This window comes from candidate division WOR-3 bacterium (assembly GCA_039801365.1).
Lineage (GTDB): Bacteria > Hydrothermota > Tepidihabitantia > Tepidihabitantales > Tepidihabitantaceae > JBDRUN01.
In genome coordinates, this window is the sequence record JBDRUN010000005.1 from 1 (window position 1) to 57671 (window position 57671).

A 57671-nucleotide genomic window follows, 5' to 3' on the forward strand; every position below is an offset into this window, starting at 1 on the left:
GGTCCAGAACCTGTTTCACCTGCAGCTCCATGGCTGTTATCAAGGGAAACACCGCCTGGACGCTGGCGTACATCGATGGCCGCAGGTCGGTGAGGGTTCCGGTGACGCGGTCGAGGTTGTACTTCGCATTCCACTTGGCGATGCGCTTGGTTGGGTCAATCGGTGGCATGTCGTTTTCACCTTCTTTCTGCGGCAATGGCCGGCCCGGCCGCACGGGCCGGCCGTCGCTACGACAGATTCTGCTGCCATCTCTGCCGTGGTGCACTCCAAGTTGTCAAAGAGCCGGATGCTCAAAGCTCAATCTCGAATACCTTCCGGCAGATGTCCAAGAGCACTGCTCGCCGGGCTCCCAAGTACTCCGAGTGCTCCAAGGCATGGCGCAGCTCGTTTCGCAGGGTCTCGCCCTCGTACCTTCGGGTCAATTTCGCAACCCGCAGGCCGAAGTTCAGGTAAGTCACCCGTTCACACAGCATCACGCCGGTTTCGTTCAGCACTTGGCGCACCCGGGACTCAAGGCACCGGTTGCGCTGCAGAGCCTGGCGGAACTGCTCGACCTGGTCCTCGGCGTCCTGGTCCCGGCGCAGGGCCATTCGGCCCTGCTTCAAGGCCCGTTCGTACTTCTGGCATATCCGCTCAATACTGGCAGCCATCCTTTACCTCTCTTACCCGGCCGAACCGGCGTTCGATTATCTCGAAGCCAATCCGACGCAGGAGCAGGCCGGATAGTCCGCGGTTATGCCACTTCACGACGATGCGCTTGGCGCGCCGGGTGAAGTCCGGGACCGGGGGCCGCCTCATCGCGCAGAGCAGCTCCTGGCCGAAAGCAACGTAGCTTGGAACCTGGTGCTCAGGCGCACCGCAGGCCCGGACAATGGCCGGGACATCGGGCGCGTAGCGCCGGCTTCCGTTCGTCTGACCGACTCGGGGTTTCATCCGGCACCTCGGTGCTTCTTGGTCGAAGCATTCTTCGCGGTACGCCTGCGGGCCTGAGGTGCGAGACGCTCGAACAGCATGGTCACGAGCAACTGCATTGTTCTTGTCTCCAAGCCCAGTGACTGCCACTTGCGCAGGCAGGCCTCGACGTAGAAGGCCAGGTCGTTACCCTCCAGGCTCCGAAACAGCCGGGCAAGCTCCTGTACGAACCAGCGGTATTCGTTCAGTATCGCCGGCCTCAGGCCGGCGCCTTCAAGCAATGGGTCGGCGATGTCGCGCAGTGCCCGTTCGCTTTGCAGCCGGCTGAGTCCGTGAACCGACAGTGGTTTCTTGCCGTGGCGCATACGGTCCAGCACTTCAGCAAACTCACGGTCAAGCGATTGTGGCTTCATAGCCTTCTCCTTTCTGCCCGCCGCTTGGCAGGCGGTTAGAAACTATCTCTCTGTCTCTCTCGCTGGTTCGCGCCGGGCTGTTCGCGCTGCTGCCGGAAAGACACTCCAAATTGTCATAGAACATCCGATTGCACTCAAAGATACGGCGAGATGTGTCAAGGGTAACTCAGACCACGGGTAGAGTTCGGCCCTAGAGCGTGACTCGCCTGGAACTGCGGAATTACTTCTTCACAGGTTGACAAACTGGCGCTTTCTCTCCCGTGGGTCGTGTGCCAAGCAGGCCACCTGATTGCCAGGCCGGCCCCCTGCGGGGCCGGTCCGACCGGACCAGGCAATCTTGTGCGCGAAAAGAAGGCTCGAGAATGTGGCGAAGAGAGCCGGCCGCGTTGCCTGGCAGGGCACGAGTTGTAAGGGAAGTCAGGGGCCGTCAGCGGCGGACTGCGGTCCCGAACGAAAATATGGTGAAGCAGGTAAGACGCCATTTCACTGCTCGCGGAGACTAGATACGAAGCATCGGCAGAAAAGTGACGTTGTGCGGCGCTCCTTTCGTTCGTCCGGGCGGAGACGCGCCTCAGCCCGGACCGTCTGGTTGTGACTAGGACAGGAGGCTGCATCACAGCCCTAGATACGTCAAGAGGCCGGAGAAGTGACACGAAAGGCGTTGTCCTCCTTGCATCCGCCCCTTTACATTCGGCTCCTCGGAACAGCTGTGTTCATCCGTGTTTGTCCGTGGTTCCGTTTCTGCGCACTTCAGCCCGAAACAAAGGCTCCGCGAGAGCGGAGGCGAAACCGTGACGCGGAGCCTTGGGGTCGTCAGGCCTTGGGCAGGGACGGCAATCGGCCGTCCGTCAAGTGTCCCTCAGCACTAGATCGGGCTCAAAGGACTGCCTTCTGCCGTCTGGCCAGGCGACAGTGTCACTGCCCACGGCACCTCCGGTCGGTCGAATTCTCCGGAGTGTGTCCGGGCCTTGTCTTGGACTGCCGAGAGCAGTCGGGCTACTTACGCCGCTGGCGTTCGATCAGCGTATAGACCGGGCTGAACAGCGAGTCAGGGTGCCGGTAGGCGACATCTTCGCTCGATACGGTCTTTGTGCTACGTTTCTTCTCGGTGAACCTCACGGACTCAACCAGGCCGCGGACCACGACTTCGGTCTCAAACATCGCCCGCGCTTCTTTGACGAAACTCTCTTGGTCTTCGGGCGCTATGCCGTTTTCTTGGGCCCAACTGAGAAGCAACGCACCATCGTCGAACTCGACCGGGAGTTCCTTTTCCTGCTCTCGTGCTGCCCTAATTGCCTCGACCAGCTTAGATATGCAGAAGTCGCTGGCTGAGGTCACTTGGCTTTGCTCGTACACCACATTCTCCTTTCATCGTTGGCGACTAGGAAGTAGCATGAAGCTGCCCAGGAAATAACAACCACGCAGCCGATGGGTTAGCCGTGCGGTAGACAGCCTTACCATACCACTCGCTCACGCTCACTCATGTCCTAGATACGAAGGCGGGGTGGACAAGTAACACTAGATACGACCGCGAAGACGAGAAGCAATACAGCGCCTGGCGTTGTGAACGGCTACTCTCCACGCAGTAGCGCGCCGAACATTGCCGGGTCATATCCCATGTCGGCAAGGTGCTTTCGCATCTCCTTCATTGTCCGGGACTTGCACTCCTTGGCCGCGTCCACGCTGACGTGATGGGTTATCTTCACAATTTCCTCGTACGACAGCTCTGGGAAAAGCGTGACTATCAGAAGCATTTCCCGCCTGGCAGGCGAAGAAAGCCTCGACATTGCCTCAATCAGGACTTCGTGCGCCTCCATCTGTCGGTGCATAGAACTAGGCGTCGGTGACACCGTATCGGCAGGCTCTGATGGTTCCCGCTCTTCCTTGTCCTGGTCACGGCTCTGCCTTGGTTCATCGAGCGACGCAATTGGTATCTTGTGCTGCCGGCAGTAGTCAATGATACGGTGGTCAACAACGGTCATGAACCAGGCGAACGGATTGGCGGCTCTATCCTTATCATAAGAACAGAGCGCCCGGGCCAACTGCTGGAATACCTTCTCGGTGATGTCATCTTCCTCGATGGACTCGCCCTGCCGATACTCCCGGATGCGGTGGCGGATGAAAGCCTCAGTTAAGGTACGAATCCCCTCCAACGACTCCTGTGCCTGAACCAGCGCTGCTTTGAGTTGCTCGCCGTCTATCTGAGGCATCTGGCTGTGTCCTGGGTAGAGTTTACTGCTCGGACGAAGATACGCAACTGCGTTTGGTACGGTAACAAGACCGTGGGACGCAAGCCAGGACTAGGGCTCCTCGGCCGCGGCTCCTGCCGGTGCGGCAGGTTCGGCCTGCTCCTCGGGCAGCAGTCTTGGCTTCTCGCAGCAGTAGATGAGCTTCGCCTTCTCGGATATGTCGTACAGCGACATAATCAGGGCGCAGCGCCACATGAAGTACTTGCGCCTGAACTCCGGGTCGAAGGTCACGGTGCCGCCACGCTGGTCAAAGAGCAGACGGGCGTGAGTCTCGATTTTGTACTTACCCAAACTGCCGTCCGGCTCGCGTTTAGCCAGGTGGATTGGGCCGGCGTCTTTCTCGGACTCTTCTTTCAGGAGCGAAAGATAGGCCCGAAGAACGGCAACGGTTTCACAGAGGTCGAACCAGCGGTCAAGTTCGTAGGGGTAGGGCGACTTCTCGTTCTTTCTCCAATCGGACAGGGCGAATTCCCGAAGCATCGGCCGCATCCGGCCGGCAACCCAGGCTTCGCCCTTTCTCAGGACATCCTTAGCATCCTTAAACCAGCGGTCCAAATCAGCACGCGCCCATTCGCTGTCATTCGGCCCGGGGATTGCGTCAAGCGCATACTCCCTGTGTCCGTTGTGCAGAAACGTCTCGAAGTCCTGCCTGTCTTTCCAGCAGTTGGCCAAGCCGAGCGGCTCGGTGGCCAGAACGTACGCATGGTCAAACCACCACGCGAGTGTCCCTCGACGCAGCCCCTGAGCTTCCACGCGAGCCTGGCCAATCGGGTCCTCGTCTCCAAGGCCGGCCTTCTGTAGTTCTTCCTTGGTGACAAAGCCCAGCTCCAGAAGCTGCTTCCAGTATTTCCTGACCGTTTGCTCGGCGTGGGTCCAGACCGTCTCGTCCTGCTTCGCAGATGGGGCCGCGCCCAAGACCAGGAACATCCTGATAAGCATGTTGCGGAACACATCAGCACCTGCCTGGGTCGGTGTCTCCCAGACGTCCGGTTCGACCACAAAGCTAGCCAGCATCCAATAGCTGAACAGTTCGCCGCCGTCCTTGTCTCCGCCGTATACTGTCTGGAAGTTACAGATGTCGGCGAAGACCTGGTCGAACAGCATCAGCTTGCCTTCGTTGAGGAAGCTCTCCAGTAGAGGCACCTTCAGACATTCCGCTCGTAGCGGCCTGGGAAGCGCCCCGGCCGCAGAGGGAGGTCTCAGCAAGTACTTACGGACAAACTCAGCCGCCTCATTGAGGGCACGCTCCAGCCCGGTCAGGTCCTGCTTGCAGGCTTCAACTTTCCGGTACTTCTTGAGGTTCAGTGCAAGCTGTTCAGCTTGTCGGGCAGTCTCACTTGTGGCATTCCTGCCATTCCGCACAGTCAGGCCGCTGCTGAGTGCTGTGGTGATGAGCTCCTCGGCGACGTGGTCTCCCTGGTCAAGGCTGGCCAGCAGCGCTTCAGGCGACAGGAACTTGGCGAGCAAATGTTTGAGTGCATCCCAGAGTGCCTTATCCACCGGGGCTTGGCCGATAAGCCTCCGACCCTCACAGAAGAAGCCATGAAGAAAATTCTGCTTTTCTAACCGCGTCGCCGCCCGGAAATTGTCAACAGACTGGCCCTGCGGCCTCGCTAAGACGAACAGGAAGCCATCAAGTTGTTTGTACGCCTCTTGCATCGAGCGTTGCTCTTCCAGTATCCCGGCCACCGCCTCGGTCAGTTCGTTGAGCGAATCAGGTCCGGCGGCTTGCCTGTTGCCGATTGCCCAATCGAGCTTTGCCAGCCGGTCGCGCAGGTTGGCCGCAGTGCTTACCTTCATCTGTGGCCGATTCTGAGGAGAGACCCATGCCAGCTGCTGGACAAATCTCCGGGAGCGGAGCCAGCCGTCGGGAGGAGTGATGGGTAGGTCGTCATCGGGCTTGGCGAGAAGAGCCTCGGACGATTCATGTCCCACCCTCGCTGCGAAAAACTCGGGCTTGAAGATGTCAAAGAAGCTCATGTGCAGTACGCCATGTTGCACGGTGATTTTGGGGTCGCCCGTGACCGTAGCAAGAACCCTCGTGTCGTGAGTAAAGCACCAGCTCAGGCGCAGGTACGCGGCATGGATGGCGGACACAAGCTGCTGTACTCCCCCCTTGAACTCAAGGTTGAAGTCGGAAATCTCACCAAGTCTCCACCCTCCGTGGAACCGGTTGCGCCAACCGGTGTCAAAGCTGCTGACCATCTCATTGAGTTTGGCTACGGTGCCGGCGAGGTCCTCAAGCTTTCCCTGTCTGTGCTTGTCCGCCTGATCGCGGATGAAGTCAATGATACGTGTTAGGTAGGGCCGAAGTTCAAGAAAACAACTGAACAGGAAGTTGTCGAGAATGCCGTCGTTGTACAAGGCGATCGCGTTCAGCACCCGCTCCATTACAACCTTGGGCACGCGTAACTCCTTGAGCTGGCGGTAGACGGTGTTGATGACGTAGAACCCGCAGGCGAACTCCTTGCGGATGTCGTCTGCGCTGCAGTGTCCAAGGGGGATTGTCTCCTCATCATTTGCCGGTTTCCATGCCATCGCAACCGTAGAGTTCGCGGCTAGGGCGCCAGCCGATTGCTCGCCTTTCTGTCCGCACCACCCAAGGCATTGTGGCTGTCCAACCTGCTTGCTCCAGCGGCGGAGATTGACAAAGTCTTCAATTGTGACCGCCACTATGTCCCACGAGCTACGTGCTTCGAATGTCAGATGTTCTGTTCCGTCGGGCGGTTCGCACGGATAGAAGAAATCAGCCCGGCCGGTGGCTACGACAAGTCGTTCCACCTTGTTCTTTCCGCACACGCCGGCTGCGGCGCTGGCCTTGTGTCCGGCCTTGGCGCTCCAGCGCCGGACCAGGAAAAGCCCCTCTTTCTTGCCGTCGTTGCCGTCATTCTTGTCCAGGACTAGGTCGCTGCACGAGGCAACGACTTCTTGAATGGCCGTCTCAGCGATGGAGGAACACGTCTCGTCAGGCTGGGCCAACGCCTGGGTAATCTTTTCATCGGTCAGTGCTTTCTTGAGGAATCCGGCCCAGAATCCGACATTCGTTGTCGTGTTGAAGAATATGTGCGTGCCGAACGGCGGGACTCCACGGCACGCACTCAACTTGGTACTGTCCTTGCCATCAGGACTTAGCAGGAAGCTCTTCATAGCGTCGCTGAGTGCAGCGCCTTGGTACGGCTTCGCCATCTCAGGGTTCTCGAACCAGTCTCGCAGCCGGGCCACAGGCACCTGTCCTTGTCTGGCCGCGTCGTGAAGTCCATACACGTTGCCATGCTCCAGGAGTGCAGTCCACTCATCTGCGTAGCACTTAGAGCTGCCCTTTTGGTCCTTCCACGTGCGGCAAAGAGCGACTCCAAGGTCAATCAACTGCATCCGGCGCACACGGGCAATGAAATCAATGATACGCCGGAACGAATTGGAGAACACGAGCAGAGTCAGCTCGTGCCAGGTATAGCTGCCTGTGATTATCAGTTGGCTGGAGCTGTCTTCCTTGCTAGTTTTCCAATTTGCAAATTCCGAGTTGATGGCCTTGCTCAGCGCGCGGAGGTAGTCTGCTCCGCCGCCCACCAGAAAGCTGGTATTGACCTCAACCTGGCAGATGCCAATGAGCGGCTGTCTTGGCACGAAACCATCCTCGGTGCCGGCTGCACACGGTCGTTTCTCGCCTAGGAATGTCTCTTGTGCGAGCGTGAGCATGTCTTTCTTGCCACGAAAACCCGGGCCCAGAAGGACACGGTGGTCGAAATCCACTAGCGGCGCGTCGTGCAATTCCTTTATCTGCTTCCCGTTTTTGGGCCCCTCGGTATCACAGAGCGCCCCATCCGGCCACATTGGGTCAAATGGATTGAAAGTCTGGACTCCGAACTCGAAGTCGTCCGTCAACGCCAGAATTGCCAGGTCAAATGAACCTAGCAGCACGTAGGCGACAGGTCTGTAGAACTTCTCGCTGAATTTGTCGGCAGATTGTATGACTTCCGCAGCGCGGTTGCGGTAGTTGTCGAAGAACTTCATCATCTTGTCGAGGAACTCAGGTTCCTTGCCCAGTGGCATCGAGGTCATGCCGATGAAGATGGATGCATCCGCGGCCCGGCTGCGGAGCGGCTCAGGATTTGGTTGTCCGGATATACTCTGCTCCTTCACGGTTTCGCCTCCGTTCAGAAAACGGGGCATTATAGAAGCAACACCATGCCTGTCAACAACTTTGGCTTGTTCATTGGCACTCTTGGCATCCTTGGCGGTTCATTCTGGGGGCGGGCAGCCGGGTGAGCATGGGACTAGGCAGCCGGGCAGGGGACCCCGGGTCCGGCTCCGGGGCAGGCTGCGGGGAGGGCAGCGGGGCAGGCAGGGGGCTGGGCAGCCGGATGGGCAGCCCATCCCCTGGGGACTAGTCCATACCCGGGGCAGTCTCCGAAGTACTTGCCGAAATACAGACCAAGCAAGTTCTGAGACGACTTTCGACCTGACTCGCCACTCGACTCTTCCGCTGACCTTCGACCGAACCGGCCGAAGGACTCTTGACCGAACTGACCGCAGAACTGGTCGCCGAACCGGCCGCTTGACTCGCAGCTGGACTTGCCGCCTGACTGGCGGCCGGACTTCTGGCCGAACTGGTCGAAGGACTTGTCATTTGACTTCCCGACGCACTTTTCGTCGGACTCTTCCAAGTACTCTTGACCGCACTTCCCGAAACACTGCTCAACCGCGGGTGAAACGGTGGATGAACGCAGATACGGACACAAGAGGCCACCAAATCGCCAAACACATGAAACGGATGTCATTCCGGGTGAAACGAGGCATCTTGGTTGTGCAGCGGCTGGAAACATCTTTGCGAAAGCGACGTCCTTGCACCTCTGTGGCTGTTTCGGTGTTACGCCTGCGAGTGATCTTCGTATCTAGAAAATGTGAGAACCTCGAGTATCATACGCACCACTCCCAGACAGCTAGGCCGCGGACTTGAGTCTATTGCCAGCATGCTCGGAAACCGCCTGGGAATGCCTATCTTCTATCACGACGGGCTGTGTCTTCGCCGCAGTGTCCGCCAGCATACAGAAAGGGCAGTGAAAGCAATGCTGAGATACCGGTGGCAGGATGCAACGAAGGAGCTGAATGAGGCGGTTTCCCTGACAGTTGCGGACAACCTTGCCATGGTTTCAATACTCTCGCTTCTGGCCGTGTGCCATGAAACCACCGGCCGGATAGCGGAAGCGAGCCGGGTCCTGGCCGAAGCCCTTTTCTATGCCCAGGCCGAGAATTGCCCTCAGGCGATCTCGACCATCGCGAATTCCATTGGCTACCTGTGCCAGACTACCGGCCGATTTGACCTTGCCCGGGCCCACCACCAGGAAGCGCTCCGGGCAGCAGAGGCAGCCGGAAGCGAGCAGTTGTGCGCGTGGTCACATCACTACATGGGCAATGTCTTTCGCCACAACGGCAACTTACTCGTCGCCGAGCAGGAACACGGCAAAGCGCTGACCATAAGCAAGACCTATGGCTACTGGCTCACCGAGGCCTGGGCGTACGGCGGGCTCGGTCTGGTGCACCGACGCCGGGGCCAGTCGCAGATGGCCCTGGACAACCTGACGAACGCATACCGGATGTTTGTCCGTCTGGAGAATCTGCGCGGGCAAGCCTGGGCACTACTCAACATCGCAGAAGTCTTCGTCAAGCAGGGCCAGTGGAGCCTGGCAGTGGAGCATATTGACCAGAGTCTTGACCGTAACCGGTTGGTCGGCCGCATCGAGGGCTCGGCCATGCGACGAAAAGCGCTGGTCTTGGTTCAGAAGGGAACAACACGTAATTTGGACGAGGCACTCGCGTGCCTGCGCAGCGCCTTGGAGACCGACCGTAAGACCGGTGACAAGCTGGGCGAGGGCCGTTCCTTGGCCGATTTGGGTTACACCTACTACCAGAAGCGTGACCTGGTCAACGCCCGGAAGTACTGCGAGAAGGGCCTGACTATCCAGAATGCGGTCGGGACCCTTGCCGACCGGTCATGGACCCAGTGGCTCTTGGCCATTATCTGCTATGCCGAGGGCAAGGTCGGAGACGCCAGGGTCTACCTCGACGAGGCGTTGGCGGCCGCGCGCCGGGCCGACGACCAGAAGGCAGTGGGTCGGCTGCTCGGCAGCCTGGGAGAGGCGGAACGTCTGGACGGCAAGCTTGACCGGGCCTTGAGCCTGTTTCAACAGGCTCTGGCCGCGTGCGAACAGAGCGACTATCGGACACGCCTGCCCTGGACCCTGCGCAAGACCGCTCAGACCCTGGTCCAGATGGGTCGCATCAAAGAGGCTGCCCAATACGCCGAAAGGGCGTTTCGGGCAGCGCAAGACGCAGGTTTGGACGAACAGCTATGGAAAGCGCTCGAGCTCCGTGCAAGACTCTACATCCTCAGCTGCGACTACGAAAAGGCCCGGGAATTACTGGAACAGGCAATGCAGATTGCCTTCAACGTCGGCAGGCCCGAAGACCTTGCTGACCTGAGGCAGCTTCTGGCCGAGGTCAACAGGCCAAGTCATCTGCTGCAGAAAGGCGAAAAGCCAGAGGGAAAGTAGCTCGCTCGGTTACGCACGTGTAAGCCCTCTGCGGCTGCGATGGTAAAGCTCCAGAAACCAGGTCTGGCTTTCTGTCCCCGGGTTACAGTCTGGCCCACTGGGCCGCTTGACCACTTGACCACCAGTTCTCTGCCTTGACTTCAGCCCTGATTTCTGCGAGAATCGCCGCGTGGAGAAAGTCAAGAATGCGCGGGGTCGGAAACACCTCGCCGACATTACCTGGGAGACCGAAGTCTGGGTGGCCGAATCGCCCAGCCACCTAATCCACTTCAACGGCGAACGCTTCCTCGGGCTGTACTGACTAACGATGCCACAGCACAGAAGCAAGCCAGCCGCCTGCCTGCTGCCGGACAGGGAGCGCAAGACGTGAGCAGAGTCCCCGGCAATTCTGTGGCCAGAGCTGAGGGAGATTTCAAGCCACTGTTGGAGCGTTACTTTGCCGACTTCTTCCGTGTCGTCGAGACGCGTGAGCACACCTGGACGGTCAAAGGCTTCATTGACGTATACCGCAACATCTACACCATCAGCTTGGACACCAAGGTAGTCTCCAAGGTCATCGAACTAATGGTCTTTCCGGTCATCGTCCGGTTCTGCCATGAACACGGATATGACATGGTTCTGAGTGCACATCAGAATCACTACCCGGACATCTCGTTCGTACACCGCAAGAGCAAGACCCGCCTGGCACTGGACCTGAAGAGTACCTATCGCATCGGGCCGGACCGGGTCAACGGCATGACCTTGGGTGCGTTCACCGGTTACTTCCGCAACCGCCAATCGGCCAAGAACGTGACCTTTCCTTACGGTTCGTACGCGCGGCACTTCGTTCTGGGTGTTATCTATACCAGAGCCGACGCCCATAACGCCGGTCTACGCCTGGAAGAACTGGGTTACACACTGTCCGGCAGTGCGCACTCTGCGCTGATGAGGTTCGTCTCCGGCCCAAGCGAGGAAACGTTCGGCCGGCTCGCGCGCGTCCTGCACATCCCTGAACGCAAGTTCCCTGCGGTGCGCCGCGCGGTCGAGTCGGTGCTGATTGACGAACGAAAGAAGTACCGTCTGAGCGCGCTGAAGCGGATACCCTCGGTCGTGCGCGACTTCGACTTCTTCCTGCAGGAGAAATGGCGTGTCGCGACCGACCGGCCGGGCAGCGGCAACACCAAGAACATCGGCTCAACTACATCGGTGGCCGAACTCAAGAACGGAACCGGACCGTTCACCAAATATCCGAAGGGCGACAAACTCTTCGACGACTACTGGACCTACTACCTGGCCAGGGATATGGCCCGGGCCGCGGAGCTGAAGAAACCGCCGTACCACAACCTCAAGACCTACTTCGAGTACAAGAAGAGCTGACCGAATGAAGGGACTCCTGCCCAAGTCACTGCCGCGCGTCTGGGCTCCGCCGGTCAAATGCCAGGGCATAAAGACCAAACTCGTGGACTTCATTGCCCGAAGCATCGTCTGGGACGGCGTGGGCAGATGGATTGAGCCGTTTCTGGGTTCCGGGGTGGTGCTGTTCAACCTCCTGCCCGAACGCTGCCTTGCCTCTGACACCAACGCCCACATCATCAGGCTGTATCAGGACATTCAGACCGGAGCGGTCACCCCCAAGGCCGTACGCGACTACCTGACCCAGGCCGGAGCGGAACTGGCGAAACACGGCGGCGATTACTACTATGCTGTCCGGCGTCAGTTCAACGAAGAAGGCGGCTCGCTCCGGCTCCTGTTCCTCAATCGTTCCTGTTTCAACGGCGTCATGCGCTTCAACAGCAGAGGGGACTTCAACGTACCGTTCGGGCACAAGCCGGCCCGGTTCAGTAAGGCATACGTCACGAAGATTGCGAACCAAGTGGCGAAAGCTGCCAGCGCGATGGCAGGCCGGGACTGGGTCTTTAGGACGCAGGACTGGAGGACCACGCTGAAGCAGGCAAGTCCAGAGGACTTCGTGTACCTCGACCCGCCTTACATTGGTCGCCATACAGACTACTACAACCAGTGGACCGAGGAAGACGCACAGGCTCTGGCCAGAGTGGCGCACGACCTTCCCTGCGGCGTGGCGCTGTCCATGTGGAAGGAAAACCGCTACCGGGAGAACGGGCATCTAGCAGCGTCGTGGGCCGACTACGTATGGCGCGAATTCAGCCACTTCTACCACGTCGGCCCGACCGAGAACCTGCGCAACCAGATGACCGAAGTCCTGGCCATCAAACCAGGCTGGCAGGCAGACTCAGAATCACAACCTGTCCTGCGCAAAGCTACGCCCGCCACCGGGCGCCGGGTCGCTGTATTGCTGAATCCCGCGCAACTCGGCTTCGCCCTGCGCGATAGAGCCCGAACCGCTCGTCCCGCGCTTGCCGCCGAACCCGAGCTCGCCATTGTGCGCGACCGACCGGCATACGCCCGCCGCCGAACAAGGAGCAGAAAACGTGGGTAGCGACCACGGCGGTCCTGGAGTCGGCAGTCCCGGAGAACCGGAGATGGTAGTCGTTGGGAAGCCCGGCACCGAACCGTTCGTAGTACGCCGACAAGCCAGTCCCCTTGGTCCCTGCGAATGCCACATTACTCTGGTTGCCACCCCGGTGCGGATGGTCTGTCTGACCTACGCCGTGCGGCACCTGCAACCGGTACAAGACGCGCCGGACATTCTACTGCCAGTTCCCTACTACACCTACAGACCGGTTACCGTACTTGGCATCCCTGTACCTCTAGCCTCTCACGGAGGGCCGTAGGAGCTTGAAGTACGAGTGATCGTGCAAGACATCGTGCAGGAGTACTTCGGAGTGTCGGACTTCACTGTGGCGTTCATGCACCCCATCGGGCTCGCGGTGAGCAACTTCGCAGTTGATGCCGTCATCAGGTTCGGATTCCTGGCACGCTCATTCATGGGCAGGGCGAGCATCTATTCGACCGCCTCCGGCCACAGGAAGGCAAGGGTTCCACTTACTACCTTCATCCCTGCCGGACAGACGCTGAAGGCGACCTTGGCAAGCGCGAGTCTTGACCGGGATGAGGAACTCGACATGACTTTCCGCGGCTCCAGGCTGCCAGGATGGCTGGTTTTCAGGCTTGGCGAACTGCTGCTCATCCTGCTCTTCCTCTTTGCCATTGCGGTCGTGGCTGCGCCTCTGATTTCACTAGTGGGCGACAGGTGAAACGACGAGTCGCGGGAGACTCGGAGACACGATGTGGGACTCGGCCTCCGCTTGACACGCGGGCGGATTCGGAGTAAGAGTTGAGCGTGAAGAATGGCAGCGGGGCGACATGTACACCCGCCCGGCCCGGAGTGGACTAGGATTGTTTTATGTCCCCGGAATTTCCCTGTGCATGTCCAGTCCTACGTGTAGGATTGCCTGTCTCCTTTCTTTGGCTTGAAGGTTCTACTATCACGCGACTGAGTAGACCTTCACTCGGGAAACGGGACTTTTCATTAGTATCTACCCGGAGTTTCCGGTCTGTTCCACCGGACCCCTGCAGTCTGCGAAAGTCCGGCGCCATGGAGCGCTGGACTTTGACTGGTCAAACCGGCAGTGTAGAATAACTTCAGTCCCCAAGGAGAGCATTGTGAGCAAGAAGCGTCTACTATTCGTCTGCGCGGTATTTGCAATCGTCGCCAGCCTCTGCCCGGCTCAGCTCGCCTGGACCAGAGCAATTGAAACAGCACCCTGGAGTGCCCGTACCAATGTCGGCGGAGCCGTGTTCAAAGGCGAGTTGTGGCTCTTGGGCGGGGTCTCGGGCGTGAACCATCTTGCTGATGTATGGCGCTCCGCAGACGGCGCGACTTGGACCAAGGTCGCAGACTCCATATGGCCCGGTCGCCAGGAGTTCGGCTGTGAGGTTTACAACGATCGCCTCTGGGTAATCGGCGGCTGGGCCAATACCGCCCGTCAGGACATCTGGTACTCTACGAACGGCTCAGACTGGCAACTGGCAACCTCCTCTCCGGCCTGGAGTGCGCGTTCCGGGTTTTCTACTGTGGTGTTCAACAACCGGCTTCACATCATAGGCGGCTTCGACGCACGGAACGTATATCTTGACGAAATCTGGCATAGCGATGACGGAATCGCCTGGACCAAAGTAACCACGCCTACACCTTGGCGCGGCCGACACCGTCACGCCTCAGTCGTGTACGACGGCAAACTCTGGGTCATTGGTGGCCTGGCCGATGACAGAAACCTGGGCGACGTATGGTACTGCGATGCCGACTACAACTGGGTGAAAGCAACCGACTCTGCACCCTGGCCCCACCGCTGGAGCAGTCGCGCAGTTGTATTCGACAACCACATCTGGCTTGTGGGCGGGTATTCCCAGTCTGCCGGCCACTGCAAGGACGTGTGGCGTACATCCAATGGCACAGACTGGACAAGGATTGAGCCCGCTGCGCCCTGGGTGGCGAGAGACGGACACGTCGCCGTGGTCCTGAACAATCGGGTCTGGGTCTACTCCGGCCGAAGCCAGCGCGATGTCTGGTATACCTCGGGCGCCGCGGTGGCCGAACCGTATCTGCCGTCTTCGTCCGCCCGGCCGTTTTCTCTGCCCGCGGTGGTCAGGGGTACGCTGAGAATCACTCAGGCCGCCGGCGAACTGCTCGATGCGTCCGGCCGAACAGTACTGCGCCTCGCTCAAGGCGAGAACAATGTCCGCGGCATCCCAGCCGGAATCTATTTTGTCCGGCTGAGCGGCGGGGCGTGCGGGACGCAGACGCACAAGGTTCTGGTTCAGAACTGACCGTTTTGGCTGCGTGCAATAGCTGAGAAGAATATCCAGAGGAGAAGCTGCTCTCGTGTTCGGGAACAGGTATGACAGCGTCCGAACCTTCTCCAAGACGGCAGGCCGCAGGCTTGACAGGACGGGCAGTCAGGCTAGCATTGCGGCCGTGGCCACGGTGTTCCGGCCACGATATGAATCTACAAGTTCCACGGAGGCGTGTATGACGCGTTTTTTGCTGCGTGCGGTCTGTCTTGTGTTGGTCGCGCTGTTCTTTGGATTTGCACCGGCCGAGCCGACAAGCTTGTCACTTGATGGGACGGTCTCGATTCCCCGGGCGATTAACTATCAGGGCCGGCTGACCGATGAGGCCGGTAAACCGGTTAGTGGTACCAGAGACATGGTATTCCGGTTTTATGCCGAGAGGGTTGGCGGGACGCCGGTGTGGGAGGAGGGGCAGGCTGGTGTGACGGTAGCTGACGGGTTGTTCAACGTCATTCTGGGTAGCGCCAATCCGATTGCCAGCTTGCCTGCGGGTCCGGAGTGCTGGCTAGAGGTGGTGGTCCAGGGCCAGGTCATTAGTCCGCGGGTGCGGCTGGTGAGTGTGCCGTACGCGTTCGGAGCCGACGATGCCGCGAATCTCGGCAGCGTGCCAGCGGCCAGTTACGTTCGCTCCGGTACGCCGGCCGGCGGAGACCTTGCTGGAACTTATCCTGCGCCCCAGCTTGCCGCCGGAACGATCGTTGACGCGGATGTGTCGGCTTCGGCCGGCATCAGCGATACGAAACTGGCCGGGACAGGCACGTTGGTCACAAACTTCAATGCCGACAAGCTCGACGGGTTTCATGCAGCAGAGCTGACAGCCGGTGCAGGCATCAGTAAGGTTGTCCGAGGCACGGTTGATGGTGACATGTCTTCCACGGTTACCGCTAATCTGTCGTCGCCGGTGGACCCTACGAAGAGTGTGGTTCTGCTCAGGGCGGCCTGGATTACTTCGGGAGCGGCTAACATGGGTTGTGACCCGCAGGTCTATCTTGCCAACCTGACCGATACCCAGATTACAATTGGATTTGGGTATAACTGGAATGGCAACGTTGGCAACGTTCGGACTAGGGTTAGCTACCAAGTTATTGAGTATCGTTAGGCGACACGGTTCGGTCTTCAGCCGGGGCCAGTACGAGCGGGCATTACCGGCAGGATAGTAGCGGCGGGGCACGACAGTATCAGCGAGCAGGATTGAGTCTGTCCAGGTAACCAGGATAGAGGATTGCGGGCTGGTTTCGCGATGTGGTTCTGTTCCTACTCCTACCGGTTCCAGCCGTCTGGTAGCCGGACTTCGTAGGCGTCGGTGTAGTCCGGTTTGTACAAGCCCCAGTTTGAGCCATAGATAATCCGCGTGCCAGCTTGGTTGATGCTGGCATAGGCTTCCGCAAAGTAGTTTGAAACTGGGTGCTTTCCGGTGTAGCAATGGGTACCGGCCACCTTGACGATTCTCGGGTTATCTTTGAGTTCGAGCATGAATAAAAGGTTGTCCATCCAGGAGTGGGTCTGGCCGGCCGGCGGGTTTTCCGCACCGTAGGTGGAGACAAGGACCCAGCCTGGTACTTGAGAGCAGTTGCCGGAGAAGTGTAAGCCGATGTCGGTGTTAGTGCTGAATGGTATCTCGATCAGAGGCGTTTCTGCGCCGGTTTCAAGGTCGGCCATTGCAATCCAGTCCGTGGCGTTGTTTTGGTACACCATGACGTCCCGACCGTCGGCGGTCTGGGCCAGGTCCATGTGGCCGTTGGCTCCGGCCGGCAAGTCCAGGGCTGTGCTGAAGTCCGGGCTGAATATCTGGGCCGGTCTTGATTCGTAGCCGATGACGCAGTGCCGGCCAGACATGTCCATGCTGACCCAGTTCAATGTTTCAGGGAAGCTGGTCTTGGATCCAATGATGCAGTCGAGTTGCCGGTCATAGACGACCACGGCCAGGACGTTGTCCAGGGAATCTTCAATGATGAAACACCAGAACCGGCGATCAAGGGATGCGTCGCCTTCGGTCTTGGTCGTGATGGCTTGGCAGCCAGGGTATTCGGTGCGGAAGTCGTGCACCAGATTTGAGCTTGCCGTTGCTATGTCGTAGCGGCGCAGCTCGGTCGCATGCAGGTAGTAGAACGCATTGGAATCGGCCGGATCCCAGCGGGGCTCTGGTTCTTCGATACTGCCAAGGTTCTCAAGATGGCTGATGGTTGCGAGGGCGACCCGGTCGTAAAGGTACCATTCGCCGTCGTTGCTCCTTAGTACGAGATAGCGTCCGCTTGAGTTTTCCGCATCAGCTCTTGCGTATTCGTTCTGGATGCCCGGGCCCGAGTAGCCGTCTATGTTCTTGTCGGTCAGGCGTATCACCGTTGAGCCGTAGAGCGAGGCAGTGAATGGCACGCCCCTGGCTGGTAGGGATAATTTCTGGTTCTGGCATCCGGTGAATGCGAGTAGGGTCGCGAGCACTAAGGGTTGGCAGATGCGGGTCACGGTTTTCACGTTTCTTTCGTTGGTTGTCGAGCGTCTTGTGGTCATGACTGCAACTATGCCGTAATCGGGGTCAAAGTCAACGTCCGCGGACGGGCCAAGGACTGCTGTCTTGACTCTTGTAGCTGCACGGAGTTAGAATGAACCATGTCGCGGCGTCAATCCTGGGGAAGGTTCCGCGTGCCTGAGAAGGAGACACTGGCCTTGGTTGCAGTTATCACCCGTCGCAAGGACTGGGAGATACTCAAACGCCAGCACTGGTACCGGATTCCGGTGCAGAGTGCGCCGGAAGGTGTTGAGGATATCAGGTTCATCGCCTGGTATCAGACCGCGGCGTTCGGACCAGACCGTTGGCAGGTCAAGTGGTACGCCAAGGTGCGCGGTGTGCACCGGGCCCGGCGCATTGCTCTTCTGCCGGACGAGCCGTTGAGTCCCCGGGCTCAGGATGAGTACTACCGGGTCAGTGTTGATGACCTTCTGCTTCTGCCGCATCCGATACCGAGCCGGAGGATGCGCAGAATCGTGTTCATCCCGACTAGTCTGGAACGGTTGTTTATGGCCGAGGAAATCAATGACCTTTTTCGGACCAGTCCGATTGAGGACCGGCTTTACTTCCGGCTGCGTGAACTCGGATATGAGCCGGAGCGGCAGTTTCTCGTGCGAGAGTCAGGCAGGGGTTACTTGCTTGACATGGCACTTCTTACGGCCGACTCAAAGCTGGCCATTGAGTGCGATGGTGAGCGGTATCATGCCGGCCGCGAGAAGGCAGCCTGCGACCGGCAGAAGGACAACGCGCTGGCTGCGGCAGGCTGGCGCATCGTGCGTTTTTCTGGGTCGGAGATTGTTGGTAATACTGCTGAGTGCGTCCGGGTTGTGAGGCGCGCGGCAAGGTCGGTCTGAGAACGGTCAGTTGCTGTTGCTGGGCTGTTTTCTGCCAGCCCCGGGCTGGGCCGGGTTGGTCTTGTTCCCGGCCGGCTCCAAGCAGCGTCGTGCGGCAAAGGCGAAGGCAAGGAAGTAATTTCGCCATAGCTGGTCGGACGAGCCGAATCGGTTGTCCGAATAGAAGTAGTCAGTAAGTGCTTCTTTCAGCCGCGCAAGTTCGCGAAGGCGGCTCTTGTTCTTGGGGTCGGCGATGGTGAGGTACATGAGCTCGAGCACCCGTTCGATTGCTTTTGTCGCGTATTCCGGGTTCTTCTTTTCTTTCCAGAGGATGGCCCTTTCGACCTCGCTGCCGATGTTCGCCAGTTGCTCTACCAGGTCTAGTTCCTGCCAGCGGCCGGCAGCCAGTTCTTTATGCTGAAAGTTCATCCTTTTAGGAGGTCTCTGACTATCTGGATAATGGCTTGGCGCGTCTGCGGGTCGTCCACGTTCCGGGTGTAATTGCCCTGCCAGGGTCTGATGTTGATGAGCGAGTCGAACTCGATTAGTTCATCCGGCGCGGCTTGCGGGTAGATGTTGATGCCCCAGAGGTTCTCTTGTCTGGAGCCGTCCGACAGGAGAAGCGCTTCTTCGTCGGAGTGCAGTTCTCCGTTCACTGCCATTATCCGTCGCTCGACGTCAACAACGGCTTTGACCAGATTGCCAAAGGTGCGCTTGGCCATTTCTTGAAGTTGAGCAGGCGTTATGCGGTCTCTTACGATCAGCATCAGGTTCAGAATAGAGCGAACCGGTGCCGGGTCAAGGGTAGCCCCGAGTGCTAAGCGCCGGGTGTCATGACCCCGAATTGACAGGGTAGGGCATGGTTTTATAATTCCCCGCATGTCGGACAGTGCTCTTTCTGACTTTCCATCCAGGTACGACCCCAAGCCGGTTGAGGAGAAGTGGTACCGATTCTGGGAGGAGCAGGGTTTCTTTACCGCTGATGCGAAGTCGCCCAAGCCAAAGTATTCAATCGTTATTCCGCCACCGAATGTGACCGGTTCTCTGCACATGGGGCACGCACTGGATAATGCGCTGCCCGACATGCTTATCCGGCAGAAGAAGATGCAGGGGTTTGAGACTTTGTGGCTGCCCGGGACCGACCATGCGGGCATCGGCACTCAGGTGAAGGTGGAGCGGATGCTGGCTGAGGAAGGTTTGACCCGGTTTGACCTGGGCCGGGAGGGATTTCTGAAGCGAGCCTGGGAATGGAAGGAGCGTTACGGCGGCGAAATCATCAAACAACTAAGGCGGCTGGGCTGCTGTCTGGACTGGACCAGGCTTCGGTTCACGATGGATGAGATGCTGTCGCGCGCAGTGCGTGAGGCGTTTGTGCGGTATTACGAGAAGGGGCTTATCTACCGGGGATTGAGGATCGTGAACTGGTGTCCGAGATGCGGCACCGCGGTGTCGGACCTGGAGGTGAAGTTCAGGGAGGAAACGTCGTCTTTGTGGTACATCAGGTACCCGGTTGTCGAGCACGAACGGACCGGTTGCAGGTGGGTGGTGGTGGCGACAACAAGGCCGGAGACGATGCTTGGGGATACCGCGGTCGCGGTGAACCCGAAGGACAAGCGGTATCAGGACCTGGTCGGCCAGATGCTCGAGCTGCCTTTGACCGGTCGCAAGGTCCCGGTCATTGCGGATGCGGCGGTCGAAATGGAGTTAGGGACCGGCGCAGTTAAGGTTACGCCGGCCCATGACCCGGTTGACTTTGACATCGGCGAGCGGCACAGACTGGAGCGCATCAATGTCATTGGCGAGGACGCCAGGATGACAGATAGGGTGCCAGAGAAGTATCGCGGTCTATCGCGCGAGGAGTGCCGCACGCGGGTGGTTGAAGACCTCAATGCCCAGGGGCTTTTGGAGAAGATTGAGCCGCACTTGCATTCGGTTGGAACATGCGACCGATGTGAGACAGTCATCGAGCCGCTGGCTTCAATGCAATGGTGGGTGAAGATGAAACCACTGGCCGGGCCGGCAATCGAAGTGGTGCGGGACGGCAGGGTGAAGTTCTTTCCGGAGCGTTGGACTAAGGTGTATTTGGACTGGATGGAGAACATCCGCGACTGGTGCATCTCGCGGCAGTTGTGGTGGGGACATCGGATTCCGGTATGGTACTGCGGCTGCGGGGAGACAATCGTCAGCCGCCAGGACCCGAGTGTGTGTCCGAAGTGTGGCAGCAAGGACCTGCGGCAGGATGAGGACGTACTTGATACGTGGTTCTCGTCGGCACTCTGGCCGTTCTCGACCATGGGCTGGCCAGAAGAAACACCGGACCTGGCTAAGTTCTATCCGACTGATTTTCTCACTACTGACCCGGACATCATTTTCCGCTGGGAAGCGAGGATGATATTCTCGGCCCTCGAGTTCACTGGCAAGATTCCGTTCGAGGACGTGTACATTCATTCGACCGTACTGGACAAGACTGGTGCCAGGATGAGCCGTTCCAAGGGCATCGGTGTTGACCCATTGGTGATATTCGACAAGTACGGAACCGATGCCGCACGGTTCACGATTGCCTATCTTGAGACTCAGTCACAGAGCTACCGGCTGTGGGACGAGCGGTTTGAGCTGGGCCGCAATTTTGCGAACAAGGTGTGGAACGCGTGCCGGCTGGTTGCGCCGTTTATTGGCAGGGGGGGAGACTTGCAGTTGGAGCGACGAACCGCGGTGGACAACTGGATAAGGGCGAAGTTCAATGCCGCCCTGGCCAGGTTCAACGAAAGTATGGCGCGCTACACATTTTCGGTCGCAGCCCAGACCATGTACGATTTCTTCTGGCACGAGTTGTGTGACTGGTATCTTGAGTTTGCAAAGGTAAGAATGAAGTCCGGCGACGGAGCAGTGAGGCAGACTCTGCGCGACGTGTTCCGGGGTACACTGCAGCTCTTGCACCCGATAATGCCGTTCATCACCGAGGAGCTGTGGCAGAGACTGGGATTCGGCGGTCAAGCGACAGAGTCTCGAGGCCGTTCCATTCTGCAGTCAAAGTGGCCGGAGCCGCTGGCAGTGGATGAGACCGAGACCGGTCTGGTCGAGGCGATGCGGGAATTGGTGGCGGCGGTGCGTAACATCCGCTCGGAAATGGCGGTGCCGGCCAAGGTGCCGGTGCGGTGTATTGTGAACACGGCAGATACCAGGCTGGCCCGGTTTCTGGAGGAGAATGTCGGGCTGGTGCGACAGCTTGTCCTAGTTTCCGATTTGGAGTTTTCTGCCGAACGGCCGAGGCAGTCGTCGCTTGCGGTCATACCGGGCGGCGAAGTGTATGTGCCGCTTGCCGGCGTGGTTGATTTTGAGCGCGAGTTGGACCGAATCGAGAAAGAGGCCGCGAAACTGAGGCAGGCAATAGCGGCAATTGATGCCAAGTTCGCAAATCCGAACTTCGAACAGCGGGCCAGACCAGAAGTGGTTGAGGGCGAGCGGCTGCGCCGGCAGGAGTTGGCCGACAAGCTGGGCCGGCTGGAGCGGCAGCTTGAGGCACTGAGATGATACGTTTGGCCGCAGCCATCACTATCCTTGCTGCTTCAGAGGTCAGAAAGTGATGATTGGAGACTAGTATGAAGGGCTTTGCAAGCTGGCTGGGCTGGGTGTTCTTCCTGGTTGCAATCGGCGCCGGGCTGGTGTTCTATAACCTGGCATATGTGCCCCAGCGTCAGCGGTTACTCAGGCAGGAGCAGGAAATCAGAATGTGGACCAACGAGGTACAAACCCTCGCAGCAAAGGTCAAAGAGCTTGAGACTCAGCCTGACGTTCCATATTTTACAGTGTTCACGTTTGACGAACTTTTCTTGGGGCCAGAGAGCTTCACGATTACCAAGCAGGGCGAGACTGCACTCCAGCAGTGCGTTGCCAGATTACAGGAGGTGAAGGGTACGATTGAGGTGACCGGCCATACCGATAACACACCGGTGCCGGCCGCGCTCCGGAATCAGTTTGTCTCGAACTGGGAGTACGGAGCAGCACGGGCTGCGGCAGTGGTGAAGTTGCTTGTCGGCTGGGGTGTTGCGGCCGAGCGATTCGTAGTACGGAGTTGCGGCGCAACCCGACCTCGGGATGATAACAGTACGGCCGAAGGCAGGCAGCGCAACCGCCGGGTCGAGATTGTGGTCCGGAAGTGAACAGTAGACCCCGGGCTGGACATAATACCGAGGCAGAGAGCAAGCGAAGGTCTACGGATGTGAGATACAGGGACACAGAGCGTACGGTTGTTGGTCTAGTAGCGTTCAGTCTACTCTTGGTCGGTGCGCCGACCGGAGTTACGTACGGTGAACTGCTCGGGACAGAAAAATCGGATGCGCCAGTTGTGGAATCAGTGTCAGTTACGGTCAAACCGGCACCAGCTCCTGAGAAGTCGCCCGGCACGGCGGTGCTGCTTTCGGCCGTGTTTCCGGGTGGTGGCCAGGTGTATACCGGCAACTGGTGGAAGGCGTGCCTAATTGCTCCGGCTGAAGTCACGCTGGCCGCGCTTACGGTCCGCGACCACATTGATGCAACGCAGGCGCTTGCGGCCGGGAACGAGGCAGAGTATGTCAGGCTCCGCAACCGACGAAATGCGTTCGGGTGGTGGACCGGTGCGGTGCTGGCTTTCTCGATGGCCGACGCTTATGTGTCGGCCCAGATGTACGGTTTTGACCAACAGATGAAGTTCACTCTTGGCCCGATGCGTGTCGGCATCGTCGCCGGTTTCTAGAATGGTTATGAGCCGTAAAGGCTCGATAGATGGTACCACGGACTAACATGACTTGTGCGATTGCGGGACGGTTCAATGGTGACGTTCTGGCTGCAGTCTGTAAGGAGCTTGCCGCCAATCTGGACCAGTCAGGCCCGGAGAGTTGCGGTGTGGCGTACTGCTACGGAAACCGGCTGGAGGCAGTGCAGGCAGGCCGGACCCATGGTGGTGGGCTTGACCTTGCGATTCTGGCTGAGCTCAAGACTGACATGGCAACTCTCTCGTTGAACCGGTCCGGCGTGGTGCAGCCGTGGATTCGGCGGGAACAAGGCCGGGCATGGGGGTTTGCGTGTGAGGGTGAGATTCCAGAGCCGGACAAGCTGAGTATCGGCGACCGGTTGCCGAGTCTGTACCGACCAGAGGAGAAGCTGTTTCTGCACCTTGTTAGTAAGCTCAACCCAGACGACCCGGTCGGTTCAGTTGAAGCCAGCCTGCCTTTTGGTCTTGTCCAGCCACGATTCTATCTTATTAACTCCGAGATGCTCGTGGTTGGCAGCGGTGCACTGGCGTCCGGGTCTGATTCAGGGCTTTGGTTCGGACGTGCCCAGCTAGTTCGGGCTATCTCGCCAGTCCGGTTCAGCTCGATAACTGGAATGCAATGGGAGCGTATCCAAGAGCGGTCAGTTGTTGCACTCACCAGGGTCAGACGTGCCCTGTCTTAGCGAAAATGACCCTCGAGCCGCCGGGGGAGCCAGCTCGAGGGTTTTTCTCCACCCCCTGCCTATTCCGTAGTCTGACCGGGCGGTCAGACTAGGCCCCTCAATGCCTAGAGCTGTGGCGGACGGACGGTTCGGCCCGCACGAGCCGCTCCCCGGTAGCTTAGGGTTGGCAGGAAGGTGCATGTCCGTGCTGTTGCATGGTATGTGCCGGCTGCGGAAAGTGTAGATGGTGTGTCTTGGATGTTGAACAACCGGCAGTTAGACCGACCGACGACAAAGAGGCAGCTTGCGCGGTCGTGTGCGACCGAGTCAGGTGGCTGGTGATTACCTAGGCTAACTTATTGAACTACTGACAAGAAACTGAGCTAGCGATGACCTTTGCCTGTCTTGGCACCGAACTCGATGAGCTCGCGGAAGCCCTTGGGGTCAAATGCCGAGGCGATAGCGGTCTCGTAGGTCACTTTACCGGCCCGGTACAGGTCTGCCATATAGGCGTCGAACGTGATGCTGCCTTCGGCACTGCCGGTCTGGATAGCAGAAGGCAGGTGTTCTATCTTTCTTTCTCTGATGAGGTTGCGCACGGCAGGGGTAGCGACCATTATTTCGTATGCGCCAACTCGGCCCTTTCCACCGGCTCGAAGCACAAGGCGCTGGCAGAATATGGCCAAGAGCGAGATGGAGAACTGGATTCTAATCTGGTCACGGATTTCAGGGGGAAAGATGTCAATGAACCGGGTAACTGTCTCTGGTGCGGTGGTGGTGTGAAGGGTGCCGATAACAAGGTGGCCGGACTCTGCGGCCCATATCGTAGCCTCAGCCGTGGCCAAGTCGCGGATTTCAGCTACGAGGATTACGTTCGGGTTGGAACGCAGGCCCTTCATGATTGCCTCGCGGAAGCTTGACACGTCCACGCCAACTTCACGTTGAGTTACCAGTCCGTTCTTGTGGTCGTGCATGAATTCGATGGGGTCTTCGATGGTGAGGACGTGTCGTGGGCTTTCCAATATGTAGTCCACAAATGTCGCCTGGGTCGTGGTCTTACCCATGCCGGTCGGGCCAGTGACCAGAATCAAACCGTGCGGCCGGTCGAGCAAGCCCTTGATGCGTGGTATGAGATGCGAAGAAACAAAAAGTTCCTCAAAGGACAGGATGCGTCTCGGGATGAGCCGTAGCGCCAGGCCGAAGTAACCCTTCTGTTTATACACCGCAACCCGGAATCGGGCCATGTTGCGGAATGTCAGCGCAAAGTCCCCCCCTCCACCGTTGTCAATCTGGGCCCGGAGATGTTTTACGTCCTTGGTTGCAATGTCCTTGAAACTCTCGGTCATTTCCGGATTCAGAACCGGGCAGCCCTCAACTGGCTTCAGGAAGCCATCAATGCGAAGGGTCGGTGGCCGACCCACAGTAAGATGAAGGTCCGAGGCATTCTTCTTGATGCACTCGGCCAGGAGCGAGTCGAAGAATTCCTCGTCAGTCACGCGACCAGATTATAGGGTGTGCCTCCTCCCTGTCAAGAATACTGCCAAGCCACCTGGGGAACCCAGGACCTCAGGCAAGGTGGCCGACAGCCGATACGGCTTCAGTAAGCGCGTCCATGATTTCCGGCACCGAGCTAGTAGTCCGGGGGCAGGGTGAGTAGTTCCTGGTAGCTGAACACCGGACCATCGCGGCAGACGTACTTGGGGCCAATGTTGCACCGACCGCACTTGCCGATGCCGCACTTCATCCGGTTCTCAAGGGACAGAAACACCTGTTCCGGCCGGAATCCGAGCGCAGCCAGCACCGGATGAGTAAACTTGAGCATTATCGGCGGTCCACACACAAGCGCAATGGCGTTCTCGGCTGAAGGTGCGACCTGTTTGAGGACGTTGGGTACGAGCCCCTCGGTCTTGGGCCAAGTGTCGTTGCCAAGTCTGTCCACGCAGAGGTGAAGTGAGATGTCAGGGCTCTTTTCCCAGTTTCTAATTTCGTCCTTGTAGAGGAGTTCGCCAGCAGTCCGTGCGCCGTATATGCAGGTAATCTTGCCGTAGCTGGGACGGATTTCGGGCCGGAGCAGATGGGCGATAGTCGAACGCAGGGTGGTGAAGGAGAAGCCACCGGATACGATAACAAGGTCTTTGCCCTTGGCTATGTCCAGCGGGTAGGAGTTGCCGAGCGGACCACGCATGCCGATTATCGCACCAGGTTCGAGCTCATGTAAGGCAGTTGTGACTGAGCCGACACGTTTGACCGTGTAACGGACCACCGGCTCATGCGGAGCCGAGGCAATGCCGAAAGGCGCCTCGCCAACGCCCGGTATCGAGAGAAATGCAAACTGGCCGGGCGTGTAGACAAATCCAGTTCGGTCTGATTCTTGGCAGAATGAGAGGTCGAATGTCTTGAGGTCTCGGGCTTCATTCTCGACTGTGACCTTCTCGACCCTCATCGGCATTGGCAAGTACGGATTTGCCGTCATCTATTCCTCCGGGAGCGCCTGAACAAGTGCGGTCACGGTCTCGCGGATATCAATTGCCGATGGACACTCAATAATGCAGCGGCCGCAACCGACGCAGGAAACCTTGCCGACCATATCAACCGTGTAGGAGAACTTGTCCATCACCCGGTTGCGGTACCTGGAGCGGGGCGTGACGCGTGGATTGTGACCTGAGGCGTGCCGGGAATAAAGGCAGAACTGGCATGAGTCCCAGACTCGAATGCGCGCAGTCTGGCCTCTGCGCGTCTCGTCAGTGACGTCAAAGCAGTGGCAGGTTGGGCACAGGAACGTACACGCGCCGCAGTTGACGCAGGGCAGGCACAGGGTTTCCCAGGTGGGATGCTCAAAGCTGCGGTCCAGCTTCTTCTTGAGTGTGGCAGTGTCAATGCGCAATGTTATCGCGGCCGCCGCCTTTTCGGCGAGTTTCCTCTTGGTTGCGATATCGGCTGGCGAGGCTTCGGGCAGGTCCTTCACCAGTGTCTCACCCTTCCCGGTCACCGGCTCGGCCAGGTAGCGTCCGTCAAGGTCGGTGACAAGAAGGTCAGTACCCCTGGTGCCAGTCGGACTACCGCCAACTGCAAGACAGAAACATGTTGCGGCTGGTTCGTTGCAGGCCAGGCTGATGACTGTGGTATGGCTGCGCCGGGCTTGGACGTACGGGTCAGCCGGGCTGTTGCCAGAAAAGAATTTTTCAAGGAATGCCAGTCCGGCGGCATCGCATGGACGGACTCCGAACCAGACCTGTTCGGTCGGCGGCTTGGTACTAGCGTCGGTGCTGTTGCCAGCAAAGCGTAGTAGTGGTTCGGTTTGCGGGAACAGGGCGGCCTTGGCTGGTTGTTTCGTGTTGACTCGGGTCAGGTCAATTTCCCGATAAGAATGAACCCGGCGGAATTCGGTCCAGTTTCTCACACGGGCCGGTGCGTACAGGGCGGCGGTACCGGCCAGCCGGTCAAGCAGGGCGTCGAGTTGCTGCTTTGTCGCCGCACGCGGGTTCACCGGATGAACTCCTGGGGGTCTTCGGGTCTGAACGCAGCGAGCGCTGGCGGCTCGGCAGGGTCCATTCCCGCAGTTGCGCCGAAGCGTTCCTTGACGATGCGGGCGACCTTGCAGTTGAATCGCATCAGGTCAATTCCGACTGGGCATGCACGGGCACATGCTCCGCATTCGACGCAGCGGCCGGCCATGTGCAGTGCGCGCACGATGTGGAAGATGATATTGTCAGAGAGACCGGTGGTTCGGCCTACCCATTGCGGCATGTTGTTGTCTACAAAACAGACCGGGCAATAGCAGTTGGGGCAGACCTGACGGCAGGCATAGCAGCGGATGCAGCGTGCAAGGTCAGAAGTGAGCTCCTGCCAGCGCTCGTCCGGTGACAGCGATTCAAACTGAACCAGCCTGTCTTGTGCGTCTTTTCGGCCCGAGGTCTCGGCAACAGGTTCACCGACCATCTCGTCAAACACGACCGGGTTATGCTGAACACAGGTTGTGCAGGAGTCGCTCAGGTTTTCATCTTCGATTACGCCTGGACACCCGACACCGAGGATATGGATGTTCTTGCGCTCGAGCTGTCCTTCCTTCAGCAGGACCAGAAGCGAGCGGGAGTCGCAGCCCTTAGCCACAACTGCGATCCGGCCTAGGTGTCTGACCCTGAGTAAGTAGTTTGCAAGGTTCGGGCCACATGTTTCATCGAATATGAGTATGTCCGAGTTATCGGGACTTGTGATGAACGCGGGCTTGGCCGGACCGGTGATGCTCCTGCGATAGCCTACAACTACCGCTACTTCCTTGGCGACCAGCAGTTCGCGCGAGCGCCGGCGGAGTGCTTCGGTGCGAGTCATATCGGTTCTTTCACTAGTTTCCGATTCGGGCCGAGTGCCCGTACCTTTTCGGTCACCTCACGCACAACTGCGGCAAATCGCTCGCCCTCGGCAGCCGAAACCCAGGAAAAACTTACCCGACCCGGGTCAATCCCGACGAACTCAAGCAGGTCGTGAAGAACCGCGAAGCGACGCCGGGCCACGTAGTTACCGGTAAGATAATGACAGTCCCCGGGATGGCAACCGGATACCAGAACGCCGTCGGCACCGGACTGCAATGCTTTGAGGATGAAGAAAGGGTCCACCCGGCCTGAGCAGGGCACGCGGATGACACGAATAGACGGAGGGTATTGGATGCGGGAAATGCCGGCCAGGTCTGCGCCGGCGTAGGAACACCAGTTGCAGAGGAACGTCACAATCCGCGGCTGGAAGTCAGAAGGTGGTAAGGGTTCGTCAGGCATAAGGCGAGTGTAAGAATGAGGATTATAGCCCAAGTGTGGCAGATGTCCACCACTGCAGCCGGCGGGCATGCATGTTGATAGTCGGACGTCACGTCATTGCCAAGTCATTTTGCCTTGCTGAAACCCCGAGCCAACTGCAGTGCGTGGGGAACCTGATGGCATCGGAGTTCAACAAGCCGTCGAATACGATGGGAAGTTAACCATGACCCGCATCTGCTTTTCTTGGTAGAGCCCATCATGGGAGCTGGCTACGACCGTAGCTGTCTTGGCAGGGAGGTCGTGCTGGGCGGTGCTGGAGCCGGGGCGTTGGTACAGTAGGCAAACCTAACCCAGTGGCTGTCTTGTGGAGGGACCGGAAACAGAACAGAGCAGCGAACAGACAGGTAGTTGGCGGTTTCGGCACGCCTTGCAGCGAACGATGAGTGGTATGCTGAATAGTTTGACTGAAGCCGCAGTCGAAGCTATCATACTTTCTTAGCATGTCCAATACACATCCTGATGAGGAACTGGTGCGCCAGATTGAGCTTCTGAGCGGACAGAAGGTCACGGACTGTTATCAATGCGGTGCCTGCACCAGTGGGTGTCCGGTAGCAGAGATGATGGATGTGCCACCGTCCAAGGCGATGAGACTTCTGCAGTTGAACAGGGCAGGTGAGCTGCTGGCGTCCAGCGGCATCTGGATGTGTGCCAGCTGTCTGGTGTGCGGCACGCGGTGTCCACGTGGAGTGGACTATGCGAGAGTGGCAGAGGCGTGTCGGGCGATACTGTTGCGGGCTAGAAGTTCCAAGCTGGACCCGGATATGGTATCAGCGGAAGAATGCGAGGATATACCGCAGCAGGCATTTATTGCCGCATTCCGCAAGTTTGCCGGATAGCCATGGGAAGCAGTCGAAGAGGGAGTGGCCGGAAAGGGAGTAGTCAGAACTATTTTTCACTCGCTACTTCCTGCTTCCAGTTTCGAGAGGGAGCGGACGGATAGCCATGAAAAGACCAAGGGTGGGGGTTTTTGTCTGCCACTGCGGCATCAATATCGCCGGCGTGGTGAAAGTCTCGGAGCTGGTAGAGCGGGCAAAGAAGATGCCAGGGGTGGTAGTAGCCCTGGATTACCAGTATTGCTGCTCAGACCCGGGGCAGAATCTTATTCGCGAGACAATCCTGAAGCAGAATTTGAACCGGGTGGTGGTGGCATGTTGTTCACCTACTCTGCATGAGAAGACGTTCCGCAAGGCATGCGCCGCCGCTGGTCTGAATCCGTACCTGTGCGAAATAGCAAATATCCGGGAGCATTGCTCCTGGGTAACCAAGGATAGAGACCAGGCTACGGATAAGGCCGAGGGTATCGTGGCTATGACCGTAGCCCGAGCATTATGGGACGAGTCTTTGGTGCCGGTGGGAGTGCCGGTTACAAGAAGAGCTCTGGTGGTGGGCGCAGGTATTGCCGGAATTCAGGCTGCCTTGGACATTGCCAATGCTGGTTACGAAGTAGTACTGGTTGAGCGGCAGCCACGCATCGGCGGGCATATCAGTGCTCTGACGCGGACCTTTCCTTACCTTGAGCGGGCGGAGTCGGTGTTTGCGCCCAAGCTAGCTGAGTGTGCTTCTCATCCGCACATTAGACTGCTTACTTCTGCTGAAGTGGCTGAGGTGTCGGGCAATGTGGGCGATTTCAGAGTGAAGATACAGCGTAGAGCACAGACAGAGACGGAGCAGGAAATAGAAGAGACAGTGGGGGCGATTGTTTTTGCCACCGGTTATGAGCTTTTCGATATTGCTAAGCTGGCACCGTATGGGGCAGGGCAGGTTGCGGATTTGGTTGATAGCCTTGAGTTTGAGAGACTTTTGGCCGTAGCAATGACCACTGGAGAGTTGAGAAGGCCATCAGATGGCGGGGTGCCAAAGCGAGTGGTGTTTGTGCAGTGTGCAGGTTCCCGGGATCAGGAGCACGGTGTGCCTTATTGCTCCAAGGTGTGTTGTATGTACACGGCGAAGAACGCCCTGGCATACAGGGAACTGGTACCGGATGGAGAGGCGATAGTCTGCTATATTGACGTGCGGACTCCGGGCAAGGGGTTTGAGGAGTTCTACCAGCGGGTAACAGATGCCGGTGTGAAATACTATCGAGGCAAGGTGGCCAGGGTTTTCCGCAACGGTGACAAGGTCAAGGTTCTGACTGCAGACACTCTGGCAGCAGCAAAACTGGAGTTAGATGCCGACCTGGTGGTTCTGGCTACAGCCATGGTTGCAGACCCGTATGGGGTGGAACTTGCCCGCAAGTTGAAAGTGCAGGTAGGCGCTTCCGGGTTTCTGAGTGAGGCACATCCCAAGTTGAGACCGGTAGAAACGTTAGCCGGCGGCTTCTTTCTTGCCGGTACCTGTCAAGGCCCCAAAGACGTATTCGAAACTGTGGTGCAGGCTTCTGCAGCCGCAGCCAAGGTGCTGGCTCTTTTCAGTCAGGACAAGCTGTATCACGAACCGACTATCGCTCAGGTGGACGAAGCGGTTTGCGTGGGATGCGGATATTGTGAGAAGACGTGTGCCTATTCTGCGGTGAAGGTGGACGAACGACGACGAATTGCAGTGGTGAACCCGGCCTTGTGCGAAGGATGCGGTGCGTGTGCGGTGGCGTGTCCTTCCGGCGCAATGACGCACCGCAACTTTTCCAAGCGTAGTATTGTGGAAATGGCAGAACAGGTGTAGCAAATGAGTTCTGATATCAGGCCACAGGTCGACAAGCCGGCGAGCCCGGAGAAACCGGTTGGTGCGGTGCTGGTGGTAGGTTCTGGTATCGGCGGTATTCAGGCGTCACTGGAGCTGGCTGATGCCGGGTTCAAGGTGTATCTTCTGGATGAAGCGACTGCCATCGGCGGTGTGATGGCTGGTCTGGATAAGACTTTTCCCACCAATGACTGCTCGATGTGCATTCTGGCGCCAAAGCTTGTGAGCACGGGAAGACATCAGAATATTCAGCTTCTGAATTACTCGGAGCTTGTTGCGCTGGAGGGTGAGCCAGGCCGGTTTCGTGCGCGCATCAGACACCGGCCCCGTTACGTGTTACTGGACAAATGTACCGGCTGTATGGATTGCACCAAGGTGTGTCCGGTGCACGTGGTGGATGAGTACAATCAGAAGCTATCTGAGCGCCGCGCCACCTACAAGCTTTACCCGCAGGCGATTCCGAACGCGGTGGCGATAGAAAAGAATGAGAAACGGGCACCGTGTCGGCTTGCCTGTCCCGCAGGGGTGAACGCCCAGGGGTATGTGGCACTCATTGCCGAACGCAAGTTCAAGGAAGCTTACGACCTGGTGCGGGAACGGCTGCCGTTTCCAGGTATCTGCGGACGGGTGTGTCATCATCCGTGCGAAACAGAGTGCAACCGCAAGGAGTTTGAAGGCCCGGTGGCTATCAGGACGCTTAAGCGGTTTGTTGCCGACCGGGCAATGGCAGAGAGGTCTGAAAGGTCGGCCAGACCAGACAAACCCGAGGAGCGCGCGGAGAGGGTGGCGGTTGTCGGCGCAGGGCCGGCTGGCTTGACCTGCGCTTTAGACCTGCGGAACAAGGGGTACAAGGTCACAGTGTTTGAAGCGGCAGACAAGCCGGGCGGAATGATGCGGTACGGGATTCCAGCGTACCGTCTGCCGCGGGAGATTATTGATGCCGAGATTGCTGATATTCTGGATACAGGCGTGGAGCTCAGAACTAATTCACCCATACGAACTCGGCAGGAACTGGACGGACTGCTGAGTGATGGATACAAAGCGGTATTTCTGAGCCTGGGTTGTCAGAAAAGCCGAACTCTCAAGATACCGGGGATGGAGCTGGAAGGAGTTCATCTGGGCGTAGAGTATCTGCGGGCGGCGAGCGAAGGCCGGCCGTTGCCTACCGGGAAGAAAGTGGTAGTAATTGGTGGCGGTAATGTGGCGGTGGATGTGGCGATGACGGCGCGGCGGTGCGGAGCCGAAGATGTGACAATGGTATGTCTGGAGTGCCGCGAAGAGATGCCGGCATTTGAGTATGAGATTGAGGAAGCTCTGGCTGAGGGTATCAAGATAAACCCTTCTTGGGGACCGCAGGCAATTCTGGGCAGGGAGGGTAAGGTTACAGGCCTGGAAACAGTGGAGTGCACGCGCGTATTTGATGATGCAGGCAGGTTCAATCCGGAGTTCAATACCTGCAACACCGGGTTTGTGGCAGCGGATACAGTGATACTGGCCATCGGTCAGGCTGTTGATGCGGATGGGTTCGACGGGTTTGAAAAGGGAGCAGGCGGTGTCTTCAAGGCTGACAAACTGACGCTTGCTACCAATGTGCCGGGAGTGTTTGCCGGCGGAGATATGGTATCCGGTCCCGCATCGGTGATTGAAGCCGTGGCTGCCGGGCACGAAGCGGCGATTTCCATTGACCGGTATATCAGAGGAGAAGACTTGTCCGCGGGGAGGGAGAAACCAAGGTACGAGTCAGCCTCGGCAGAGGAATCTGCGGCCGTGCGGGCAAAAATTCTTCGCCAGGAGAGGGCCAAGGAACCGGTGATTCCTATTGACAGGCGTCAGGACTTTGTCCAGGAGATTGCACTGGGCTTTGATGAGGAAACCGCGGTGGCTGAGGCAAAGCGTTGTCTTGCCTGCGGAGTCTGTTCGGAATGTATGCAGTGTGTAGCCGCGTGTGAAGCCAAGGCAATTGACCATACGATGAAGCCGACGGAAAGCGAGCTTGAAGTTGGAGCTGTGGTGCTTGCCACCGGTTTCAAGGAATACAAGCCGACGGGTGAATTCGGTTACGGCTACGGCCGTTATCCGAACGTTGTCACCAGCCTTGAGTTCGAGCGTATTTTGTCTGCGTCCGGGCCTTACGAGGGGCACGTGAAACGACCCTCGGACGGGAAACAACCCAGGAAGATAGCTTGGATTCAGTGCGTGGGTTCGCGCAATCAGGAACACTACTACTGTTCTTCAGTCTGCTGTATGTTTGCGACCAAGGAAGCAGTGATTGCCCGGGAACACTGTGGCGGTAACTTGGAATGTCATATCTACTTCATGGATATGCGCTGTTTCGGCAAGGATTTCGAGAAGTATTACGAGCGGGCACATCAGGAGTACGGAGTGCAGTTCCGGCGGTGCAAAGTGAGCGCGGTGGAAAGAAAGGGCTCAAAGGGTGGCGAGAACGAGAACCTGCTCATCAGCTACGAAGATGAGAATGGCTTATTGAAACAGGAAGAATATGATATGGTTGTGGTATCCAGCGCGCTGATGCCAAACCCTAGGTCGGTGGAACTTTGCCGGAAATTGGGGGTTAGCCTAGACGAGCAGGGCTTTGTCCGCACCGACCCGTTCCGGCCGATGATGACGGACCGGGAAGGGGTCTTTGCTTGTGGAGCGATGACCGAGCCCAAGGATATTCCCGAAACTGTTACCGAAGCGACTGGCGTAGCGGCCGCGGTAGGTTCGATGTTGGCCCGTAGCCGCAATACACTGGTCTCGGCTAGAGTTTATCCACCCCAGCGCGACGTATCAGCCGAAGAGCCGCGTATCGGAGTGTTTGTCTGCAACTGCGGTATCAATATCGGTGGCGTAGTCAAGGTAGGGAGTGTGGTTGAGTATGCCCGGACTTTGCCGAATGTGGTGTATGCAGAAGAGAATCTGTTCACCTGCTCGCAAGACACCCAGCAGAAGATTCGCAAGGCAATTGAGGAATATAGACTCAACCGGGTGGTAGTAGCGTCATGCACTCCGCGGACCCATGAGCCGTTGTTCCAAGAGACACTGGCTGAGGCTGGTCTGAATCCGTATTTGTTCACAATGGCGAATATCCGGGACCAGTGCTCCTGGGTGCATATGCAACAGCCGGAGGAAGCGACGCGAAAATCGCAGGAACTGGTAAGGATGGCAGTGGCTAATGCGCGGCTGTTGCGACCACTGGAATCTTACCCGCAGCCGATAACCCAGAGAGGACTAGTTATCGGTGGTGGGCTTGCGGGTATGACTGCGGCGCTGGCTATCGCTGAGCAGGGGTTTGAGGTATATCTGGTTGAGCGCGAGGAAAGACTGGGCGGCAAGTTGCGGCGGATGCGCTACAACGAAACCGGCGAGGATATAACTGACTTTCTTGCTCGGCTGGATAAGCAGGTGCGGGATAATCCACGCATAAAGCTTTTCACTTGGGCAGAGCTGGTGTCGGTGTCGGGTTATGTCGGGAACTACAAGACCAGAATCAAGCATCCGGGCGGCGAGACAGAGTTGGAACATGGCATATTCCTGGTAGCCACCGGTGCAGAAGAATACAAGCCCACTGAGTATCTGTACGGCAGGGATGCACGAGTGAAGACGCAGACCGAGCTGGAGGATATGGTGGCCGGGTCGAGCGATGAGTTACGTAATGCCGAATACATAGTGATGATACAGTGTGTGGGTTCGCGTGAGCCGGACCGTCCCTGGTGTTCACGCGTCTGTTGCACTGAGGCGGTGAAGAATGCGCTGCGTATCAAGCAGCTCAACCCCAAGGCTAACGTATATATCCTCTACCGTGACATGCGCACCTATGGTTTCAAGGAGGCGCTGTATCGGGACGCACGGGCATCGGGCGTGATGTTTGTCAGGTTTGACCCGGAAAGCAAGCCGGAAGTGACGCAACAGGATGGCAACCTGCATGTCTCGGTATATGACCCGGTGCTTCAGCGCCGGTTGGGTATCAATGCCGACCTGCTTGTGCTTTCGACCGGGGTAGTACCGCCGAAGACGAATTCGGCTCTAGCGCAACTGCTCAAGGTGCCGTTGAATGAAGACGGGTTTTTCCTTGAGGCACATATGAAACTGAGACCGGTGGATTTCACCACCCGGGGCGTGTTTATGGCCGGAATGTGCCACAGTCCGCGCCGGATTCCTGAGACAGTGGCGCAGGCGTATGCGGCTGCGGCCCGGGCGTGTACGATTCTTTCTCACAAGGAGCTTTCCACTGAGGCAGTGGTGGCGCAGGTGAATCCGCGCTGGTGCGTGGGCTGCGGTGTATGCGAGGAGACTTGTCAGTATGAGGCGGTGCGGGTGAATCCGGAGACCGGTAAGTCAGAGGTAACGGCAGTTCTATGCCAAGGCTGTGGCGCGTGCGCGGCGGCCTGCCCATCGGAAGCAATCAAGCTCAAGGGATTTGAAGCAAAGAACGTGATTTCGATGGTGGACGCGGCGTTACAGGAGGTCTGACATGTCTGATCAGTCTGACTTCGAACCAAAGATAGTAGGGTTCCTGTGCAACTGGTGTACTTATGCCGGAGCAGACCTGGCTGGCACTTCGCGCATGCAGTATCCGCCGAATATGAGGCCCATAAGGGTGATGTGTTCAGGTTCGGTTGATTCGGTGTATATCCTGCGTGCGCTCCTTGCTGGTGCAGACGGCGTTTTCCTCGGCGGCTGTCATCCGGGAGACTGTCACTATGTCTCGGGCAACTATAAAGCACGGAGACGGATGGTGCTGTTTCGGTCTATTATGCGGTCACTTGGTCTGGATGAAGACCGGGTTTGGCTACGTTGGATTTCTGCGGCCGAGGGCAGAAAGTTCGCCGATACGATGACCGAGATAACCGAGTATCTGAAGAAGAAGGGGCCGAGTCCGTTCCGCGGTCAGTGGGATGTGTAGCATGGCGATGAATAATCATCAGAGCGGTTTTCTGAAGGTCCAGAACCAGAATCCAGAGGAGACTCTACGCCAGGTGTTCGCCGGATGGCTGCGGGAGCACAAGCTGACGGCGATTCTGGCCCCGGCGCTTTCCTCTGCTGGCAGTGCGACACTGGCACTTGTGTCCGAACCAGAAAGACTTGCGAGCGTGCTGCCCTTGCTGCCGGCGATGGCGGTGAACGCTGCTTCGGTGGTGCACGAGATTGCCGGAGGTTCAGGGGCCGGCGAGACGGTGGGACTATTGTTGCGTCCGTGCGAGTTGCGGGCGGTGGTGGAGTTGGTGAAGCTCAGGCAGATACTGACTGACAGCCTGGTACTCATTGGTATTGACTGTCCAGGCACTTACCGGGCAGCAGGTTTTCGGGAACTGCGCCGGGACGACGCAGACTTTGATAATAAACACGTCCGCAACCAGCAGGAATATGTGTCCAATGTGAACTTCCGCACCGCTTGCCAGATGTGCGAATTTGCCAAGCCTCTGACCTTTGATCTGTGTATTGGCTGGCTGGGTATGGACCCGGACAAAGAGTTGTTCCTGGAGGCTGCAACCGAGAAGGGCAAGGGGTTACTTGAGAATTTGGAATTGAGCGTGGCAGCAGAGCCTGAAACAAGAAAGCAGTATCTGACCGAGCACGCAAGAAAGCGGCAGGAGCAGACAAGGGAACGTATCGAGCAGATGGACAAGCAGATAATGGGCGTGGAAAACCTTGTCCGCTATTTTGCCGACTGCCTGAATTGCCACAACTGCATGAAGGTATGCCCGGTGTGCTACTGTCATGAATGCTTCTTTGATTCTGATACTTTCAAGCGTGACCTGGACGAACACGTGCGGGCTTCCAGGCGCAAAGGGTTGAGCCGAATGCCCTCTGAGACGATGCTGTTCCATTTGACCAGGATGAATCATATGATGACTTCCTGCGTTGCCTGTGGGATATGCGAGGATTCTTGCCCGGTGACTATCGGGCTGGCAACCCTATTCAAGAAGGTATCCCAGAATGCGCAGCAGGAGTTCGACTATTTGGCAGGCCGGAGTCTGGAAGAACCGCTACCGCTGACTACGTTCCGGGAAGATGAGTTCAAGAAGGTAGGAGAAGAGTAAGAGATGAAGTCAGAAGCCAGCGGTGAAGGGCCAGCAGCCGAAGTCTCTGCTCAAACAAGGGTAGTTGAGGAACTGCTGGTCAATAACCTGGATATGGATTTCCGGGACAGGCTGGTGGCAAAGGCAGGGGATGCGGGGTTCATGCATTGCTTGGCGTGCGGTTCCTGTTCTGCTTCTTGTCCGGTGCGCAGGCTGGAGGAGAAATACAATCCTCGGCGTATCATCCGGATGGCGATAATGGGGATGAAGGAAGAGGTGTATGCTTCTGAGTTCGTCTGGATATGTTCTTACCACTCAACCTGTCTGCGTCGGTGTCCGCAGGGTGTGAGCATCGGCGCAATCGCAGACGCCGTGGTGCGCATGGCCGAGGAAGGACGTAGGGGCCTGGTTACAGGCTCGGAACATACCACGTCCACTGGCCAGGTGGTTACGCCAGATGAATCTGGTCGTACGTTCAAGAGGAAGGTGATGAAGAACGTTCCTGAATTGGGCCGTTGCTTTGTCTGCGGTTCCTGCACCGCGGTATGTCCGGAGACATTGATGGACCCTATGAAAGACCCTCGGGCATTTATCCGCAAGGTGAACCTTGGCCTTGCTCGTGAGGCGATGGCCGATGAGTTCAAGGACATTTGCGCCACTCATTTCCGTTGTCTTTCTCGCTGTCCGCAGGGCGTGAACATAGCGAAGATAATGAACGCCATACGGGAATTGGCAGTTGAGGACGGCTATGCATACCCAGAGACGCTTGCGGCACTCGAACGCACAGAAAAGAATGTAATGATTTGAACTCAGATGTTTGATTCGTTGAATCCGGGACAGAAAAGGACGGGTGCAGTTCTGGTTATCGGCGGCGGCATCGGCGGCGTGCAGACAGCGCTGGATTTGGCAGATTCCGGTTTCCGGGTGTATTTGACTGAGCGCCTGCCGGCTATCGGCGGCGTGATGGCGATGCTGGACAAGACCTTCCCAACGAACGACTGTTCGATGTGTATTCTGTCGCCCAAGCTGGTGGCCGCGGCCAGGCATCCCAACATCGTGCTGTTCACCCTGACCGAGGTTCTTGGCATCGAGGGTCAACCGGGCAATTTTGCAGTGCGGCTCCTGAAGCGCGCCCGTTTTGTCAACCTGGACAAGTGTACCGGTTGCGGTGATTGTCTGGCCAAGTGTCCGGTGAAGCTGCCCAACGAGTTTGAGGGCAGGTTGTCAGAGCGACGTGCCATTTATCGGCTGTATGCGCAGGCCGTACCCAATGCCCCTATGATAGACCGGGAGTACTGCCTGAAGCTGACTAAGGACCGCTGCGGTGCGTGTGCGAAGAATTGCAGGGCCGGAGCGATTGATTATGCCCAGCACGACACAGAGGTAACTATTCGGGTTGGTTCGGTCGTGGTTGCTGCCGGGTCGGAAATTGCGCCGACCGCGCTGCGGCCGGAATACGGCCACGGGCGATACAAAAATGTGGTCACAAGTCTGGAGTTTGAACGCATTCTTTCAGCCTCCGGCCCTTATGGGGGCCACATTCGACGTCCGGCCGATGGCAGAGAACCCAAGAAAATTGCCTGGCTGCAATGCGTGGGCTCGCGCGACGAGTCGGCAGAGAAAGGTTACTGCTCCGCGATGTGCTGTATGTACGCGGTCAAGGAAGCAGTTATCGCCAAGGAGCACATGGCATCAATAGAGCCGACGATCTTCTATATGGATATGCGTTCCTACGGTAAGGATTTCGATAGGTACGTGGAGCGGGCCGAGCAGCAGTACGGGGTGAGGCCAGTCCGGGCGCGAGTCCCAGAAGTCCGTGAGGACCCAAGAACCAAAGACTTGTTTGTGCGCTTTGCCGGGGACAATGGCCAGCAGTCGGAACGATTCGATATGGTGGTTCTTTCCTGCGGGCTGGTGCCGCCGTCCCGACTCCTGGAGCTTTCCCGAAAGCTGGACATAGAGCTTGACCGTTTCGGGTTCGCTTCCGGTTCTCTGTGGGAGCCGGTGGGAACGACGCGGTCTGGTATCAGCGTAGCCGGCACATTTTCTCAGCCGATGGCGATACCGGAGACAGTCACCGAAGCCTCGGCCTCGGCCGCAACCGCAGAAGGACTATTGGCTGATGTGCGGGGTGCACTGGTGGAAGCACAGCCTTCGCCGGTTGAACTGGATGTCAGGGGTGAGCCACCGCGCATTGGTGCTTTTATCTGTCATTGTGGCATCAATATTGGTGGGATTGTCAATGTGCCGTCGGTGGTGGAATATGCCAAGACCCTACCGTTTGTCGTGTATGCCGAGGAGAACCTGTATTCCTGTTCCGGCGATACTCAGGAGAAGATAAAGGAACGCATCAAGGAGCACCGGCTGAACCGCGTAGTTGTAGCATCGTGTTCTCCGCGCACGCACGAGCCGTTATTCCAGGCCACTTGCGTCGAGGCGGGCCTGAATCCGCACCTTTTCACGATGGCAAATATTCGGGATCAGTGTTCCTGGGTGCATATGAAGGAACCGGAAAGGGCGACCGAGAAGGCGAAGGAGTTGGTTCGGATGGCCGTGGCCCGGGCGGTGCGGCTGAGTCCGTTACCGCGGGTCAAGCTTCCGGTCACCAAGTCAGCGCTGGTCGTAGGTGGTGGCATCGCCGGTATGGCTGCGGCGCTGGCAATTGCGGACGAGGGATTCGATGTGTGCCTGGTTGAAAGAGAAGCAGAACTTGGTGGTAATGCGCGGCAGATTCACAAGTCGGTTGGCGGCGAAGACGTACAGGCTGAGCTCGGGGAAATGAAGGGGCGAGTAGGCAAGCATCCGCGTATCAAGGTGCTTATTGGAGCACAGATCAAGAGTATCGAAGGTTTTGTGGGAAACTACAAGACAACGATAGAGCTCGCCGATAAGTCTGAATTCTGCTACAGTCACGGCGTTGTGGTCGTTGCTACCGGTGCGCAGTATCGTACTCCGAGTGAGTACCGCTACGGGGAAACTCCAAACATCATCACTCAGCGAGAACTGGAAAGACAACTGGCAGTTCAGCGTACGAGTTCTTCCTCCGGACGTGTGAGGCTCTGGTCAGCTGGTAACTCTGTGGTAATGATTCAGTGCGTTGGTTCCCGCGAGCCTGGGCGTCCCTATTGTTCGCGTGTATGCTGTGCGGAAGCGGTCAAGAATGCAATCGAGCTGAAGGAGTTGAGTCCGGATACGGATGTGTATGTCCTTTACCGCGACATCAGAACTTACGGAATGCGTGAGGAATACTATCGCCAGGCACGCGAGCTGGGTGTGGTGTTCATTCGCTATACACCAGAGAATAAACCTGAGGTCAAGCTTGTTGAGGGTAAGCCGATTGTGCTGACGTATGATCCGATCCTGGGTCGAAGGCTTGAACTCAGACCTGACTGGCTGGTACTGAGCACGGGTGTCGTGGCGCAAACCGGCTCAGAGGAACTGGCCAAGATGCTCAAGGTGCCGCTGAATGCCGACGGGTTCTTCCTTGAGGCGCATATGAAGCTGAGACCGGTAGATTTCGCGACTGAAGGCGTGTTCATGGCCGGGATGTGCCACTTCCCGAAGTTTATTGACGAATCCATTGCCCAAGCCAGGGCTGCTGCGGCCAGGGCGGCTACGGTATTGGCGCGCGAGTTTATTGAGTCTGAGGCAACGGTGGCACATGTTGACCAGACCCGTTGTACTGCCTGCCACATGTGCGAGACGCTCTGTGCGTACCGCGCCATCGAGGTTAAGACTGTGAATGAGACATTCGGCATCCAGGCCGCGGTAGTCAACGAGGCGCTGTGCAAAGGATGCGGCGCGTGCGTGGCCAGTTGTCGGTGCTCGGCCATAGACCTCAGGGGATTTACCAACGAGAACATCAGCCGCGAAATTGAGGCACTGCTCAACGTGTAGTCCTCACCACCCGTTGACCGGTAATGTCAGCCGGCATTTGCTTACGCCAAGTCAGTCGCCTATAATATGGAAATGAGAACCATCAGATTGAGAACTAACATCGACAAGGTCGTGATGCTTTCGGTGCAGGGTAAGGTGAGCTATCCTTCGGGAAGCCGTGGCCACGGAGTGGATGCGGACGGCAGGCCGTTTCTATTGCCGTCCATTGGCGGCATTTCCTATAACGTGAAGGTCGGAGACCCGGCGTTCGGCTGGGCCGGAGACCACATCGAGCCGGGGGTTTCCTGCATTGCGGACTGGGAGAAGCGGATGGACCATCCGAATACCTCCTTCCACTTCTACTCATGCATCGGAAACGAATGCCGGGTGGTGACCGGTGAAGCCAAGGGCGCAAAGGGGGTCGTTACCGGACATCATGGTGGAGCCGAGCATGTACTAGTTGACTTTGCTGACGCGGTTCTTGAGAAGCTTCAGATGGAGGATAAGTTCCTTGTGCGCGGATATGGTCAGGGGTTCAAACTTCTTGACTACCCGGAAGTGCAGGTGACGAACCTTGACCCCGGGCTGTTCTTCAAGATGGGCGTGCGCGATACTGGCGGCAAGCTTGAGGTCCGGGTCGCCGCGGTCGTGCCCGGATACCTGATGGGTTCGGGTGTGGGTTCACGTTCGATGGGTACCGGCGACTACGATGTGATGACCACCGACCGCAAGGAAATCGCACGGCTCGGTCTGGACCGGCTGCGGTTCGGCGACATCGTCGCAATTACCGACCATGACAACGTTTACGGCCGATCTTGGCGCAAGGGGGCGGTTACGATTGGCGTCGTGGTTCACTCAGACTGCGTCGTGGCCGGACATGGGCCTGGTGTCACGACGGTTCTGTCGGCAGCAAGGCCGCTGATTGCTCCGAAGCTAGACCCGCACGCGAATATTGCCGAGATTCTGAAAATCGGCCGGTTCCGGCCAAAGCGCGGAAAGTAAGACGACAACAGGAGGAAGTGTGAAGTACGTCTGTGCAATTGCCGTATTGTTTACGGTCATGACAGGCCCGGTTCTTGCCCGGCCTGGCCACCACTACAACATGGGTCCGGTGCACCGGTTCTCGCCTGTGCCAACCGAGGAGGCGAATCTGGTCACTTTTGCCAACGGCTGGGTGATTGATACCCAACAGGGCGAACCGAATTTGCCAGAGGACCTGTGCATCGAAGCGAACTCGGCCGATGAACTCTACCATATTGTTCAGTTCACTGGCCCGATAGACCAGCAGTGGTTCAGGACGCTTGCATCAGCCGGCATCCGCTCGTTCGGTTACTTGCCCCAGTACGCAGTGCTGGCCCAGCTCAATGCGGGACAGCGTGAGTTCGTGGCAGGCCTGCCGTTTGTCAACTGGGTCGGCCTGTTTCAACCGGTGTATAAACTTGAACTCGACCTGCTCGGTAAAACTGGTGTGCGTCGGTTCTCGGTTGTGCTCATGCCTGATGCGGATGCAACCGCAGCTACCCGACTGGTCGAGGATTGCGGCGGCGAAGTTCTGCTGGTTGACACGTCCTGCCCAAGCACGACGATGGAGGTAGTGCTGGACACTCGCCATATACCAGAACTGGCCAGGCTGAACGATGTGTTGTGGATTCAGGCATGGTCTGAGCCTACAACGTGTAACAATTCGGCTCAGTGGGTGGTTCAGGCCGGCTGGCTTGCAACCGCACCACCTGATACAAGCCTGACCGCACGCAAAGTCTGGGCCAACGGTGTGCGGGGCCAGGGCGTGATTCTGTCAGTGCATGACACCGGGCTCAATACCGGTCACAACATGTTCAAGGACCCGGCACTATCTATTACTCCACCCGGAATCTGGCCCACCCACCGCAAGGTTGTTGCCTATAAGCGGTACGGAACCGCAGATGCGAGCGAAGGCCAGTATCACGGCAGCCACGTAAACGGCACGGTCGCAGGCAACGATTCAGTCATGGGAGGAACGAGTTACTACGACGGTATGGCCAAGGATGCCCGGCTGTATTTTGTGGACTTGACCAACGGTACGAGCTTTGTGGTCAGCTCCAACCTGTACACTGTGTGGGACACGGTCCATGCCGGTCGGGGGTTGCCAGATTCGCTGCGACCTATCTGGCAGGCGTCCGGTTCGTGGCGATACTCGAACTCACAGGGAACCTACCTGCTGCAGGATGCATCGACCGACCAGTTCGGCTGGGAGCACAAGGACTTTCTGAATATCTTTGCCGCGGGCAACGAGGGTTCGACTGCGCGTACTGTCGGCAACCCGTCTCTTGCCAAGAGTGTTCTTACCATCGGCGCGGACAGTAATGGTACGAAATCCAACAAGATAGCGTCGTTCTCAAGCCGGGGTCCAAGCCAGGACAACCGATACAAGCCTAACATCATGGCGACTGGTGTGAACCTTTACTCGGCCCAGGCTGCGCCTTCGACCAACGGCTACAGCTCGATGTCCGGTACCTCGATGGCGACGCCGACCGCGAATGGAGCGGTCGGACTCATGCGCTGCTACCTGCAGGAGGGCTTTTACCCGACGGGCGTGTCAGAACCCGGGAACCGGTTGGTCTATAACTCGGCCGCGCTCCTGCGATCGATGGCGATTGCTTCGGCTGACCCAAATGTCGGCTCCTATACTGTTCCGGACTACAACATCGGTTGGGGCCGGGTCAACGCCGAATCGGTGCTGTACTTCGCCGGTGACCTGCGCGAGCTCTTGCTCTGCGACGATACCTTTGGTCTTGCAACCGGCGAATACAAGGAGCAGACTTTCCGGGTGGCTTCTTCGATTCCGCTACGGGTCTGTCTTGCCTGGACCGACACCGCGGCCGCACCTAATGCCAATCCGACGCTCGTGAACGATCTGAATCTCGAACTCACTTCACCGGGCGGCACCAAGTACCGGGGCAACCAGTACACATCAGGTCAGTCAACGCCCAACCCGACAAGCTGGGACAACCGCAACGTTGAGGAGTGCTGTCGGGTCAATTCTCCAGATGCCGGGCTTTGGACGATCAGGGTCTATGGCCAGAACGTCCGAACCGCTCAGAAACAGTGGTTTGCTTGGACCATTACCGGTGATTTGAGTACGCAGGTTGTGCCGGGTAAAGACGTGGGCGTGCGGACGATAGTTCGACCGGTGGGCCAGGTGGACTCTGGCAGCGTGGTGGTGCCATCAGCCGAGATCGAGAACTATGGCAGTACCGATGAAACGGTTCTTACCGAGTTCCGTATCGGTACAGATTATACCGATACACTGACGGTTCTGGTGCTGGCCGGTCAACGGAGCACGGTTTCATACAAGGCCTGGACCGCAGGAACGGTCGGAACGTTCCCGGTCCGCTGCTCTACGGCGCTTGCTGGCGACACATTCCCGGCAAACAACTTCCTAGTGGATACAGTGACGGTCGTGCCCCTGTCTGGTATTGCCGGGCCGTCTGAGCTGCCTAGGGTTTACAGCCTTGCCAACCCGGTTCCGAATCCAGTGAAGTGGACAGCCCGGATTCGCTTCGGGCTGCCAAGGCCGGGACATGTTAGGGTTTCGGTATATTCAGTACTCGGAACGCTCATCGAGACACTGGCTGATGAACCGTTACCTGCCGGCTATCACGAATTAGTCTGGGACGTCTGCCAGGTCCCTGGCGGCATCTATTTGCTGCGCCTTGAGGCCGGGGATTACACGGCGACACGCAAGTTCGTGCTTGACCGTTAGTGCTGAAGGGATTTCCTAGCTGCGGCCGGGCTTCTCCCCGGCCGCAGGTTCTTCGTCGGTTTCGATCGTCGGGAAGTAGTGGGTCGGAGGTCCGGCGCTAAGCGGACGACGTTGTCCGGGTTCAGAACGATATTCCACGCAACTAGCTCGATCTAATGCCGCGTTCGCCCAGTAGTCGTCCTGCTCAGTGTCTCCGACTGCGCCTGCGTCGCCTTTCGCTCATCAGCGGTTTTGTTCTTGTCGCAGACTTCATCGTTCTCGGCAGGGTCCGGTTCGACGTGCTATAAAGCAGTTAGGCAGAGGTTCGGAGAGGCGTCCTAACAACCGCTTCGGCAAGCATACAAAGAACCGTTCTGTATGGTCTTTCGTGAACTGCTTCGGAACCTGTTCCGCTTGTCCTGCGACCTAGCGTGTCGGCAAAGAGGCCGAGTAAGGCACCGAAAAAACCGGTGACAAATATGCAGAGAACCACCATGACAATAACTGCCTGGAGAACGGCCTCTGGGCAGCTCACTCACCTGATGGCTTCGGATGCATTGTCTTGAGCACAATCACCGGTGTGACAGAGAGTTGACACCGGAAACAAGCTGCAGGCGGCTTGCAGCCCCCTATCATGGTCAAGTTGTCAGTGTTGCTATTCCGAGTTGGGCCCTGAGGTCGTCTGACTGCCGCGTTAGCGCAGAACGACAATCCGGCGAACAACCGTCGGCTCAAGGCCGAGGGTTCGGACAAAGTAGACCCCGGACGCCAGGTGTCGGATGTCATTCTCGCCCGGCTGAAGGTCCATCGCCTTGCGGCCGTCAGTGGTTACCAGTGAGTAGTGAGCGGTAAGTAGTGAGCAGGGCGTAGGGAGTGGTGTAGATGGCAGCAGCAGGCTGCCGCGGACGACGGTCGGCCCGAGCATTTGGCACTGGGCGTGCGGTGGACGGGGTTGCTCGGCGCCGCCGGTCGGCTCGCGCAGGACGATCAGCGCCGAGCCGCTGGCGCACGCGCCGTAGAGCCGGTTCTTGCCCGGTACCGGGGTGAAGGCACTTGCCGCTTCTGGTAGCCCAGAGAGGTATCCGACCACCGTATCCTGCTGGCAGTCATATGCCAGGATGCCGCCGCCGGCCGGGACCTCGCTCGTACCGCAATAGACCAATCCGCTCACTGGGGAGCACCAGGCGGTCCGCGCTACGGGGGCGTAGCCGAGAAGCGACAGGCTACGCCAGACTGTGTCCGCCTCAGCGTCTATCGAAACCAGCCGGGTGTCTTCGGGTGGGTTTGCGACTAGGTACACGCGCCTGACCGGGGCTGCCCAGGTGAGACTCCAGGGTTCAGCACCTGGGTCAATCGTCTTGGTCAAGGAGTCCGAGTCGCACGACACGACACAGACGATGTCCGGTTCTTCTATTCCGCAGTAGAGTTTGTTGCCCTTGTCCACGTAGAGCAGCTCCGAGACCGGCAAGGCTTCGGGCGCATTCACCCGGCTGACAATTGAGTCGGTCCGGCAGTCTATCGCAGCAACTAACCACGGTGCGGCGTTGCGGAACCCGCAGTAAACCCGGCCCCGAGCCGGGCACCAGGTCAGAGCCGAAGGCACTGCGGCCACATCGAGGGTCGTTCGGACCGAGTCCGAGACACAGTCGATAATGGTCACGGTGAAGCCTGGGTACTCGTCGGTGCCGCCGTTGGCACAATACATTTTGTTCGCTTCTGGGCACCAGAGCAGCGCGGTCGGGTCATTAGGCGTCGGGATTTCGGCCAGCACGATGCCACTGGCTGCGTCTAGTACGGTCACGCCGGAAGGCACGGGCGTTGCGGCATCGTGAGCGCAGTAGAGTTTCCCGTGGATGGTGTCAGCGACCAGCAATCTGGGAATGGTCGGCGTCGGCGCGAACGATATCAGTGTGTCGCCGGTCGCGTCAATGGTCATGATTCCGTAACGCGCCCAGTCCGCGGCGAAGAGCCGGTCTTCCGAAGGAAAGTAGCACAGGCTGTGTGGACGGCACGCGAGCTCGACCGTACTTACAATCGTGGCTGAGCGCGCGTCAATGACTCTTGCCTCTTGACTGTTGCGCGCAACACAGGCGACGAGTTCGCCCGCGCCTTGGGTCAGCGCCCAGACAGTGCGACCTGCAGGCAACGTGCCGATTACGGTGTCGGGTCCCGTGTTGATAATTGATACATCATCCGACATGCGGTTGGCGACGGCCACGCGGCCGACGACGGTCGCCAACCGATGTGGGCGCAATCCGACGATAATCGAGCCAATGACTTGGCGTGTTGGGCCGTCAATTACGTAGACGACCGAGTCAGGATAGACCCCGCCGTATGAGGCACAGTAGATGCGGTTGAGAGACGAGTCGCAGCATATCGCGCGGTGCCCGTCGCCAGGCAGGTGGACGAAGCCGAGGAGGGAATCGTTCGCACAGTTGATCGGTTCGGCCCATCCGGCGCCCGCGACCCAGACCGTGTTGTCCGCGGCGTTCCAGGCGATTGCGCGCGGTACCCCCGCAAGCGGAAGCAGCGCAAGCAGGGAGTCAGTTGAACAGTCAATCGCGGCAAGGGTTCCGCCTGAGCCCCGGCCGGTGCAGTACACCTTGTTGCTCGCCGGGCTGGCACAGAGCAGTTCCGGCCTGACGCCGACCGGAATTGCGCCGAGCCGGGTTCGGGTCGAGCAGTCGAACACCGTGACGTTGCTGCCTGAGCGATTGGCACAATACAGTTTTTGCCCAGAAGGGGAGATGCAGAGCGAGGTCGGTTCGGCGCCGGACGGCATCACTGCAACCACCGTGTTGGCCCGACAGTCAATGACCACAATGCTGTCAGCCTCGGTGCAGGCGCCGTACAGGAAGTCACCCGTCTGGTCTGGGCAAAGCGCGGTCACGGGTGCCGGTGTGCGCACCCGGCAGACGCGACGGCCAGCGGCCGGCTCGAAACCGACGACGAACGCGTCGTGTTCGCCGCCCGCGTAGAACAGATCGGTTGCCTCGCCCCAAGCTAAGCATACAGGCCGGCCCGCACCCACCAGCGTGTCGGGCAGCCAGATGACTTTTTCCAGCTCCTGACAGTGCAGGGCCGACAGCAGACAGCTCACGGCCAACAGCCCGAGTAGCAACTTCATTGCTTCCTCCTATCTTGTCACAACTACCCTTGTCACCAATGTCGAGTGCCGGGCGTCGAACGTCGAATGCACGAAATAGACGCCGGGGCAGAGATGCCGTACGTCGTTCGGGCCGGGCTTGAGTTCGGCGACCCTCCGCCCCGCCGCATCCTGCAGCCAGCTTAGGCTTGCGCCTGGACTGCCTGTTAACAGCAGGTTCCTTCGTACGACGGTCGGGCCGGGCGTGTGGCGTTGAGCGTACGGCGTAGAGCGTTCTTTCCCGAACCCGGTCACCGGGCTGAACGAGATGTCGTCCCAGTAGTCCGAGCCGCCGCGGCCTTCAAGCCACAGCACGAGCCGGGCGAATATTGTGCCGGTTGGTGCCGGGACGCTGCCCGTGGTCAGATACCGCCAGCCCGCGCTATCTGTGGTCAACGTCGCTGATGCAGCAGTGCTGATTACATTGTGCGCGGAGTCGTGCCATTGAATCAGCAGCCTTACCCGATTACCCTGGCCGTCGTTCTTGTACGACCAGCCGGAGAACTCATAGTTTGTACCGGGCAGGGCGGCCACGTCCTGGAACAGCTTTGACTCAACCGGCCAGGTATACCCGAGCGAGTCCGGGATATGACGGATGCTTGACACTCCTGAACGGACGGTGACTGTCTCGCGCCGGTACCGTGCCTTTCGTCCTTCATACCAGCCGGCCGGGTTCGGACTGGTGTCACTCGGCACCGCCAGGGTGTCGAGTCGCCATGTTTCGCAGTCGCCGTTGGTGAATTCCAGTCGGGGCCGGTTGAAGCTTTCGCGCAAAGCGGCCCACAATTCCGGCCGGGCACCGTCGTAGCCAAGCGCCCACATTCCAGCTCCAAGCATGTTGTGCTTGTGAACTTCGCGATACCGGAGCAGCAGACTCGTATCGTCGTCGAACCAGCACTGATACCAGCCGCCGCTGTTGAACGCATACCACGGCGACTGGCCTTCGGCATTCCAGCGGTAGCCATGGGCCTGGGCGTTGGCGGGCGCGTCGCGGTAATAGACCGCGGTTCCCGGACCGGTTGTGCGCGAACGCACCGTATCCGCGTATGTCGGCCACTGGTACCCGTAGTAGGGCAGGCCGAACCAGACATCGCGCATATGGCCAATCTGTCCCAGATAGTGGTTGATTGCCATCTGCAGGTTGCCGTAGAATGTCCAGCCGGAGAGCGGTGCGACCGGCCCGGCCTCAGGGCAGCCGCGCCAATGAAAGTCATAGCCCATCAGAAACAGGCCATCGCTTGTGTCGGCCAGTGCGGCAAGGTTGTAGGCATTCTCCTGGTTCAATGGCGGCGTGGCAAGGGTCAGGTCCAGCCCCGCGGCCCGGCAGGCGGCTGACATCCGACGGACAAACAGCGTGAACGTGTCGCGGTCTCCGTACCACAGGCCCTCGAAATCGAGGTTGATACCGTCAACACCCGACGATTCAGCCAGCGCGATGAGGTTGGGAATCGAACCAGGAGCTCGAATGGCTCCGTGGATGTTGGGCCAGTCAAAACATGTTGCCACCATCTCGACTTTGACGCCGTTGCGGTGAGCCCGGTCAATGACTGCGGCCCAGTGCTGCGGGAAGTTGCTGTTGTTGGAGATTGAGCCGTCAGGGTTGAGGGTCACATCGAACAGCCCGATGCGGTCAAGCAGGTCGTAGTGCAGCCAGCGCTGGTCAACCCAGTACGGCGAGTAGCCGTAGATTGAGCGGGTAACGGTTGGCTCGTCACGGGCAATGAGCGGGCTCGGCGTGCCGCGGAACACCGGGCCCGGCTTGGCACCGGTTTCGCGGTGCTGCTCGGACTCCAGCCAGTGGATGCTCTGCGCCGCTGCGTGGAACACGACGCCGCACAATAGACCAGTGAGCAGGATTTTCCTCAACGAGACCTCCTAGTCCGCTACGACAACTTTGCGAATTGCTGAATCCCCGACGTTTTGACCCCTCGAACCTTCCTCTCTAACAAAATACACCCCAGGCGCAAGATTACGGAGGTCGTTCTTACCCGGCTGGAGCTCCATCACCTTGCGGCCGTCGGGAGTGAGTAGGGAGTAGCGAGTAGAGAGTAGAGCGGACGGCAGAAACAGGCTGCCGCGCACGATGGTCGGGCCGGGCGTATTGCGTACAGCGTACTGCGCGTAGCGTTCTTCTGCCACCGCCCCGGCCGTAATCGGCACGTGCTGGACAACCAAGGGGTTCCTAGTAACCGGCCCTTCGCCATATACGAAGAATCCAGCTACAATGTCCACAAGGTACAGGACACGCAACGTGTCCTCATTCATCCGGTCAATCACGCATGGGAAGCGCTTCGAGGTCGTGTTCGGCTCGGTGAGCCGCACCGGCTGTTGCCAGCTTGCCCCACGGTCAAGGTTGTCCCGGCACCACCAGATGTCGGCCCGAAGCCGGGCAGGCGGGCCCGGCTCGACATTGGCGGTGTCGAATTGCTCCCAGCAAACATGCAGACCACCGTTCCTATCCTCACCCATGCTGGGCCGACATGCAAGCAGTGCGTTGAACCCAACCGGCGCAGATAGATTGAGAGGGTCTGCCTGTGCCCGCGCAATGCGCGTCCACTGCGGCAAGTTTTCCCGGTCCCAGTGCCACAGCTCGGTCGGCGCGACGAAGCATTGCCCGCGGATGCAGGGCATCACCGCGCAGACGATATGAAACCGGCCCTCGCGGTCGTAGAACGGGAACAGACCGGAAAGGTGATAGGAGGGCAGTGTCTCACCTGAGAACGCCGGCGGCCAGCCAAGCTCCTGCGGCTCAGGCCAGGTGCAGCCGCCGTCGGTGGTCTCGCGGTAATATCCCGGCGACGGCACACTCTCGGTGTACACCCAGGTCAGAGCCACGCGGTGGTTGACGCGGGATGCTGCGATGTGGTGACAGGGGAACCCCGGGTCGGGTTCAGGCGCGGCGATGGCGCGGGCAGAGTCCCACTGTTCCCATATCCGACTGCGGACGTGGTAGACCTTGCCACCCGTGTCGTCAAACAGGGCGGCCTGAATCCAGCCTGCGGTATCAACTACCGTTACGGGTCGGGAAAAACCCTCAAGCTTCGGCGAGCCGCCGGCGTACTCAAAGACAAAGGATCCGTGGCCGACTTCGCGGCCCAGTACCGGCCGAAGCGGTATGCCGGTGTGGGCTGAGATGACCGCCTGCCAGCTGCGGGGGTCAACGTCGAGCGTGCCAAACCCGGCACGGGTTGCGAATGCGTCAGTTCCCGAGTTCATGAAGTCGAGCGTATCATTGCCGAGCCATCTTCGAGTTGCGTAGTCGTAATAGTTGTAGCCGGTATTGCGGTCAGGAAAAGCCGAGAGGGTATCGCGGGAACGTATCCAGCAGACCGGAATGCCGTAACCCGGAGCGTCCACGAGCCAGCGATATGCCGGCCCGCCCATCTGCCAGTCATAGGTGGTGCCGCCGACCGTATCCACGCGGCCGACCTGGGCCGCAGCGCCGGCACCGGCCCATAGCCAGTAGCCCACCAGCAGCACGCGGATTCCCATCTTTGCCTCCTACTTGGCTACGACCACCTTCTGACAGCTCACGGCCGACGACTCACGGCCGACAGCCCGCACGAAGTAGATGCCGGGCACGAGGTGTCGGACGTCGTTCTCGCCCGGCGCGAGGTCCAGCACCTTTCGCCCCGCGGCATCAAGAAGTACACCCACCGCTGACCGCTTACCGCTAACCGCCTCGGTCAGCACGAGACTGCCCCGCACAATGGTCGCTTCGGCCTTGTACCTAGTGCCTTGTGTTTTGTCGCCTTCCTCAACCCCTGCGCCGTAGAACTCGATGATGCGCAAGCCAGCAGTCCAGTCCGCCACATAGGCATAGCTGCCCAAGACCACAACGCCATAGGCCCTGTCCGGTGTATCATAGAACCCAGCCTCAGACGGGTGCTGCGGGTCTGAGACATTGATGACACGCAGTCCGGCATCATCTGCCACATAGGCATGGCTGCCAAGAACGGCAACGCCATAGGCCCACCCCGGTGTATCGCAGTATCCGACCTCAAATGGATGCTGCGGGTCCGAGACATCAATGATGCGCAGGCCGGCATCCCAATCTGCCACATAGGCATAGCTGCCCAAGACCGCAACGCCATAGGCCCACCCCGGTGTATCGCAGTATCCGGCTTCAAATGGGTGCTGCGGGTCTGAGACATCAATGATGCGCAGGCCGGCATCCCGGTCTGCCACATAGGCATAGCTGCCCAAGACCGCAACGCCATAGGCCTCGTCCGGCGTGTTACAGCAGCCGGCCTGAAATGGGTTGTGGGGGTCTGAGACATCAATGATGCGCAAGCCGGCATCCCTGTCCGTCACATAGGCATAGCTGCCAGAGACCACAACATTACGGGCCCGGCAGTCCAGCGTGTCATAGTATCCGGCCTCAGATGGGTGCTGCGGGTTTGAGACATCAATGATGCGCAAGCCGGCCCAGTTATCCGCCACATAGGCATAGCTGCCAAGAACCGCCACGCCAAAGGCCTCGCCTGGTGTGTCATAGTAGCCGGCCTGAAATGGGTTGTGGGGGTCTGAGACATCAATAATGCGCAGGCCGGTCATCCAGTAGTCGGCCAGATAGGCATAGCTCTCAAGAACGGCAACGGCATAGACCCACCCCGGTGTGTCACAGTATCCAACCTCAGATGGATGCTGCGGGTCTGAGACATAAACGATACGCAAGCCGGCATCGTAGTCCGCGACATAAGCATAGCTCCCGGATACCGCAACGCCAAGGGCCAACCTCGGTGTGCTATAGTATCCGGCCTCAGATGGGTGCTGCGGGTCTGTGACATCAATGATGCGCAAGCCGGCATCCCTGTCCGTCACATAGGCATAGCTGCCCAAGACCGCAACGCCAAGGGCATAGCCCGGTGTGTCACAGTATCCGGCCTCAGATGGGTGCTGCGGGTTTGAGACATCAATGATGCGCAAGCCGGCATCGTAGTCCGCGACGTAAGCATAGCTCCCGGATACCGCAACGCCGCGGGCCTCGCCCGGTGTGTCACAGTATCCGGCCTCAGATGGGTGCTGCGGGTCCGAGACATCAATGATGCGCAGGCCGGCATCGTAGTCCGCGACGTAAGCATAGCTCCCAGAGACCGCAACGCCGCGGGCCTCGCCCGGTGTATCACAGTATCCGACCTCAGATGGGTGGTGTGGGTCTGAGACATCTATGATGCGCAGACCAGAGTGATCCGCCACATAGGCATGGCTGCCAAGAACCGCGACGCCCCGGGCCCATCCTGGTGTATCGTAACGACCCAGGAAGGCCGGGGCTGCGGGGTTCACAACATCCCAGATTTCGAAACCGGCCCCTCCTGCGGCAACAAGCAGTCGACTGGACTGGAAGCATAGGCCCAAGACAAGTCCGCGGGTGTGGATCGCCTCAGAGAGCTTCGTTGGCTGAGCCGGGTTTGAGACATCAAGGATATAGACTCCACCACCAGAACCCATGAATGCGAGGTTCCGGCCCGGATCAGCCGCAACCGCCTGAGAAGTGCCAAAAGGCCAGGTTCCAAGCTCACGGCAGTTGAGCGAGTCGGCCCAGACACTGGCAAATACTAGATAGAGAACTACAATCAGCCTTGTCATCCTATCCTCCTATCTTGTCACAACGACCCTGGTGACGCTCGACGCAGGACGTTCCACGCCTGACGCCTGATGCACGAAATAGACCCCGGGGCGAGATGCGAGACGTCGTTGTCACCCGGCGCGAGGTCCATGAGCTTCCTACCGGTGATGTCCAGCAATTGGCTTGTGACGTGTCGCTTGCTACTTGTGCTCTGCGGCAGCATCAGCACACCGCGGACGATGGTGGGCCAGATCGCCGTGCGCGTCTCGCCAGTCGTCACTTCCTCAACTCCCAACAAGGAATCCCGCAGCACAGCCACACCAGAGCCCGCCGTGCCGCCGAACGGTGCGTACACGCGGTTGTGGACCGGGTTCCAGGCCATCGTGCCGTAGCTCCCGTCGGGCACCTGGATTTCCTTGAGAAGAGTATCCCCGACTCCGTCTATGACCGCAATCCAGCCATAGCTCCACGTTGCGCAATATACCTTGTTGTTCATCGGGTTGTAAAGCAGGCTTGTGCCATAGACCGGAACCGAACTCAGCACCGTGTCCGCCGCTGCGTCAATAATCGCTACTCTCTGACGGCCGCCCGCATACACCTTGTTGGAAGCAGCGTCATAGCACAGGGTGTACGCCGGCACCGGCAGAGACGCAACCACGGTATCATCGGTTCCGCTGATTACCAGAAGGTTGCCGCGTTCCGCAGCGCAATACACCTTGTCATTGACCGAGTTGTAGCAGAGAGCCGAAGCTCGGTTACTGAAATAGATGTTGCCGAGGACGGTATCACCGGCTCCACAGACGACCGCGATGCTGGCATCAGAGTGGCTCACATATGCCTTGTTTCTGGTCGGGTTGTAGCAGAGAATCTCCGGACTGTCTCCCACCGGAATCTGCTTCACAACCTCATCCGAGCTACAGTCAACGACGATCACCTCGCTGGTGTGTTTGCTCGTGCAGTACAGCTTGTCACCCGCGGTGTTGTAGCACATTCCAGCAGTGTAGCTGGCCGGTAGCCGGATTCGCTTGACCACGCTGTCCAGCGGACAGGCAATGACGTCGAGTTGCTCAAACCGATTCAACCGATACAGCTTGTCGGCGCCCGGATGGTAAAAGAACCCCTCGCAGATCTCACCGACATGCAGACGGGCAACAACCAGGTTGGTTGCGCCGTCAATTACGTAGGTGGAGTCATCATCCCCGCCGGTATAGACACGATTACTTGCAGGAGAATACGCGACGTGAGAAGGCCAGTGCGCTTCCGTGAAGGGAATCGTTGTCTCCAGCCACTGGGCGCTAGCGACAGACGAACTCAGAACGCAGACCGCAGAAAGCAGAACGCAGAACCGCATCTCATCCTCCTATCTGGTCACGACTACTTTGCGGACAGCGGACAACTCTGACTGCTGAGCGCTGAATGCTGAATACTCCCGTACGAAGTAGACCCCGGGCGCGAGATGCCGGATGTCATTGTTACCCGGCTGAAGATCCATCACCTTGCGGCCGTCGGGAGTGAGTAGGGAGTAGCGAGTAGAGAGTAGAGCGGACGGCAGAAACAGACTGCCCCGCACAATGGTCGGCAGCTTCGGCATCTGACACTGATGGTCCTCTGCCGCCTTGATTCCTGTTGTTGGGCCGAGTCGATACACCGGGTGAACATCGAGATTTCCCGCGAAGGGTGTGCCGAATCCGAAGTTGCAGGTCGTTGTAGCATTGTCTTCTAGAGATAGCGCGCACAGGAAGTTCTCTCCCATCGCCAGCGAATCTGAATCCCATACCCATTGCCAATGTACTGAATCAGTTCCGGCACCAGACGTTATCTGGGCCCAACTCCACGGAAGCTGAGCAGTGCCGACCCGATTCAGAACGCCCATGATTGGAGTACGGTTTGGTGTCCACCGGTTCACGGCCTTGCCCACTAGCTCGGGCCGCGCAAGACTGGTCGTGCAGCCGGGCAGTGGCTCAATCTCAACCCGCAAACGGGTGTCGCCCCAAGGTGCCTCTTCGATGACCGTGACGTTGTTGCTGACCTGATTCGACACGTACACCTTGCCCGTGACCGGGTTCAGGTCAATGAACCAGGGCTTGGAGCCGGCCGGAAGGGTAGTCGTGGCATTCGTCGTGCCGTCGATGACGGTGACGCTGTGACTGTCCTCATTGCTGATGTATATCTTGTTCGTGACCGGATTCACAACCGCATCGTGCGGTCTCGCACCAACCCTGACCGTGGTCGTGTCGTTTGTCTCGCCCTCGATGACCGTGACGATGCCGTCGCGCTGACTCACGATATACATCCGGTTGGTCAATGGATTCACCCCGACGTCGTGGGGCCAGCCACCGGCCGGTACGGTGGCAATGATGCTGTCGCTACTTCCGTCTATGACAACAACGCCGGGCGCAACATCGTTACCGAAGACGGTCACGTAGATCAGATTGGTCCTTGGATTGATACCCACAGCGAAAGGACCGGGAGGAACTCTCAGAATTGACGTGTCATTCGTCGCACCGTCGATGATCGTCACGATTGTGTCCGGCCAGTTGGTCACGTAGACCCGATCCGTCAAAGGATTCACCGCCAACTGACGAGGGTTGTTGCCGGCCGGGACGTCTCTAGTGGCATGGGTTACGCCGTCTATGACCGTCACGCTACGGCCGGCCTCGTTCGCCGTGTAGATGCGGTTTGTTCTGAGGTTCACATCAACAGACCATGGCCCGCCGCCCACTGGTATCGTGGCAATGACCGTGTCGGTCGAACCCTCAATGACGCTTACACTATTGCTGCCCCAATTAGCGCAGTATGCCCGGTTCGTGATTGGGTTGACGCCTATCGCCCGCGGTTTGTTGCCAACCGGAATAGACGCGGTGTCATTTGTCGCACCATAGATGACGGTGACCTTGTTACCGCTTTCATCCGCCACGTAGACTTTGTTTGTCACCCGGTTTACCGCAACATGGTGCGCCATCAACCCGGCGCGCACTGTTGCCAGCGAGTTCGTGGAACCGTCGATGACCGTCATATCGTGACTGAGTGAGTTGCCGGTGTAGACCTTGTTCGTGATGGGATTGACCACAACCGCCCAGGGACCGTCGCCGACAGCGATGTTAGTCGCCGCGTTGGTGACGCCGTCGACGACGGTGATGTTGTCGCCGTATTCGTTGCACACGTAGATTTTGTTCGTGACAGGGTTGACTGCGACCGAATGCGGGTGGGTACCGGTCACAACTGTTGCTGTGCCATTCGTCGCACCGTCGATTACGGTCAGGGTGTTTCCTTCCATGTTGGGTACATATATCTTGTTGGTAACCGGGTTCACCGCCACCCCGTGAGGACCGCTTCCGGCGGACACGGTTGCCACTATCGAGTCAGTCACACCGTCAATGACCGAGACATTGCCTGCACCGTAGTTCGCAATGTATATCTTGTTGGTTACAGGATTCACTGCGGGGTATGAGGCATGATACCCGGCTACAACAGTCCTGGCCACCGTATCCGCCTGCCCGTCGATGATTGTCACGTCACCGCTTCCGTAGTTCGCAACGTATATCTTGTTGGTGATCGTGTTGACCGCCATGCCGCGGGGCGCATCTCCAGCAGCAATCGTCTTGATGACAGAGTTTGTGCTGCCGTCAACGACCGTGAGATCATCGCTGCCGTCGTTGCCCACATATATCTTGTTCGTTATTGGGTTGACGGTCATCTCCCAAGGGTTTGTCCCCACAGTCAGGATCGTGTCGACCGCGTTGGTGCCGCCATCGACTATCGCGAGCTTGTTCTCGTCCCACAGCGTCGCGTAGACCTTGTTCGTACTTGGATTCACGGCGACCGCGCTCGCTTCCCGTCCCAGAGGAACAGTGGCAAGGACAGTGTTGGACGACCCATCAACCACAGCCAAGTCACCGCTGTATTCGTGCACTACATAGATTCGGTTCGTCACCGGGTTGAGGCAGATCCTCGCGGGGCGGATACCGGTATGTATCGTAGCTGTTACCCAGTCAGCAAGTGCCGGCACACACAACACCAACAGGGCTACGCAGGCGATGAGTATCTCTCTACTGCGCCTCACATCATCCTCCTATCTTGTTACGACCACTTTGCGGACAGCGGACAACTCTGACTGCTGAGCGCTGAATGCTGAATACTCCCGTACGAAGTAGACCCCGGGCGCGAGATGCCGGATGTCATTGTTACCCGGCTGAAGATCCATCGCCTTGCGGCCGTCGGGAGT

General features: G+C 58.5%; 42 protein-coding genes and 1 pseudogene (1 of these 43 running past the window's edge). 21 read left to right on the top strand and 22 right to left on the bottom strand.

The genetic code is table 11. The features are described 5' to 3' along the window. From ABIL25_01495 to ABIL25_01525, 7 genes are all read right to left on the bottom strand, one after another. Positions 1-265 (bottom strand): hypothetical protein (locus ABIL25_01495; protein ID MEO0080950.1); only part of this gene is annotated, 265 nt, incomplete at its 3' end. 25 nt (positions 266-290) lie between these two features. Continuing rightward, positions 291-650: a hypothetical protein gene (locus ABIL25_01500; protein ID MEO0080951.1), complete on the bottom strand. Its 360-nt coding sequence runs from the start codon at positions 648-650 to the stop codon at positions 291-293. After that, positions 634-933 (bottom strand): hypothetical protein, encoded by a 300-nt coding sequence (locus ABIL25_01505; protein ID MEO0080952.1) that lies wholly within the window; start codon positions 931-933, stop codon positions 634-636. The genes ABIL25_01500 and ABIL25_01505 overlap by 17 nt, the downstream gene beginning before the upstream one ends. After that, positions 930-1325, bottom strand: a complete 396-nt coding sequence (locus tag ABIL25_01510) for a hypothetical protein (GenBank protein MEO0080953.1) — start codon at positions 1323-1325, stop codon at positions 930-932. Before ABIL25_01510 ends, ABIL25_01505 begins: the two co-directional genes overlap by 4 nt. A gap of 996 nt (positions 1326-2321) precedes the next feature. Then, positions 2322-2681: a hypothetical protein gene (locus ABIL25_01515; GenBank protein ID MEO0080954.1), complete on the bottom strand. Its 360-nt coding sequence runs from the start codon at positions 2679-2681 to the stop codon at positions 2322-2324. Positions 2682-2896: 215 nt separating this feature from the next. Beyond that, complete coding sequence (locus tag ABIL25_01520) at positions 2897-3535, bottom strand: sigma-70 family RNA polymerase sigma factor (GenBank protein MEO0080955.1); 639 nt, start codon at positions 3533-3535, stop codon at positions 2897-2899. A gap of 90 nt (positions 3536-3625) precedes the next feature. Beyond that, the gene (locus ABIL25_01525) at positions 3626-7744 is read right to left on the bottom strand and encodes a hypothetical protein (protein ID MEO0080956.1); all 4119 of its coding nucleotides are present in this window, start codon (positions 7742-7744) and stop codon (positions 3626-3628) included. A gap of 896 nt (positions 7745-8640) precedes the next feature. Here ABIL25_01525 and ABIL25_01530 point away from each other — a divergent pair. The 7 genes and pseudogenes from ABIL25_01530 to ABIL25_01560 all read left to right on the top strand — a co-directional run bounded on the left by ABIL25_01530 (position 8641) and on the right by ABIL25_01560 (position 15976). Further along, on the top strand, positions 8641-10125 hold the full coding sequence (locus ABIL25_01530; protein MEO0080957.1) for a tetratricopeptide repeat protein: 1485 nt from the start codon (positions 8641-8643) through the stop codon (positions 10123-10125). 196 nt (positions 10126-10321) lie between these two features. After that, positions 10322-10426 (top strand): annotated as a pseudogene (locus ABIL25_01535) (BsuBI/PstI family type II restriction endonuclease). A 65-nt stretch (positions 10427-10491) separates the two neighbouring features. Next, positions 10492-11481, top strand: coding sequence for a type II restriction endonuclease (locus tag ABIL25_01540; protein ID MEO0080958.1), 990 nt, complete (start codon positions 10492-10494; stop codon positions 11479-11481). Between the two features lie 4 nt (positions 11482-11485). After that, on the top strand, positions 11486-12562 hold the full coding sequence (locus tag ABIL25_01545) for a Dam family site-specific DNA-(adenine-N6)-methyltransferase (GenBank protein MEO0080959.1): 1077 nt from the start codon (positions 11486-11488) through the stop codon (positions 12560-12562). 310 nt (positions 12563-12872) lie between these two features. Next, positions 12873-13280, top strand: a complete 408-nt coding sequence (locus tag ABIL25_01550; protein ID MEO0080960.1) for a hypothetical protein — start codon at positions 12873-12875, stop codon at positions 13278-13280. Positions 13281-13689: 409 nt separating this feature from the next. Continuing rightward, entirely contained in the window at positions 13690-14853 is a 1164-nt protein-coding gene (locus ABIL25_01555) for a hypothetical protein (protein MEO0080961.1), read from the top strand. Between the two features lie 202 nt (positions 14854-15055). Continuing rightward, positions 15056-15976, top strand: a complete 921-nt coding sequence (locus ABIL25_01560) for a hypothetical protein (protein MEO0080962.1) — start codon at positions 15056-15058, stop codon at positions 15974-15976. A gap of 161 nt (positions 15977-16137) precedes the next feature. Here ABIL25_01560 and ABIL25_01565 read toward each other — a convergent pair whose 3' ends face one another. Continuing rightward, positions 16138-17385 (bottom strand): hypothetical protein, encoded by a 1248-nt coding sequence (locus ABIL25_01565; protein MEO0080963.1) that lies wholly within the window; start codon positions 17383-17385, stop codon positions 16138-16140. Positions 17386-17484: 99 nt separating this feature from the next. Between ABIL25_01565 and ABIL25_01570 the strand changes: the two genes are divergently transcribed. Next, the gene (locus ABIL25_01570) at positions 17485-18237 is read left to right on the top strand and encodes a DUF559 domain-containing protein (protein ID MEO0080964.1); all 753 of its coding nucleotides are present in this window, start codon (positions 17485-17487) and stop codon (positions 18235-18237) included. Between the two features lie 6 nt (positions 18238-18243). Here ABIL25_01570 and ABIL25_01575 read toward each other — a convergent pair whose 3' ends face one another. Then, positions 18244-18645 carry a hypothetical protein gene (locus tag ABIL25_01575; protein MEO0080965.1) on the bottom strand — a complete coding sequence of 134 codons (402 nt, stop codon included), beginning with the start codon at positions 18643-18645 and terminating at the stop codon, positions 18244-18246. After that, the gene (locus ABIL25_01580; protein MEO0080966.1) at positions 18642-18983 is read right to left on the bottom strand and encodes a DUF5674 family protein; all 342 of its coding nucleotides are present in this window, start codon (positions 18981-18983) and stop codon (positions 18642-18644) included. Before ABIL25_01580 ends, ABIL25_01575 begins: the two co-directional genes overlap by 4 nt. Positions 18984-19095: 112 nt before the next feature. Between ABIL25_01580 and ABIL25_01585 the strand changes: the two genes are divergently transcribed. The 4 genes from ABIL25_01585 to ABIL25_01600 all read left to right on the top strand — a co-directional run bounded on the left by ABIL25_01585 (position 19096) and on the right by ABIL25_01600 (position 23649). Beyond that, positions 19096-21747, top strand: coding sequence for a valine--tRNA ligase (locus tag ABIL25_01585; GenBank protein MEO0080967.1), 2652 nt, complete (start codon positions 19096-19098; stop codon positions 21745-21747). Positions 21748-21815: 68 nt separating this feature from the next. Next, on the top strand, positions 21816-22376 hold the full coding sequence (locus ABIL25_01590) for an OmpA family protein (protein MEO0080968.1): 561 nt from the start codon (positions 21816-21818) through the stop codon (positions 22374-22376). Positions 22377-22435: 59 nt separating this feature from the next. Then, positions 22436-22948, top strand: a complete 513-nt coding sequence (locus tag ABIL25_01595; GenBank protein MEO0080969.1) for a DUF5683 domain-containing protein — start codon at positions 22436-22438, stop codon at positions 22946-22948. A gap of 29 nt (positions 22949-22977) precedes the next feature. Beyond that, entirely contained in the window at positions 22978-23649 is a 672-nt protein-coding gene (locus ABIL25_01600) for a hypothetical protein (GenBank protein MEO0080970.1), read from the top strand. Positions 23650-24011: 362 nt separating this feature from the next. Here the strand turns inward: ABIL25_01600 and ABIL25_01605 are convergent, their stop codons facing one another. The 5 genes from ABIL25_01605 to ABIL25_01625 all read right to left on the bottom strand — a co-directional run bounded on the left by ABIL25_01605 (position 24012) and on the right by ABIL25_01625 (position 28397). Further along, a complete protein-coding gene (locus ABIL25_01605) occupies positions 24012-25124 on the bottom strand; it encodes a PilT/PilU family type 4a pilus ATPase (protein MEO0080971.1) in 1113 nt (370 codons plus the stop codon). Positions 25125-25258: 134 nt separating this feature from the next. Further along, entirely contained in the window at positions 25259-26101 is an 843-nt protein-coding gene (locus ABIL25_01610) for an FAD/NAD(P)-binding protein (protein ID MEO0080972.1), read from the bottom strand. Next, a complete protein-coding gene (locus ABIL25_01615) occupies positions 26102-27115 on the bottom strand; it encodes a 4Fe-4S dicluster domain-containing protein (protein ID MEO0080973.1) in 1014 nt (337 codons plus the stop codon). Continuing rightward, positions 27112-27957, bottom strand: coding sequence for a 4Fe-4S binding protein (locus ABIL25_01620; protein ID MEO0080974.1), 846 nt, complete (start codon positions 27955-27957; stop codon positions 27112-27114). Before ABIL25_01620 ends, ABIL25_01615 begins: the two co-directional genes overlap by 4 nt. Then, positions 27954-28397, bottom strand: a complete 444-nt coding sequence (locus tag ABIL25_01625; protein MEO0080975.1) for a hydrogenase iron-sulfur subunit — start codon at positions 28395-28397, stop codon at positions 27954-27956. Before ABIL25_01625 ends, ABIL25_01620 begins: the two co-directional genes overlap by 4 nt. A 479-nt stretch (positions 28398-28876) precedes the next feature. On the opposite strand from ABIL25_01625, the gene ABIL25_01630 reads away from it, so the two are divergent. The 9 genes from ABIL25_01630 (at position 28877) to ABIL25_01670 (ending at position 44753) form a co-directional block, all read left to right on the top strand. Then, positions 28877-29272, top strand: a complete 396-nt coding sequence (locus tag ABIL25_01630) for a 4Fe-4S dicluster domain-containing protein (GenBank protein ID MEO0080976.1) — start codon at positions 28877-28879, stop codon at positions 29270-29272. Positions 29273-29378: 106 nt separating this feature from the next. Next, the gene (locus ABIL25_01635; GenBank protein ID MEO0080977.1) at positions 29379-31094 is read left to right on the top strand and encodes a CoB--CoM heterodisulfide reductase iron-sulfur subunit A family protein; all 1716 of its coding nucleotides are present in this window, start codon (positions 29379-29381) and stop codon (positions 31092-31094) included. 3 nt (positions 31095-31097) lie between these two features. Beyond that, a complete protein-coding gene (locus ABIL25_01640; GenBank protein MEO0080978.1) occupies positions 31098-35585 on the top strand; it encodes an FAD-dependent oxidoreductase in 4488 nt (1495 codons plus the stop codon). A 1-nt stretch (position 35586) separates the two neighbouring features. Continuing rightward, positions 35587-36018, top strand: coding sequence for a hydrogenase iron-sulfur subunit (locus ABIL25_01645; GenBank protein ID MEO0080979.1), 432 nt, complete (start codon positions 35587-35589; stop codon positions 36016-36018). Positions 36019-36025: 7 nt separating this feature from the next. Then, positions 36026-37156, top strand: a complete 1131-nt coding sequence (locus tag ABIL25_01650; GenBank protein MEO0080980.1) for a 4Fe-4S dicluster domain-containing protein — start codon at positions 36026-36028, stop codon at positions 37154-37156. Positions 37157-37159: 3 nt separating this feature from the next. Beyond that, the gene (locus ABIL25_01655; protein ID MEO0080981.1) at positions 37160-37942 is read left to right on the top strand and encodes a 4Fe-4S dicluster domain-containing protein; all 783 of its coding nucleotides are present in this window, start codon (positions 37160-37162) and stop codon (positions 37940-37942) included. Between the two features lie 6 nt (positions 37943-37948). Next, positions 37949-41032 (top strand): FAD-dependent oxidoreductase, encoded by a 3084-nt coding sequence (locus ABIL25_01660; GenBank protein ID MEO0080982.1) that lies wholly within the window; start codon positions 37949-37951, stop codon positions 41030-41032. Positions 41033-41104: 72 nt separating this feature from the next. Next, positions 41105-42013: a DUF4438 domain-containing protein gene (locus tag ABIL25_01665; GenBank protein ID MEO0080983.1), complete on the top strand. Its 909-nt coding sequence runs from the start codon at positions 41105-41107 to the stop codon at positions 42011-42013. 19 nt (positions 42014-42032) lie between these two features. Continuing rightward, positions 42033-44753 (top strand): S8 family serine peptidase, encoded by a 2721-nt coding sequence (locus ABIL25_01670; GenBank protein ID MEO0080984.1) that lies wholly within the window; start codon positions 42033-42035, stop codon positions 44751-44753. A gap of 673 nt (positions 44754-45426) precedes the next feature. Here the strand turns inward: ABIL25_01670 and ABIL25_01675 are convergent. The 7 genes in view from ABIL25_01675 to ABIL25_01705 are tightly spaced (at most 17 nt apart) and all read right to left on the bottom strand, a layout consistent with a single transcriptional unit that may run on beyond the window. After that, positions 45427-47859: a beta-propeller fold lactonase family protein gene (locus tag ABIL25_01675; GenBank protein ID MEO0080985.1), complete on the bottom strand. Its 2433-nt coding sequence runs from the start codon at positions 47857-47859 to the stop codon at positions 45427-45429. Positions 47860-47868: 9 nt separating this feature from the next. After that, positions 47869-49743 carry a glycosyl hydrolase family 18 protein gene (locus ABIL25_01680; GenBank protein MEO0080986.1) on the bottom strand — a complete coding sequence of 625 codons (1875 nt, stop codon included), beginning with the start codon at positions 49741-49743 and terminating at the stop codon, positions 47869-47871. A gap of 9 nt (positions 49744-49752) precedes the next feature. Beyond that, entirely contained in the window at positions 49753-51369 is a 1617-nt protein-coding gene (locus ABIL25_01685) for a hypothetical protein (GenBank protein ID MEO0080987.1), read from the bottom strand. 9 nt (positions 51370-51378) lie between these two features. Continuing rightward, positions 51379-53466, bottom strand: coding sequence for a hypothetical protein (locus ABIL25_01690; protein MEO0080988.1), 2088 nt, complete (start codon positions 53464-53466; stop codon positions 51379-51381). A 17-nt stretch (positions 53467-53483) separates the two neighbouring features. Continuing rightward, positions 53484-54797 (bottom strand): YncE family protein, encoded by a 1314-nt coding sequence (locus ABIL25_01695; protein ID MEO0080989.1) that lies wholly within the window; start codon positions 54795-54797, stop codon positions 53484-53486. 9 nt (positions 54798-54806) lie between these two features. Beyond that, positions 54807-57509, bottom strand: coding sequence for a beta-propeller fold lactonase family protein (locus ABIL25_01700; GenBank protein ID MEO0080990.1), 2703 nt, complete (start codon positions 57507-57509; stop codon positions 54807-54809). A 9-nt stretch (positions 57510-57518) separates the two neighbouring features. Next, positions 57519-57671: the end of a hypothetical protein gene (locus ABIL25_01705; protein MEO0080991.1), read on the bottom strand. It continues 2391 nt past the right edge of the window; 153 of the gene's 2544 nt are visible here — the last part of the coding sequence; the start codon falls outside the window, past its right edge; its stop codon occupies positions 57519-57521.

Excerpts from the sequence above, each read along its gene's own strand:
- ABIL25_01500 (MEO0080951.1), bottom strand. The coding sequence starts at position 650 with ATGGCTGCCAGTATTGAGCGGATATGCCAGAAGTACGAACGGGCCTTG.
- ABIL25_01505 (MEO0080952.1), bottom strand. The coding sequence starts at position 933 with ATGAAACCCCGAGTCGGTCAGACGAACGGAAGCCGGCGCTACGCGCCC.
- ABIL25_01510 (MEO0080953.1), bottom strand. The coding sequence starts at position 1,325 with ATGAAGCCACAATCGCTTGACCGTGAGTTTGCTGAAGTGCTGGACCGT.
- ABIL25_01520 (MEO0080955.1), bottom strand. The coding sequence starts at position 3,535 with ATGCCTCAGATAGACGGCGAGCAACTCAAAGCAGCGCTGGTTCAGGCA.
- ABIL25_01525 (MEO0080956.1), bottom strand. The coding sequence starts at position 7,744 with ATGCCCCGTTTTCTGAACGGAGGCGAAACCGTGAAGGAGCAGAGTATA.
- ABIL25_01530 (MEO0080957.1), top strand. The coding sequence starts at position 8,641 with ATGCTGAGATACCGGTGGCAGGATGCAACGAAGGAGCTGAATGAGGCG.
- ABIL25_01545 (MEO0080959.1), top strand. The coding sequence starts at position 11,486 with ATGAAGGGACTCCTGCCCAAGTCACTGCCGCGCGTCTGGGCTCCGCCG.
- ABIL25_01560 (MEO0080962.1), top strand. The coding sequence starts at position 15,056 with ATGACGCGTTTTTTGCTGCGTGCGGTCTGTCTTGTGTTGGTCGCGCTG.
- ABIL25_01565 (MEO0080963.1), bottom strand. The coding sequence starts at position 17,385 with ATGACCACAAGACGCTCGACAACCAACGAAAGAAACGTGAAAACCGTG.
- ABIL25_01570 (MEO0080964.1), top strand. The coding sequence starts at position 17,485 with ATGTCGCGGCGTCAATCCTGGGGAAGGTTCCGCGTGCCTGAGAAGGAG.
- ABIL25_01575 (MEO0080965.1), bottom strand. The coding sequence starts at position 18,645 with ATGAACTTTCAGCATAAAGAACTGGCTGCCGGCCGCTGGCAGGAACTA.
- ABIL25_01580 (MEO0080966.1), bottom strand. The coding sequence starts at position 18,983 with ATGCTGATCGTAAGAGACCGCATAACGCCTGCTCAACTTCAAGAAATG.
- ABIL25_01585 (MEO0080967.1), top strand. The coding sequence starts at position 19,096 with ATGTCGGACAGTGCTCTTTCTGACTTTCCATCCAGGTACGACCCCAAG.
- ABIL25_01590 (MEO0080968.1), top strand. The coding sequence starts at position 21,816 with ATGAAGGGCTTTGCAAGCTGGCTGGGCTGGGTGTTCTTCCTGGTTGCA.
- ABIL25_01600 (MEO0080970.1), top strand. The coding sequence starts at position 22,978 with ATGGTACCACGGACTAACATGACTTGTGCGATTGCGGGACGGTTCAAT.
- ABIL25_01610 (MEO0080972.1), bottom strand. The coding sequence starts at position 26,101 with ATGACGGCAAATCCGTACTTGCCAATGCCGATGAGGGTCGAGAAGGTC.
- ABIL25_01620 (MEO0080974.1), bottom strand. The coding sequence starts at position 27,957 with ATGACTCGCACCGAAGCACTCCGCCGGCGCTCGCGCGAACTGCTGGTC.
- ABIL25_01625 (MEO0080975.1), bottom strand. The coding sequence starts at position 28,397 with ATGCCTGACGAACCCTTACCACCTTCTGACTTCCAGCCGCGGATTGTG.
- ABIL25_01630 (MEO0080976.1), top strand. The coding sequence starts at position 28,877 with ATGTCCAATACACATCCTGATGAGGAACTGGTGCGCCAGATTGAGCTT.
- ABIL25_01635 (MEO0080977.1), top strand. The coding sequence starts at position 29,379 with ATGAAAAGACCAAGGGTGGGGGTTTTTGTCTGCCACTGCGGCATCAAT.
- ABIL25_01640 (MEO0080978.1), top strand. The coding sequence starts at position 31,098 with ATGAGTTCTGATATCAGGCCACAGGTCGACAAGCCGGCGAGCCCGGAG.
- ABIL25_01645 (MEO0080979.1), top strand. The coding sequence starts at position 35,587 with ATGTCTGATCAGTCTGACTTCGAACCAAAGATAGTAGGGTTCCTGTGC.
- ABIL25_01650 (MEO0080980.1), top strand. The coding sequence starts at position 36,026 with ATGAATAATCATCAGAGCGGTTTTCTGAAGGTCCAGAACCAGAATCCA.
- ABIL25_01655 (MEO0080981.1), top strand. The coding sequence starts at position 37,160 with ATGAAGTCAGAAGCCAGCGGTGAAGGGCCAGCAGCCGAAGTCTCTGCT.
- ABIL25_01660 (MEO0080982.1), top strand. The coding sequence starts at position 37,949 with ATGTTTGATTCGTTGAATCCGGGACAGAAAAGGACGGGTGCAGTTCTG.
- ABIL25_01665 (MEO0080983.1), top strand. The coding sequence starts at position 41,105 with ATGAGAACCATCAGATTGAGAACTAACATCGACAAGGTCGTGATGCTT.
- ABIL25_01675 (MEO0080985.1), bottom strand. The coding sequence starts at position 47,859 with ATGAAGTTGCTACTCGGGCTGTTGGCCGTGAGCTGTCTGCTGTCGGCC.
- ABIL25_01685 (MEO0080987.1), bottom strand. The coding sequence starts at position 51,369 with ATGGGAATCCGCGTGCTGCTGGTGGGCTACTGGCTATGGGCCGGTGCC.
- ABIL25_01690 (MEO0080988.1), bottom strand. The coding sequence starts at position 53,466 with ATGACAAGGCTGATTGTAGTTCTCTATCTAGTATTTGCCAGTGTCTGG.
- ABIL25_01695 (MEO0080989.1), bottom strand. The coding sequence starts at position 54,797 with ATGCGGTTCTGCGTTCTGCTTTCTGCGGTCTGCGTTCTGAGTTCGTCT.